Here is a 56,633-nt window from a genome sequence, read left to right on the forward strand (position 1 = left end):
GCGTCATCCGGGGTGCGGCGGGCTGGATGGGATGCGACGGATGGATGCGAAGAACGCACGGCGACTGTGGACCGCGCTGGCGGTGGTGGCGCTGGTGGTGATCGCGGTGACGGCCGCGCTGGTGGGCCGGTCGCTGCCCGGTGCGACGATCGCGGGAACGGCGCTCCCTGCCGCTCCGGGGCTGGTCCCGGCGACCGCGCCGGTGCCGACCACACCGGGCACCACCACCGTGATCGAACCCGATCCGCTCACCCTGCTGCGGCCCGGGGACTGCGTCGCGCTGCCGCCGGACGAGACCGATCCGCCGGAACCCGCGGAGTGCACCTCGCTGGCCGCGAATTACCGGGTGTTGCAGACCGGGCCGGAGCCGTGCACCGGTCCGCTGTACAAGGTCGAGGCCAGCAGCCGCGACCGCGCCGGGAACTACAACTACCACCTGTGCCTTGCCTACGACTGGCGTGCCGGAATGTGTTACGAGACCACGGATATGAACGATCCGGTCAAGGTGGACTGCGCCACGCCGGGACCGCATGTGGTGCAGGTGACGGCGGTCTTCGAGAACAGCCTCGACGGAACGCGGTGCCCGACCGACCAGAACGGCGCGGTGGCGATCACCTGGGATAAAAGGATGCTGACGGTCTGCTTCCGCGGAGGCGACGACCCTGGTCGGTAAGCGGTTCGATCCGCGCGGTCCGGTGTCGCGAATACCGCTGTATGGCGCTGGATTCGATCGTGCCCGTCGTCGTGCCGATCCTGTTCGCGGGCGTGGCGGTGGCGGTATTCCTGGTCGGTGACCGGCTGCGGCCCGAGTCGTGGCGGCACGAGGACGAGGAGTCCGGGCATTCGTTCGTCCTGGACCTGGTGAACATGTTCTTCGCCGCGGTGGTGGCCTTCGTGGTGGTGATCGCCTGGCAGGAGTACGACAACGCGCACGCGCACACCGTCGAGGAGGCCAAGGCGCTCATCGAAGTCCACACGGCAGCCGGCGATCTACCCGAGGCCGAGGGCGCCCGGGTGCGGGAGTTGGTGCGCGACTACACCGACGAGGTGATGTCGGGGGAGTGGGCGGTCATGGCCGCCGAGGGGCGGCTGAGCGCCACCGCGCAGGAGCTGCTCGACGACGTGGAAGTGGCCGTGGAGGCGGTACGCTCGACCGATCCGTTGGTGGTCGCGGCCCGCGCCGACGCGCTCGACGCGCTCGACACCGTGGGCGAGGCCCGATTCGAGCGCGCCCTCACCGCCGAATACCGCATGCCCCGACTCCTTTATCTCGCACTGTGGTTGGCCACCGCCATGCTGTTGTGCGGGACCGTGCTCTCCGGGGTCGTGGTCACCCGGCGCAGCGTGATCATGACCGCGCTCTTCGGGCTGGTGGTGGGCGGCGTGATCATCGCGGTCTACCAGCTGGACCAGCCGTTCTCGGGCGCGAACGTGGTGCCGACGGACGCCTTCGAACTGGCACGCACGCGCTTCGAATCCGGCGACTAGCGGAACGGAACCGCAGATGACAACCGACTCGACCGCCGGCCGAACCCGCGCCGCGGCACGGCGATTCGGCCGGACCCTGCCACTCGCCGCAGTATTGCTCATGCTGCACCCGGCTCCACTGCCCGCCGACCCCGGCCCGAGCGCGACGCCGTTCTCGAGCGAACTGCCCGCACAGGGCGAGCTGATCACCGGCAGCGCATCGGGCAGCGGCACCATACCCGACAGCGCTGCCGGTCTCGGCCCGCCCGGCACTGGCGACGCCACCACCGGCAGCCCACTGCAACTCGGCCCCGGCAGCGCTGCCACCTGGGCGGACGGCGGTGCCACCGACAGTACCGGTGCGCCCGAACTCGGTGGTATCCCAGCGCTTTCGACCGCCCCCGAATCCCTCGGTGGCCCCGGCACTTCGATCGGCCCCGAATCCCCCGGCGGCCCGGGGCAGTTGGGCGGGACCGAACCATCCAGGGGCGTAGAGCCTTTCGGTCACGCTGGGGCGGCAGGTAGTGCTGGAGCTTCGGGTAGCGCAGGGGGACTGGATAGCGCTGGGGCGTCGGGCAGTGCTGGGGCGTCGGGCGGTCTCCTGACGGACGGTGATCCCGAATCACATGACGGCGTGGCGGATGGTGGTGGGGGAAGTGGCGTGCTTCCGCTGTCGATCGGCAGTGGGAGCGCCGCGGCCGCCGGTGGGGCGGGTGTCGGGCATGTGGACACCGACGAGGGCGGCGTGGACACCGATGGGGGCGGCGTGGACACCGATGGGGGCGGCGTGGACACCGATGGGGGCGGCGTGGACACCGATGGGGGCGGCGGCGATATCGCGATCGGCGCGGCCGATGCCGCCTATGTCACCGGTGACGTGGCGAGGACGGCAGGGGAGCTGTTGGGGTTCGAGTCCGGGAGCGTGGCCACCGCGTGTGCGGGCAGCGCTGTGCTCGGGAGTGCCGCACTGGCGGCGGGGTCGGGCGGCTCCGGGTCACTGCTGCCCGGGCTGCTCGTCGGCGGTGGGTCGAGCGGGTCGGGGGCGGGCAGCGTGGTGGTGGGTCGTGCGGCTGCCGGGAGTGCGCTGCTGACCTGTCTACTGCTCTTGCCCGTGCCGGAATCGCCCGGGATCCCGCTCGAGCTCGGGCCCGTTGCCGTACCGCCGGTCGCCGCGCCGCCGGAGCCGCAGGTTCCGGTGCGGACGCCGGAACCGCTCGCCCGGACACCGCTCGAACCGGCGATTCCGGTGGTGGCGGCACCGACCCCGCGCCCGCCCGCACCGCCCGCGGCCGCCCCGGACACCGGGTGGACGGCGCTCCAGATGATGACCGTCCTGATCATCACGCTCATCGCGGCCGCTCGGGTGCGTGCGCTGCGCATTCCGCGCGCCTGACTGCGTCCACCGTGTACTCGGCGGGGGAGCGGGTATCCGCCAGCTGTGATCAGCGCGGCTCCTCGTATCGACGCACGCGGCGGCGATCTGCTGCCGAACCCGCTTCGGGCTGTACCGTGGTGGCGACCTCGTCGACGACCACGAGGCTGCCGTCGGCCGCGCGTCGTATCGCCCGGATCCGCGGATCAGCCACCGCTATCGGATCCACCGCCGGTACACGGCCGACAAACCAACGAGAAGTACTGGAGCCGAACCCCATTCATCGGGAGCCTGATATGACATTCGACGACCCCCGCGACAGCGGGCGGCGACTACGCGACGACGATATTCGCGTCACCTCCGGAAAGACCACGCTGACAGGACATCTCACCATTCCGGAGCGGCCGATGGGTTTGGTCGTCTTCGCGCACGGCAGCGGCAGCGGGCGGTACAGCCCGCGCAATCGGCACGTGGCGGCCGTCCTGGACCGGGCCGGAATCGGCACGCTGCTGGTCGATCTGCTCACGCCGAACGAGGAAGCCGCGCGCGCCAATGTCTTCGACATCGAACTGCTGGCGCGGCGACTGGCCGATGTGACCCGCGCGCTCGCGACGGAGAGCCGCACCGACGGCCTGGCGCTGGGGTACTTCGGGGCTAGCACCGGCGCGGCCGCGGCCCTGTACGCGGCCGCCGACCCCGAACTGGGCGTTCGCACCGTGGTGTCGCGCGGCGGGCGGCCCGATCTGGCCGGCGCCGCACTGTCCCGGGTGCAGGCGCCCACCCTGCTCATCGTCGGCGGTGACGACCCGCTGGTGCTGGAGCTGAACCACGGCGCGCAGGCGGCCATGACCTGCGAGACCGAGATCCGGGTGATCCCCGGGGCCAGCCACCTGTTCGTCGAGGAGGGCACCCTCGATCAGGTCGCCGGGCTCGCTCGCGACTGGTTCACCACCCGTCTCGCCCCGGCGACCGCCGCCAGCTGACGCCGCGCCGATCCACAGCGGGGCGCACACCACCCCCGTCAGGCGCGCAACCGCACCGGCAGGCGCTGGTGACCATTGGACACGAAGCTGACCACGGGCTCGTACCCGGACGGCTCGGCGGCCAGCCGCACGTCCGGGAAGCGCTCGAACAGCGCGGGCAGGGCGATGGCCGCCTCCAGCCGGGCCAGGGGAGCGCCGATGCAGTGGTGCGCGCCGTGGCCGAAGGCGACATGCTGATCCTTGGTGGTGCGGTGCACGTCGAACGCGTCGGCGTCGGCGCCGTGGACCTTCGGATCGCGGCTGGCGGCGGCGTAGGAGGCGAGGATCGCCTCGCCCTTGGGGATGCGGAAGCCGTCGATATCGATGTCCTCCACGGCATAGCGCAGCGGCAGATGCGCGACCGGCGACTGATAGCGCAGCGCCTCCTCGATCACATCCGACCACGGCACCTTGCCCGCGCGGACGTCGGCGAGCTGCTCGGGGTGGTTCAGCAGTGCGAAGATGGCCTGGTCGAGCAGGTTCACCGTGGTCTCGTGCCCGGCATTGATGACCAGCATGAGGGTGTCGCAGAGTTCCTTGTCGGTCAGCCGCGAACCGTCGTCGTCGCGGGTGCCGATGAGGACGCTGGTGATGTCCTCGCCCGGAGTCTCCCTCCGGAAAGCGACGAGTTCGCCGACGAGCCGGAACATTTCGAGATAGTTGGCCTGCGCCTGCTCGGCGGTGAAGGTGCCGTCGAAGAAGCCGTCCACGCACTTGTGCATGGCCGGGCCGAGATGGTCCGGAATGCCGATGAGCTCGCTGATCACCCGGATCGGTACCGGGTAGGCGTAGCGCGCCCGCAGATCCACCACCGCGTCGGCCGGTTCGGCGGCCAGTTCGTCGAGCAGGGCCGCGGTGATCTCCTCGATGCGCTCGCGCATGGCCGTGGTGCGGCGGTGGGTGAAGGCGGGGGAGACCAGTTTGCGCAGTCGGCGGTGGTCGGCGCCGTAGGCGGTGAACATATTGTCCACCGCCACCCACGGCAGCAGCGGCCACGATTCGGTGATCTCGCCGTTGATGAAGGCCGACCAGTGCTGGCGCGGATCCTTGGAGACGCGCGGATCGGCCAGCAGTCCCTTGAGGATCGCCTGGTCGGTCACCGACCAGGCGGGTACGCCGCCGGGCAGTTCGATCAGCGTGATCGGGCCGCGCTCGCGGATCCGCGCGTTCTCACCTTGAATATCCGTGCCCGTCGGGTCCAGGACGATCGGGTCATACTCCATCGGACAACTCCTTAAACCGAATTCAGCGGAGGGGACGGTGGGAAGACGACCGGCAGCGACGCCATGGCGCGGTGGAAAGGTCCCGGCCGCCAGACGATCTCGTCGGGGGTGACCGCCAGCCGCAGTTCCGGCAGCACATCGAGCAGCTGGTCGATGGCATCCTGAACCACCAGGTAGGCAACCGATTTGGCGGGGCACGCGTGCGGTCCGGCGCTCCATGCCAGATGGGAGCGGTTGCCGGTGCGGTCGCCGCCGCGAATCCGGGGATCGTTGTTGCAGCCCGCCAGGCTGATCACCACGGGCTGGTGCGCGGGCAGCCAGGTGTTGTCGATGAGGATCGGCTGGCGCGGGTAGCTGATGCTGAAGTTCGCCATCGGCGGGTCGTTGAACAGCACCTCGTCGAGCGCGTCCCGGGTGGACAGGCTGCCGGTGAGGAACCCGCCCGCGAACCGGTCGTCGGTGAGCATGAGCAGCAGCGTGTTGGTGATCAGGTTCTGCTGCGGTTCGATGCCCGCGCCGTAGAAGCTGATGAGCTGGTAGAGCATTTCCTCGTCGGTGAGGTTGGCCGGATGGCTCGCCATGCGTGAGGTGACGTCGTCGGCGGGCTCCGCCCGGCGCAGTGCGATCAGCTCCATGAGCGCCTCGCTCAGATGCTGCATGCCCCAGGCGGCGTTCACGGTGTCGAACAGCGCCGCCATCCCGGTGGCCACCCGCTGCCCCAATTCCGCCGAGCAGCCCACCATCTGGTTGAGCACCTCGAAGACCAGCGGAAAGGCGTACTGGCTCACCAGATCCGCCGATCCGGTCTCACAGAAGGAGTTGATCAGCGGGGCCGCGACCTGCTCGACGGTGATGTGCAGGGTGTGCAGGTCGATGCCGTCGATACCGGCGACGTAGCTCTGCCGGTAGCGGGCGTGCGTGGGCCCGGCATTGCGCAGGGCGTTCGGGTACCACTGCATCATCGGCTTGACCGGGCACTCGTCGGGCACCGACTGCTGCCAGGTGCGCGGATCGGCGGGGAAGTGCTCCGGGTCGTTGAGGATGCGCAGCGCCGTCTGATAGCCGATCACCAGCGTGGCGGGCACGCCCGGGGCCAGTTCGATGGGGACGAGCGAACCGTACTTGTCGCGCATCTCCCGGTAGGCCCGGTGCGGATCGGCCGCGAACTCCTCCGAGTGCAGCACCATATGCGGGCCGGCGGAGTCGACGGGCGATCCGTACTGGACGGGTAGGGCATCCGTGGTGGCACCGAAGCGCGGTGAGGAAGTGGTCAAAGGGGTAGCTCCAAATAGTGGGACAGCCGATCTATCACCCGAGACCATCTCACATTCCTTGCTGCCCTAACGATTTCGCATGTCCACGCTAGCACCCGGACAGCGAACCGGCTTCTCGTGCGCGGCGACCGGTAGTCGGAAGCCCACGCGCGCACCGCCTTCGGGGTGGTTGTCGGCGTGCGTCACGCCGCCGTGCGCGGTGACGATATCGCGGACAATGGCCAGGCCCAGGCCGGATCCGGGGGCGGAGCGGGTGGCGTCGGCGCGATAGAACCGGCCGAAAACGGCCTCTCGGTCGGAGTCGGCGATCCCAGGGCCGTGGTCCCGAACGGTGAGATCGGCCGCGCACACGGCGATCTCGACCGGGGTGTCGGGCGGACCGAATTTGAGTGCGTTGGCGATGAGATTGTCGACGCAGCGGGCCAGGGCACGCGGACGACCGGAGACCGGCACCGGGTCGGTGACGGTGAGGACGACGGCGCGTCCGCTGCGGCGGCGGACGCGGTGCGCGCACTCCCGCGCCACCTCCGCCAGCGACAGGGTTTCGGGCTCCTCGGCGGCGTACTGATCGGTGGCCAGATCGACCAGCTCCCGGACCAGTTCGTCCAGTGCCTTCGCCTCCTGGACCAGGGTGGCCAGCACCTGGGCCTCGTCCTCGGGGGCCAGCCGTCCCCGGGCGCGCTGGAGGAGTTCGGCGCTGCCGCGCACCGAGGTGAGCGGGGTGCGCAATTCGTGCCCGGCGTCCTCGGCCAGGCGCTGCTGCTGCGCCCGCGCGAACCGCAGCGCGGCGAGCATGGTGTTGAAGCTGCGGGTCAGTTCGCCGACCTCACCGGACTCGGCCGCGGGCAGGGTGACCGTGAGGTCCTGGGTGCTGGCGATGCGGTCGGTGGCGGCGGCCAGGCGGCGGATCGGCCGCAGGATGCGGCCGATGGCCAGCCAGCACAGCAGCGCCGCCGCCAGCAGTGCCACCGCGGTGATGGCGGCCGTGCGCCACAGGAATTCGCGGTCGATGCGCTCCACATCGGCGTAGTTCTGGCTCACCATGACCGCGCCGCCGCCCGGACGGCCCTTGGTGAGCACGCCGTAGCCGATACCGTCGACCTCGATCTCGGTCTCGTTGCGTCCGCTCCCGGCGGCGGCGATGGCGCGGTCGGCCGCGGTGACCGGCAGTGGCGCTCGTCCCGGGACCAGGGGGAGCACCGTGCCGTCCGGCAGCAGCAGCTGTTCGGTCATATCCGGGCGGACCGGCAGCGGTGCGTCCGCCGCCAGCAGGGCCAGGACGGTGTCGGCGCGATCGGTCAAGCCGCGGTCCACCTGGTCGGCCACCAGCGGGCTGACATTGCGGTACGCCGTCACGATGGTGACCACGATGGCGACCGTGACCGCGAACACCGCGACGAGAGTGATTCGGGTGCGCAGCATTACGCGGGCCGGATGGTGTAGCCGACATTGCGGACGGTGTGGATGAGCCGAACCGCCCCGCCCGCTTCGGTTTTGCGCCGCAGGTAGCCGATATACACGTCCAGGGACCGGGATTCGGTGTCGAAGTCGAATCCCCAGATGTCCTCGTAGATGCGGCTGCGCGGCAGCACCAGGCGCTCATTGCGCATGAGCAGTTCCAGGACGTCGAACTCGGTGCGGGTGAGTTCCAGATCCCGGCCGCCGCGGCGCACCTCGCGGGTGGCCGGATCCAGGGTGAGGTCGGCGACGGTGAGGGCGCGCTGTTCCGGATCGGGTGCGCTGCGCCGCAGCAGCGCCCGCAGCCGGGCCAGCAGTTCCTCGGTGTCGAAGGGTTTGGCCAGGTAGTCGTCGGCCCCGGCGTCGAGTCCGGCGACCCGGTCGCCGACCTGGTGCCGGGCGGTGAGCACCAGGATCGGCAGCCGGTCGCCGCGGCGGCGCAGCACCCGGCACAGCGAGAGTCCGTCCAGTTCCGGCATGACCACATCCACCACCGCCAGATCCGGCCGCTGGGTCGCCAGCACGGTGAGCGCCGCGCTGCCGTCGGCGGCCTGGAGCACCCGGTAGCCCTCGAAGCGCAGCAGCTGGTCCAGGGTGCTGCGGACGTTCGGGTCGTCCTCGACAATGAGAACGGCGGGGGCGGTCGGTATGTTCACTGGCTCATTCTGCCGGTCACAGGCGTCGAACATGATGGTCGCGGACTCAGTCGGTGACCGGCGTCACCGGGATCGGCGCGATGGATCGCACACAGTCGGTGGCGCCGGGCGTGCCGATGCGCAGGAACGTCGTCACCAGACCGGAGACGCAGCCACCCGGCACCAGATCCGGCACATGGCCCACATTCGGCACCGAGACGAAGGTGGCGCGGGGGAACTTCGCCGCCACCCGCAGGCCGTTGGCATCCGGGGTGATGGCGTCCAGGTCACCGGAGAGCACCAGCACCGGCACGTCCGGAAGCGGTTGGGCGGCATGGTCGATACGGGTGGTGGCGGGCCAGCCCAGGCAGGTGTCGCCGCCGTCGCGCTGGGCCGCCGAGAACCCGGCGGCGCTGAAGGCCCCGGCCTCCCCGGCCGCCGCCACGGCCCGGCGGTACTGCTGTTCACGCTCGGTCACCGGGGCGTCCGGGGACCAGATCGTCGGGTAGTCGTTGCAGGCCACGGCGAGGTAGAGGTCGATGTTCTCCATGACCGGCGCGGTGGCGGCGCGGACCGCGAAGGCGCGCAGGGGAGCGTCGTCGCCGCGCACCGCCGCACGCAGGGCGGCGGGGACGGTGCCCAGCACGGGGTCGGGATCGCTGCCGACCCCGGAGGTGGCGGCCTCGAAGAGCAGGCTGGCGAACTTGTCCTCGGTCAGCGTGAACGGGCGCTCGCCGGGGACGGGCAGCGGGTCGGTGCGCAGGCGGGCGTTCACCGCACGCAGGTCCGCGACGGCGGCCGCGCCGTCACAGGCGCCGCTGCGGTCGCAGATGCGCTGTAGCGCCAGCGACACCGCTTCGGCGTTCGGGCGGTTGAGCGTATCGAAATCGTGCGGGTACGCACCCGACAGCACCATGGACTGAACGTGGTCCGGGTGGCGCTGGGCGTAGACCGGCAGCAGGTAGGTGCCGTAGGAGATGCCGTACAGCACCACCTTCGGAATGCCGAGTTCGGTACGGACGGCGTCGAAGTCGTCCACGGTGGCGGCGGAGGTGTAGCCCGCCGCGCGGGGGCCGAGCAGTTCACCGCAGCGAGTTGCCGTCCGGCGCTGTTCGTCTCGGGAGAGGGTCAGGAAATCCTGGTCGGGGACACCGCAATCCAGCGGTGTGGACCGGCCGGTGCCGCGCGGGTCGATGAGCAGGAGATCGTGGTCGGCGAGGAGATCGCCGTCGACGGCGGCCAAGGCCAGATCGGCGTGCTCGATGAGCGGGACGCCCGGGCCGCCCGGATTCGGAAGGATGGTGCCCGCGGCGGGGGTGTCCTGGTCGGTGCGGTGGATCAGCGCGTAGGCGACCTGGACGGTGCCCAGGTCGGGGCTGCCGGGCACCAGGTCGCGGTCGATGGTGCCGCAGTCGACGCGGTGGGTGTCGAGGGTCGGGCACCACTCCGGGATGCCGGATGCGGGCGTGCCCGCGGGGGGAAGTGTGCTCGCCGCGGTGTGCGAGCCGCCGGAGGGTTGTGCGCCGCCGCACGCGGTGAGCGTGCTCAGTGCCACCAGTGCGGCGGCGACTGTTGTCAGTGCGGTGCGCGTCGTGCTGCGCATATCGGTCGGGACCTTTCGCCGTGGTGCCTCCCGGTGAGGCACGACAGCGATGGTGGTGGGGTGAGGTCGGACCGACGTGAAAGGAACGGCAAAGGGGTGTAAGAAAGTGACGGCTCTGGAGGGTGTCTGCGCTTGCCCACCCTGCGCCCCCGCGCAGACGCTCAGCGCGTTACAGGGAGACCGGGTAGGTGGGTTCCTGGATCTCCGGTTTGATGCGCTGTTCGACGAAGATGCCGTGCCAGATCATGAAGACCAGCAGGGTCCACAGGCGGCGGCTGTGGTCGGAGGTGCCCGCGCGGTGGGCGTCCAGCATGCCCAGCACGGCGGTCTTGTCGAGCAGGTGGTCGGTGGCGGAGTCGGTGATCTGCTGACGCGCCCAGTCGTAGAGCTCCGGGCCACGCAGCCAGTGCCGCAGCGGGACGGGGAAACCGAGCTTGGCGCGGTGCAGGACGTGCGGGGGCACGATGTCCTCCAGCGCGCGGCGCAGGGCGTACTTGGTGGTGTCCTTGGTGATCTTCTGATCCACCGGGATCTTCTCGGCGACCGCGAAGACCTCCGGATCCAGGAACGGCACCCGCAGCTCCAGCGAATTGGCCATGGTCATCTTGTCGGCCTTGACCAGGATGTCGCCGCGCAGCCAGGTGAACAGGTCCAGATGCTGCATGCGCGCCACCGGATCCCAGTCGCGGCCCTGCATGGCCCAGATGGGATCGGTCACATCGCGATGCGTCCACTCCGGACGGAAATCGCGCAGCACCGAACGCAATTGGGCGTCGTTGAAGCTGCGGGCATTGCCGTAGTAGCGGTCCTCGAGGGTCAGCGAACCACGGTGCAGCAGACTCTTGCCGCGGGTACCGTCGGGAATGCGCTCCGACAGTCGCCCCGCCAGGCGGCGCAGCGGCTTGGGCAGGTACTCGAACGGCTTCAGCGACAGCGGTTCCCGGTAGATGGTGTAACCACCGAACAGTTCGTCGGAACCTTCGCCGGACAGCACCACCTTGACGTGCTTACGGGCCTCCTTGGCTACGAAATACAACGGCACCAGCGCCGGATCGGCCACGGGTTCGTCCAGGTACCAGACGATCTCCGGAATGGAGGCGGCGAACTCCTCGGGGCTCACGGTGCGGATGTAGTGCTTCGCGCCGATGGCGGCGGCGGTCTCGGCGGCCACATCGGCCTCCGAGTAGCCCTCGCGCTCGAACGCCGAGGTGAAGGTGAGCAGATTCGGATTGTGCCGGATGGCCAGCGCCGCGATGGCGGTGGAATCGATACCGCCGGAGAGGAACGCGCCGACCGTGACGTCCGCGCGCATATGCTTGGCCACCGAATCCTCCAGGGCCTCGGCGATCTCGCGATAGCGGTACTCGGCGGTATTCGGGCGCTGCGCCGCCGGACGCGGACGCGTGGTGGGCGGCTGCGCGGTCACCTCGCCGGGCTTCGCGAAGGGCACCACCCGGAAACGCGGATCGAAGTAGCGGGTGATCTTCGGGGCCTGCCCGGGCTCCACCCACGCGTAGCAGCCCGACTCCAGCCGCCGCACATCCCGGTGCAGGGTCTCCGGCTCGGGGACGTACTGCAACACCGTGTAGTGCTCGAGCGCGCGCGGATCGAGCGCATCGCCCAGCCCGAGCTGGGGGAGCAGGTCCAGCAGGCTCTTCTTCTCGCTGGAGAAGGCCGTACCGCCCGGACCGGTGGCCAGGAACAGCGGCTTGATGCCGAACCGGTCGCGGGCGATGAACAGCTTGCGGGTCTCGGTGTCCCAGATCGCGAAGGCGAACATGCCGCGCAGGCGGGCGGCCGCCTCCGGACCCCAGTAGTGGAAGGCCGCGGCGATGGTCTCGGTATCGCCCTCGGTGGCGAACATGGGGTCGGCCCCGAACTCGGCCCCGTGCTCGGCGGTCAGCTGCTCGCGCAGTTCGAGATAGTTGTAGATCTCGCCGTTGAAGGTCATGGCGTAGCGCTGCCGGTTCTCCGGCGGACCCCAGCGCAGCGGCTGGTGCGAATGCTCGATATCGATGATCGAGAGGCGGTTGAAGCCGAACACCATGTGCTCGTCGTGCCAGGTGCCCCGCTCATCGGGGCCGCGGTGACGCTGACAGACCAGCGCCTCGTGCAGCTGCGCCGCGATGGCTTCGGCAGTGGTCCCCTCCGGAGCGCCGGAAGTGTCAACGGTCAGATAGCCGAGCAGTCCACACACTGCGACGAAAACCTCGCTTCGGGAGTCAAGGGAACACCGTGCCCCCGGACGGGGCGGGTACGACGAAACTCAATGCCCGAGTATGCCGTATCTTTGGCCCTCCGCTTCGCTCCGGGCGGGTTCGCGGCGCTGGAGGTCCCGGTTCTTCCCTCCGTCCGCTCCCCCGCTTCGCTCCTCCGCTCCACTCAGTCCAGAACCGGGACGCGCCGCGAACCAGGGGTGTTGTGGTTCGGGGACCAGGGGAGTTGGGGCGCAGGGGGTGTGGTGGGGCGTGTCGTGGGCTACCCGATCACATCCAGGGCGGTGGTTTGGTCTACGCTGCGTAGTACTCGGGAACTCCCGGGGTCGGTGGCGCGTTGTGCGCCCGACCCTGAGAATTTCCCAAACGTGCTGAATATGTGCCGTCCGGCGGAAGGGAGTCCGGGCGGCGCCGTGTCGAATAGACGACCAGGAAGGCGTTGAGCGTGGCGCACAAGGCGAGCGAGGCGATAGGGGCACGACCCGCCCAGGGTCGGCGGGGCCGTATCCTTCGGCGGGCCGGGCTGGCGGTGTCCATGGGGATGACCGCGATGCTCGTCTCCGGCTGCTCGATCGATAACCCGTGGCTTCGGTTCGGCTGGCCCTCGGGTGTCACGCCGCAGGCCACCAAGATGCGGGAGCTGTGGACCTGGTCCGTGCTCGCCGCGCTGGCGATGGGCGTGCTGGTCTGGGGTCTGACCTTCTGGACCGTCATCTTCCACCGCAAGAAGAAGAACTCGCCGGAGTTCCCGCGCCAGACCGGCTACAACGTGCCGCTGGAGCTGACCTACACGGCGATCCCGTTCGTGATCATCGCGGTGCTGTTCTACTTCACCGTGGTCGTGCAGAACTACGTGCACGAGAAGGTCGACAACCCGGATGTCGTGGTCGACGTGACCGCCTTCCAGTGGAACTGGAAGTTCGGCTACCAGAAGGTCGACTTCAAGGACGGTGGCCTCCAGTACGACGGCGTCGACGCCGAGCGCGAGGAGATGAACACCCAGATCCGGGAAGAGTGCCTGGAGCGCAAGAACGACGAGGGCCACCCGCAGCCGTGCCCGAACAACGGCCTGCCGGCCAATGACATCTCCTACCTGAACTACGACAAGATCGAGACCATCGGCACCTCGGAGGAGATCCCGGTGCTGGTCCTGCCGACCGGCAAGGTCATCGAGTTCGAGCTGGCGGCCGCGGATGTCATCCACGCCTTCTGGGTGCCGGAGTTCCTGTTCAAGCGCGACGTGATGCCGAACCCGAAGGAAAACCACTCGGACAACACCTTCCAGATCACCAAGATCGAGAAGGAAGGCGCGTTCGTGGGCCGCTGCGCGGAAATGTGCGGCACCTTCCACTCCATGATGAACTTCGAGGTCCGCGCGGTGACGCCGGAGAAGTTCGAGCAGTACCTGAAGGAGCGCGAGTCCGGTAAGACCAATGCCGAGGCGTTGGCCGCCATCGGTGAGTCGCCGGTCGCCGTGACCACCAAGCCCTTCGACACCGAACGTACGGCCCGCGGTGAGGGCCTTACGGAAGCCGCCAAGTGAGGACTGAACTGACATGAAGGTCGAAGCTCGCATCTTCGAACTGATCACGATCTTCTTCGTGCTCGTGGCCATCGTGTACGGCTACTTCACCGCCCAGTCGCGCACCGGCGTCGAATGGGCGGGCACCACCGCCATCGTGCTGTCGGCGGGCCTGTCGCTGATCGTCGGCACCTACTTCCGCTTCGTGGCGCGACGTCTCGACCTGCGCCCCGAGGACTTCGAGGACGCTGAGATCGCGGACGGCGCGGGCGACCTGGGCTTCTTCTCGCCCGGTTCGTTCTGGCCCATCCTGCTGGCCGCGGCGGGCTCGGTCGCCGCGCTGGGCTTCGCGTTCTTCCAGTTCTGGCTGATCGGCGTCGGCGTGGTGCTGATCCTGATCGCCGCGGGCGGTCTGGTGTTCGAGTACCACCTCGGACCCGAGAAGCACTGACCCGAGCACACCAAGCGCCCCGCCCGGATTCCGGGCGGGGCGTTTCGCATTTCGCGTGCGTGTCATGACGGGACACGCTCGCGGTTTGTCCGGTTGCGCGAATCCGCCGCGGTATTTCGCTTTTCCGCGCTCCCGCCTGCGCTACGGTCGGCTGTCATTTCGAACGAGATCACGAGGAAAGGGCGGGATGAAGCTTCGTATGTCCACGCTGGCGGTGCCAGCCCTTTGTGTGCTGTTCACGACCGCGGGTGCCGCCGTCACGGCGGGTCCGGCCGCGGCGACCGCGATCTCCGGGGGCTGTGAGGGCGGGCATGTGCAGTTCATGTCCGACACCCCCATCGGTCTGGAGCCCACACAGGTGACGGCGCGGCTCGACGGCGATCTGCACACCTGCGTCGGCACCCCGACCGAGGAGGGTGGCTGGTCCACCGATTTCGTCGGCGAGGCCAGCTGCCTGGGCGTCAACGGGAAGCTGGACGCCACCTTCAACTGGGCCAATGGTGAGGTCAGCCGCCTCGTCGGGCCGTTCGCGCTGAACGGTTACGGTGCGCCCGCGACCAATACGCTCCAGATCGTGGAGGGGCCGGGCGCCGGGGGCACGGTGGTGATCACGACCGGCCCGATCGAGAAGGCGGGTGGCTCGGTGACCACGTGTATCGACGGACCCATCCGGAATGTCGGAATGCCGGTCACCGGAGCGCAATTCGCGTGAGGGTGAGAGGCGGGGTGCTCGGCGGCGGGCACCCCGCCTTCCCCTCATCCGCGCAATTACCGAAAGCGCTGTAAGCCGCGCTGCTACCTGCCGAGGCGCTACATGCCGAAGGCGTGCATGAGGCGGCTGGTGGAGCGTGGCGCGACGCCCGCGAGCCCGCGCAGGGTGCGGGAGAAGCGGGGCTCCACCCGGCTGGGCCGGGTGCGGATAGCGTGCTCGATCCAGCGGGCCGCCTCGGCGGGCACCGAGACCGGATGTTCGGCGTAGTAGTCCGGCGATTCGGCGTCGGCCTTGAAGGCCGGATACTGCACCGAGGTGACGTGGATGCCGCGCGGCGACAGTTCCGCGTCCGCACAGTCGCCGAAGGTGGTCCAGGCGGCCTGAGCACTGGCGTAGGAGGCGAAATTCGGTGCGGCCCCGGTCGACAGGCTCCACGGCCCCACATTGACCACATGCCCGGATCCGCTGGCCAGCATGGCCGGGATCAGGCCGAGGGTGAGCCGGAGCGGGCCGAAGTAGTTGGCGGCCATCATGCGCTGATAGTCGCGGAACTTGTCCAGCGATTGCAGTACCGGTCGGCGCAGCGGGCGGCCCGCATTGTTGACCAGCACGTCGATGCGTTCGAACTCGGCGACCGCCCATTCGACGAGTTGGTCCACATCGCCGAGGGCGGACATATCGCAGCGGTGCCAGCGGGCCGTACCGCCCGCTTGGACAATGGTATTGGTGTCGGAGATCAGGAGATCGCCGCGCCGTGCCACCAGCAGCACCTCGGCGCCCTGAAGGGCTAGTAGCCGGGCGGTGGCACGGCCGATATCGGAACAGGCATCGGTGATGACGATTCGTTTGCCCGCGATGGATTCGGAGGCGGGCCGACGGCGATCATGGCGGAATTCGATCATGGAACAGGCAACCTTCGTGTGGGAACGAGCCGAACCATGCATCAGCACCCCGCCGACAGTGCCGATACCGGCCGCACATCGCCGCTGACTGATTGCCAGGAGTGTGCGGCGGAACACAGTCTAGTCGGTCGGGTCATACCGCCGGGCGCGTTCGGCGACACAGATCTCGTCGATTCCGGACACGATGTCGCGCAGCATCTCCGAGGGCAGCGCGGCCGGACGCAGCCGACAGGTGAAGGTGATGAAACCGTGGTCCTCGCCGTCGAGTTCGCGCAGGTAGGGGGACCGCACACCGTAGGTCATGGCCGAGATGACGGTGAAGCAGCCGGTGCGTTCGCGCAGGTCGGAGAACAGGTCGTGCAGGCCGTGGAAGACCCGCGCGTAGGTGGACATGGGGGCGAACAGCGAGATGCGGTACGCCGGACCGCGTTCGGAGGAACTGATGACGGTATCGGCCAGGAACTCCGCGTCCCGCAGCGTCAGCACCTTCGGAGCGAACATGAGCGCACCGGCCGCGGCATAGCGCACCGGCATACCCGCGCGGCCGCCCGCCGAGGAGGCGATGGCGCCCAGCGACTTTCGGGCACGCGCGCCGACCTCGCGCCGGGCGCGCAGCGAACCGGTGGGCGTGGTCGGGTGCAGGCTCGACCACTGCCCGAACCGCATGGTGCCCAGTTTGACCTGTCCGGTGCCGACCGGTCGCGACACCCGCAGCGGCGCGGTGTCGACCCACCGGCCCACCTGGAGTACCGCGTCACCGGGCCGGGTGATCTCCTGCACCGACTGGTCGACGAAGGTGTCGAAATCCAGGAAGCGGTGCGCGTCGGTGGTGAGCCAGGTGCGGTCCTTGTCCACCGTGCGCACGGCGAGGGTGAGCGCGGTGATGATGCCGGTGCGTCCGCCACCGCCGAGGATGCGCCGGAACCGCTCGGTATTGTGGCCGCGCCCGCAGGTGCCGAATCGTCCGTCCTGATCGACGTATTCGAGTTCCACCACATTGTCGCTGAACATGCCGAACCGGTGCGAGGCGGAACTGAGCCCGCCGACCGCCGCGAATCCGCCCGCGGTGATCTCACGGTGGTCGCCCACGATCGGCAGGCCCAGCCCGTGCGCACCCAGCGTGCGGTCGATCTCGGCCAGCCGCGCCCCCGCCTGCACCCGCACGGTGCGGGCGTCGGCGTCGACCACCTGCACCCGGTTCATCTTCCGCATGGACAGCACCGCACCCTGCTCCGGTACCGCCAGCTCGTCCTCGGCCCGCTCGCCACCGCGGATGATCAGCGGTTTCGTCGACTTGCGCGAATCCCGAACCGTGCGAACCACATCCGCGGTGTCACGGGGCAGGAACTCATCTCCGATGGTGGGTGCGGACGTGCTCATGGCGCTACAGCTAACCACAAAACCGGAGGTTGCGCGCCCCTGTCCAGATGGCCGATCAGCCAGCGGGAGACAAGCGCTGAGTGAACAGGATCTTCCCGCTCGCGTCGCACAGATTCACCGTCAACTCCCGGCTGCGCCCGTCGATGAGCACCTCGCCGAAATGCTGGAACTCGCCGTCCAGCGGAGAGGTGTTCTGCGTGGCCGGAGCGTGCACGAACACCGCCTCCGGCCCGAAGGTGCGATCCAGGTCGTTGGGTCCGAACGCACCGGCATTGAGCGGGCCGGAGACGAACTCCCAGAACTCGTCGAAATCGGTGAAGGCGGCCCGGCTCGGGGAGTAGTGGTGGGCGGCGGTGTAGTGCACGTCGGCCGTCAACCAGACCACCCCGGTCACCCGGTTCGCCTTGATCGAGGACAGCACCCGCGCGATCTCGGCCTCCCGCCCCGAGGGCGCGCCCGGATCATTGTTGGCCACCCCTTCGAAAGCGGTCCGGTCCTTCTGCTCACCGTCCTTGACCACCAGCCCCAGCGGCAAATCGTTGGCGACGATCTTCCAGGTGGCCGTCGAATCACGCAGACCGTCCATGAGCCACCGGGTCTGGGCCGGACCGAGAATCCGGCCGTCGGCGCCGGTGTTCTCGGTATTGGCATCCTTGTAGGTGCGCATATCGAGCACGAACACGTCCAGCAGCGGCCCGTAGGAAACCTTGCGGAACAGCCGACCGTCCACGGCCTCCCGGGGATCCACCGGCATCCATTCGTGGAACGCCTGCCACGAGCGGGTGGCGAGGGTGTCCATATTCCGTTCCGAATAGCCCTTGGCGGCGGCGACCGTCCCACCCGGTGACCAGTTGTTCACGGTCTCGTGGTCGTCCCACTGCACCAGTTGCGCGACCGAGCCGTTGAACCGCCGGTAGTTCTCGTCGGACAGGTTGTAGGCGTAGTTGCCCCGGAATTGTTCGAGAGTCTGCGCCACAGTCGATTTCGCCTCGGTGACGGTGTTGCGCCAGACTCGGCCGTCCGGCAGGGTGACCGACTCCTGGAGCGGACCGTCGGCGTAGATGGAGTCGCCGGAGTGCAGGAACAGGTGCGGGTCGCGAGCGGCCATGGTGGAGAAGACCTGCATGCCACCGAGATCCGGATTGCTGCCGTACCCCTGTCCCGCCACATCGCCGGACCAGAGGATCTTGATATCCGACGGCGCGCTGGGAACGGTGCGGAAGACGCCCGTGATCGGCTCGGACGTCGCACCGTCCGCGGCCTCCAGGGTGACCCGGTAGTGCACCTGCTGACCCGGCTGCAACCCGGCGATCCGGAGCCGCCCGGTGCCGTCCGTCTCCGGTGTCAGCAGCGGGCCCTCGAAACGCCGTGGGTTGTTGAAGGATTCGGTACCGGCGGTTTCGACGATGAGCTTGGCCGGGGCATCGGAGCGTGCCCAGATGAGGGCACCGTCCGGGCGCGGATCGCCGACCGCGACCCCGTGCGTGAGCGTGGGGCGCTGGCGGACGACGGCCGGGCCGTCAGTGGAGCAGGAGACCAGCGCGGGCGCGGCCACCAAGCCGAAGGCGGAGGTGCGAAGAAGCGTGCGTCGAGTGAAGCCGGTGTGTAGGGCCATGGGGGTGACCTTTGCTGAGGTTTCTCAACGGACTTTGAACGGCAGATGACGAGGAAAGGACAAATGCGACTTGCTGGAATGGGTGCGTGAATTGGTTTTCTCCTTCTGCCGCAACTCTTTTCCCGATAGAATTGCGGCATGAATACGAGCCGGGCAGGTGAGGTATTCGCGGTCGTGGAGGAATTGACGACCGCGACCACCGCCCTGCTCGACGAAGACCTCACCCGCTACTCCGACACCGACTTCGTCGAACTCATGCGACGCGTGGAAACCGTCCGCGCTCGGTTGGGAGCGGTGTCGCATCGGCTGGTGATCGAGACCAGCGACCGGTCGTGCTCTCCATGCGCCTCGAGGACCTCGAACGCGGCGCCGGGCATGCGGTCACCGGCGCGGGCACGACCATGTCGATCCCGACCGCACTGCGGATGGCAGCGGTTGGCGTGTGTCGCCCGCGATCGTGGGTGTACGTTCCCCGGCTGTGATGCGCCCGCGACGATGTGCGCGGTCCACCACCTGATCCCGTGGGCGACCCGGCACGCAGACACCGGGTCAATCACCGCCACCACGGCGACGAACTCCTCGCCCCCGCTATCCACCGACTGCGCGTGAAACAAGACGCCGGACTACCACCGCCACCCCTGCGGCGATAGGCCGCTTGCCGGTCGGGGCGGTACCGCCGCCCTGCGCCCGGGGTGTGCGGCAGCAGCGGCTCCGTCAGCTCCCACAGCCAGCGCAGACACTGACGATGACGACAAAGCGCCCCGTATCGGCCATCGCATGGATAGCGTGCAACCCATGCCGATGGTACAACTCGCCGCCCGGGCCACCGCCGCCGTACTTATGACGCTGACTGCCGGAGCCTGCAGCAGCGACGGCCACGCCACCATCGACGAGCTGGCCAGCGCAATGGCCGAGGCGTACAACACCAAGGACACCGACGCGCTGATCGACCTGACATGCGAGGCGGACAAACCGAGGGCCGAGAAGATGGATCTGAACGTGGAGATGGAGGCGAGGACGTTCGGATTGCCCTACACCGTGTCAGTCGTCAAGGCCGAGGAAAACGGCGATCAGGGCACCGTGACACTTGCGTTGAACGCCAACAATAAATCACTGCCCGAGGAGTACGACGTGTCGAAAGTCGACGGCGAATGGCTCATCTGCGACCGCTGAAAACCGCAGGGCGGCACACCTTCCCGCTCGCCTACCCCTCGATACGACAAGACCCGCTTCGGTTTGAAATCTCTGGAACGCGCCCACAGCCGGTCTGAGGGCTGGAATAGCCACCCAACGGCACCACACCTCAATTCTCTTCATCCCTCACAACCACACCGTCGCGGAACTCATCTTCCATAGCGGACAGCCCGATCCGCGCCGATGTCTGAAGTTCGGAATCCCAGTCGGCGGCCAGCAGTTCGGTCTGCGACTGCCGCGTGCGGTGGGGTGGGAGAGAAGCGAAGCGGCGTTCGGTCGCCAGGACCGTTTCGAGCAGGGGAGCGGCGACGGCCGCGGGGGAGCCGATCTTGCTGATGAGGCGGGCGGCGGCGCGGCAGTCGGCGTCGGCGTAGCCCGAGTTCAAGGGGGTCAGGGCGGCTAGGAGTACCGGTACGGCCGGGTCCGGGTCGCCGGTGATGTGCCACCAGGCGGAGGCGGCGTGGACGCGTTCCCAGCCGCCCGGGGACTCCAGGCGTTTGCGGACGTCGTCGGCGAAAGGCACGGCGAGGGAACCGAGTTCGGCGAGGCGGTCGAAGTCGACGGCGATACCGGTTTCCACGGCTTCGCCGAAGACCCGCACGGCCACCTCCGGTTCGCCGGTGACCCGCCAGTGCGCCCAGGCGGCGGTCTGGGTGCCGTGCCAGCGCAAGGAGGTGTCGGGCGGGAGGTCCGTGTCGTGCCGGGGCGGCTGCTCCGCGCCCAGGGCGAAGCGTTCGAGGAGATCCGCCGCCGGGTGCGCGGCCGGGCCGATCGCGCCGATCACCTCGCAGGCCCAGCGGGCATGGCCGGTGCGCAAGTACGGCAACAGTTCCGGCACGGCCGGTGCGGCCGCCGGACCCCACGCCGTCAAGGCGCGCAGGAGCGGGCGCAGGGCGCTGTGGTAGCCCTCGGTGGCGAGACAGGTGCGGATGCCCGGCAGCAGCGCGTCGGCGAAGTCGACCAGGGGAGTGAGGACGTGGTCGATATCGAAGGGGTCGCGGAGCATGCCGATGCGGCCGCTGGTCAGCCAGTCGCGCACGGTGTCGACGGCGGCCCGGTGGCGCAGGCGCGACAGTGCGAGAGTGACCGAGCCGAAAGAGCTCTCATGTCCGAGCGTGGCGACCATGACCGGTACCAGCGGTGCGAAATCCTGGCTTGGTTCCGTGCCCGCGACCGCCGCCAGCACCCCCGCCGCATCATCGCTGTGATAGTCCGGATCGGCGACGCAGCGGGCCAATTCGGCGAGCAACTCGGGTTGCGAAGTCCGCCACTGCATCAGGATCTCCGAGGTGAGCGCGACACCCACCGACCGCAGTTCGGGATCGCCGGCGGCGAAGGAGGTCTTGGCCAGTTCGACGGTATCCGCGAGCGGCATCACCATGGCGGTGCGCGCGATATTGGGATCCGTTCTGGCCGTGGCCAAGAGCCGGAGCAGCCACGAGCTCAACATCACTCCGGTCTCTTGCGTCATGGATCGTACGTTACCGTTTCGTGATAAATACCGCGAGGTGGCTGCCGCGCGGTAAGGGGCGGGCGAATAATGGCGGGGAAGGTGTCGGGCCGGTCGGATACCGTTGCGCGATATGAACAGGGCGCGGTTGATCGCGGAGATGTCGGCCGGGGCGACGCCGGAATTCCTCTACTTCTGGGGCCATACGCGGACGCCCGGGCACGAGGTGGGCCGCTGGGTGCTCAGTCAGTGGTGGCCGGTCGAGTTCCCGGTGGACGGTGTGAGCTACCGCAGCGCCGAACATTTCATGATGGCCGAGAAGGCCCGGCTGTTCGGTGACGAGGAGATGCGGGCGCGGGTGCTGGTCAGCGCGACGCCCGCGGACGCCAAGCGGCTCGGGCGCGCGGTGCGCGGATTCGACGACGCCACCTGGCTGGCTCGTCGCTACGACATCGTGGTGCGCGGCAGTATCGCGAAATTCGGTGCGCACGAAACCCTTCGGGACTTCTTGGTGGGCACCGGCGACAAGGTGCTGGTGGAAGCCGCGCCCCGCGACACCGTCTGGGGGATCGGGCTCGGCGCCGACCGTCCGGAGGCGGCCGATCCGGCGGCGTGGCGAGGGGAGAACCTGCTCGGCTTCGCGCTCATGGAGGCGCGGGCCGCACTGCGCTGACACCTACTCGTTGACCAGGCGCAGGCTGGGCGTGTGCGCCCGCTTCCGGTCCACCAGCCACACCATCAGGGCCTGGTCCAGAGTGGGGCTCATGGTTTCGATCTCCACCTCGGTGTCGCCGCGTTCGGGATGGTCCAATCGCATGACGCCCGTGCGGTGTTCGATGACGCGGTGCGAATGCCAGCGGTGAGCGAATTCCGGATACGACCGCAGGGCGGCCACCAAGGTGTGCAACTCGGAATCGTCGGTCCAATGCGCACAGGCCGAGCGCAGCGCCGAGATGTACATGTCCGCGACCTCCGGCCAATTGCGAATATGCTGTGCCGCAGCGGAATTCCCGAAAATGTAGCGCGCCAGATTGCCATGGTTGGACTCGTCCAGCAGTCCCAGAGGGGTCGCGAAATCCCGCCAGGCCGGATTGCATGCGAGAATGTTCAATCGCCGCCCCACCAGCAGGGCCGGTGTCGGATGCAGAGTGTCCAGGACCGCCTGCAAGGTCTCGCTCACCCGCTCGTGCGCCTTCCCGGCGGTGGGGCAGGCGGCCGGTTCCATACCGAAGCTGATGCGCAGGAAATGCTGTCGTTCGGCGGCGGTGAGCCGGAGCGCGTCCGCGAGCGCCGCGAGCACGCTCGCGGAGGGATTGGTGTCGCGCCCCTGCTCCAGCCGGGCGAGATAGTCGACGCTCACCCCGGCGAGCGCGGCCACCTCCTCCCGTCGCAGACCGGGGGTGCGGCGGCGTCGGCCGGGCGGCAGGCCGACCTGCTCGGGCTGCAACTGGGCCCGGCGGGCCACCAGGAATTCGGCGAATTCGGACTGTGCCACGCCAACCATGATGCCCGGTCCGATGGTTGTTATCCCCGCCCTGTCAGTCCCAGGATCAGCGCGGTGTGGTTACCGGACCGGAGTCCACTTAGCGTTTCCGGTATGACGACTTCGACACAGCCGACCCTCGCCACCGGTGCCTGGACGCTCGACACCGCGCACTCCTCGGTCAATTTCACCGTCCGCCACCTGGGCATCTCCAAGGTTCGCGGCCGATTCAACCGCTTCGAGACGGAGTTCGTGGTGGACGAGACCGGTGCCGCCGCCGTGTCCGCGACCATTCACCTCGACTCCTTCGACACCGGCAATGCCGACCGCGACGCCCACGCCCGCGCGGCCGATCTGCTCGATGTGCAGTCCCGGCCCACCCTCACCTTCAAGGCGCTCGAACCACTGCGCGTCACCGAGGACTTCCAGGTCACCGGCGAGGTCACCCTCGGTGGTGTGACCGCACCCGTCACCCTCGACGTCGAATGGGGCGGGCTGCAACCTTTCCCGCAGACCGGCGACAACCACATCGGGTTCACCGCCACCGGCACGCTGAAGCGCACCGATTTCGGCGTGGCCACCGCCATCCCGTCGGCCATGATCAGCGACAAGGTGGCGATCGAGCTGGATATCCAGCTCATCGAGCCGAAGGCGTAAGCGTTCAGCGCGTGCGCTCGTGGAAGAGGAGCAGGGTGTAGGCGGCGACGGTGTCGGCGTCGATGATCACCCCGGAGCTGATCATGGATTCGAGTTCGGCCCGGGTGAACCAGGCCGACCGCATATCCTGCTCCTCCACCTCCCGCTCGTGCGGGCCCTCGGTCAGATCGGTGGCCAGGAAATAGTGTCCGCGATTGCTGCACACGGCCGGGGCGGGGGCCAACTCGCCCAGATACGTCATGGTGGCGGCCCGTAGCCCCGTCTCCTCCCGCAGTTCCCGATGCGCGATCTCGATCGGTTCGGCGGCGGTGGCACGGTCGGGCAGCGATCCGGCCGGAAACTCCCAACTCCGCCGCCCGAGCGGATACCGATACTGCTCGACCAGGTGGAACCGCTCCCCGTCGCGCGGCACCACGATCGCGAAGTCCGAACGATCCACCACGCCGTAGATGCTGGTGCTGCCGTCGGCGCGCCGAATGGCGTCCTCCCGAACCGTCATCCAGGCATTCGAATAGACCTCACGCGAATCGATCGTCTCCATACCCGACGATCCTGCCGGACGAGCGGTCGCACCCGCCGCTGCCCCGGTATTCGGGGGCTCCCGACCCGCCCGCCCGCCCATTACCGTCGCCCGCGTGGGGTCACGGCCCCACGGTGTCCGGCCGCACTGCCCGGCGGCCGGGATATGGCCTGGGCGTGCGCTTTTCGGTCCCGAACGAGCGGTAGAGCGCCGAATCCGGAAAGCGCCCGCCCAGGCCGCCCCGAACGCGCCGATTCGGCGAGTGCCTGCCCGATGCACTGGGCTGGCTTGCCTCGTGCGGTGCGTGGCTGCTTCGCGTGGTGTGTGCTGCCACGAGTGGTGTGCACTGCTTCGCGTGGTGCGCAAGTCTTCGCGCCTCACACGCTCCTTCGCACACCTTGCCCCGTACACACGCCCCGGTAGTGCGGCGCGCCCGGTCGTGCATCATGCCGGGGCGCACGTCGCGCCCGGTTGCACGTCCGTGGGAGTGTGCGCTCGTCGTGGGGCGGCTCTGCCTTATCGCTGTCCTCCGGCTACCGCGGCAGCGGCGGCCATGGTGTCGGTGGCCAGGGCATCCAATGCGGCTGCGGTGAGATTGGTGTCGGGGCAGGCGACTACGGCGGCGGTGACGCGGGCGGGGGTGACAGTGTCGGGGGTCGTGCGGTCGGCGGGAATGCTGCCGCCGGGGGCGAAGATCGGCGCGGCGACCGAGACCACCGCGTTGTGGTCGGTGAGTTCGTCGGGCAGGTAGTCGATGGTGATGAGGTCGGTGATCATCGCGTTGAGGCGGTGGCGCAGGGGATCGGTGACGGGGGAGTGGCGGAGGGTGGAGAGGGCCTCGAGCATCGGGGTGGAGTCGTCGGCGAGGCGCTCGACCGCGTAGCCGCGGGTGCGGATGGCGTCCAGTACGGCGCTCAGGCGGGGGCGGTGGGACGGGTCGGCGGTGGCGATCCAGGCGTCGCGTTCGGGCGCGGCGGCCCAGGCGACGAATTCGCGGCAGACCGGCGGGGCCAGGGGGAGGCGGCGGCCCACCCGGATCCAGGGCACCGAGGGGCTGCCGATGACCTCCGTGACGAGGATGGCGTCGGCTTCGCGTTCGGCGAGGAAGACCGGAATATCGTGCTGGGCGGCCAGCTTTCGCATGGGTTCGGCGGCCAAGCGGCGCAGCGGGAAGGCGGCTTCGGCGCGCCGCGCGACCGTCACCAACTCCAATCCCAGGCTGTAGTTGCCGCTGTCGTCGCGCAGCGTCCAGCCGTCGGCGGTGAGCTGGGTCAGCACCGCGTGCGCCGTCGCCCGGGACATGCCGGTGGCGCGGACGATGGCCGCCAGCGAGAGGTGTTCGGCCGGGCGGCGCGACAGCAGGTCGATCACCCGCACCACCCGCTGGGTAGGCGGAGAGGCGGACGGCTCGGGCTGGGCGGCTGCGGTCATCGTTCGTCCTGCTCGTCGGTGCGCGAAGGGCGTGCGCAGGTGCGGAGGGCATGTGGAGGTGTGGAAGCGGCCCCGGGGCAGGGGAATTCACCATGGGCTATTGACCGCCGTCAGGCTTGCCGCCTATCGTCGGTGTCACATTATCGAACAATAGCGTCGAATATTCGACACCGCAACCCCGGGGGGCTCCTCGGGGGAAACGGCTCGGGTGGCGTTCGGCGCGGTAGGTGAGTGAGTGATGCCCACGGGATACGAGCTGTCGCATCTGACAGCGCTCGAGGCCGAATCGGTGCACATCATCCGAGAGGTCGCGGCCACCTTCGAGCGGCCGGTACTGCTGTTCTCGGGCGGCAAGGATTCGGCGGTCATGCTGGAACTGGCGCGACGGGCGTTCTGGCCCGCACCGCTGCCCTTCCCGCTGCTGCACATCGACACCGGGCACAACTTCGACGAGGTGATCGACTTCCGGGACCGCACCGCCGAACGGCTGGGCGCGCGCCTGCTGGTGGCGCGGGTGCAGGACGATATCGACGCCGGACGGGTGGTGGAGCGACCGGGCGAGACCCGCAACCGCCTGCAGACCACCACCCTGCTGCGCGCCATCGGCGAACACCGCTTCGACGCGGTCTTCGGCGGCGCGCGCCGCGACGAGGAGAAGGCTCGCGCCAAGGAACGGGTGTTCAGCTTCCGCGACGAGTACGGGGCCTGGGATCCGCGCGCCCAGCGCCCCGAGGTGTGGAACCTGTACAACGGACGGCACCGCAGAGGTGAGCACATCCGGGTGTTCCCGCTGTCGAACTGGACCGAGCTGGATATCTGGGAGTACATCGACTCCGCCGCCGTGGAGTTGCCGTCGCTGTACTACGCGCACCGTCGCGAGGTGGTGGAGCGCGACGGAATGCTGTTGGCCACCAACCGTTTCCTACAGCTCGGCCCGGGGGAGCGGCCCTACGAGACCACCGTGCGCTTCCGCACCGTCGGCGACGCCACCTGCACCGGCTGCGTCGAATCCAGCGCCGACACTCCCGCCGAGGTGATCGCCGAAACCGCCGTCACCCGCCTCACCGAACGCGGCGCGACCCGCGCCGACGACCGCATCTCCGACTCCGGCATGGAGGATCGCAAGCGAGAGGGCTACTTCTGATGCGCCGCAATCTCTTACGCCTGGCCACCGCGGGCAGTGTGGACGACGGCAAGTCCACCCTCATCGGCCGCCTGCTCTACGACTCCAAAGCCCTGTTCAGTGACCAGCTCTCGGCCATCGAGAAGTTCAGCACCGCGCGCGGCGACCAAGCCCCCGACCTGTCACTGGTCACCGACGGCCTGCGCGCCGAACGCGAACAGGGCATCACCATCGACGTCGCCTACCGCTATTTCGCCACGCCCCGACGGAAATTCGTCATCGCCGACACTCCGGGCCATGTGCAGTACACCCGGAATATGGTGACCGGAGCCTCCACCGCGGACCTGGCGCTCATTCTGGTGGACGCCCGCAAGGGTGTCTCCGAGCAGACCCGCCGCCACGCCTTCCTGTCCTCGCTGCTGGGTGTCGGCCACCTGGTGCTGTGCGTCAACAAGATGGACCTGGTGGATTTCTCCCGCCACCGCTTCGACGAGATCCGCGAGGAATTCGCCGATTTCGCCACCAAACTCGAGGTCCGCGACCTGAGCTTCCTGCCGCTGTCGGCGCTGCACGGCGACAATGTGGTGGAGCCCTCCCCGCACACCCCGTGGTTCCCGGGCCCGCCGCTGCTGCGCCACCTCGAGGATGTGCACATCGCCTCGGACCGCAACCTCATCGACGCCCGGCTGCCGGTGCAGTACGTCATCCGCCCCAGCGGGGAGACACGCCGCAGCTACGCGGGCACCATCGCGGGCGGCGTGTTCAAACCCGGCGACGAGATCACCGTGCTGCCCTCGGGACGCGCCACCCGCGTCGGCCAGATCTGGGGGCCGGGCGGCAGCAAGGTGGAGGAAGCCTGCGCGGGCATGGCCGTCTCCCTCACCCTGGACGACGAGCTCGACATCGGCCGCGGCGATATGCTCGCCCGCCCCGGTAATCAGCCGCATCAGGACCGGGAACTCGACGCCATGGTGTGCTGGTTCTCCGACGACACCGCACTGCGCCCCGGCGACCGCTACGCCATCCGCACCGCCGCCCAGACCGCGCAGGTGCGGGTGCGGGCGCTCGACTACCGGCTGGACGTGAACACCCTGCACCGGGTGGAGGACGCGCCGCGCCTGGCGCTCAACGACATCGGCCGCGTCACCCTGCACAGCACCCAGCCCATCCTGTTCGACCCCTACCGCGCCAACCGCGCCACGGGCAGCTTCATCCTCATCGACGAGCGCACCGATCAGACCGTCGCCGCGGGCATGATCACCGGCCGCACGCCGGTACAACCGCAGGCCCGCGGACCGGTCACCTGGCACCGCTCGGCGGTGGAGCGCACCCAGCGGCTGTCCCAGGGCGGGACGCTGTGGCTGACCGGGCTGTCCGGCTCCGGAAAGTCCACCATCGCCGTGGAATTGGAGCGGCAGCTCATCGCCGCGGGACGCCCCGCCTATCTGCTCGACGGGGACAACCTGCGGCACGGCATCAACGGCGATCTGGGATTCGGCGACGACGAGCGGCGGGAGAACATCCGCCGGGTCGCCGAGATCGCGGCGCTGTTCGCCGATTCCGGCACCATCGCCATCGTCTCGCTGATCAGTCCCTTCGCCGCCGAGCGGGAGAACGCGCGAAAGATCCACGCCGACAAGGGGTTGGAATTCCACGAGATCTTCGTCGACACCCCGCTGGCCACCTGTGAGGACCGGGACCCCAAGGGGCTCTATGCCAAAGCGCGCGCCGGTGAGATCACCCGATTCACGGGGATCGACTCCCCGTACGAACGCCCCGAGCACGCCGACCTGGTGGTCACCCCCGCCGACGGCACCCCGACCGCCATTGCCGAACTCATCCGCCGAGAGCTAGGAATCGCTGAACACCGATGACCGCATCCGACACCGCAGACGCCCCCGATACCCCCGCCACCGGGCCGGACCAGGCGGCGCTGCCGTTGACCGATCCCTTGCTGGCGGCCGTGGCCGAGGCCGAGAAGCTCATCGCCGCCGCGCCGTTCATCCGCACCGACGCCGACCTCGCCGAGGGCTACGACTATCTCGCGGCGAGTATCTCGGCCTGCCTGCGCCTGTCCGGCGTGCACGGCACCTCGCATCCGTACTTCGTCAGCTCCACCGGACCGCACGCCAAGATGGGCCTGGACAACCCGGACACCCTCTACTACCACGCGAATATCGAACCGACGGCCGAATACCTGGTGACCGGGGTGCGCGGCAGTACCGTCGACCTGAGTTTCCAAGTGCTCAAAGGCGATTACACGGCCACCGACGTGCCGGGCGGTGACGACGCCTTCGACGACCGTCGGCTCGAGATCGACGCCGACGGCCGCTACCAGCTGCGGTTCGGCCCGCCCAGGGCGAATCCGGAGCCGAACTACTTCGTACTCGGCGAGGGCGCGTCCATGCTGGCCGTGCGGGAGGTGTACGGCGACTGGGCGAACGAGACCAAGGGCCGCATCCGCATCGAACGCGTGGACACCGTCGGCACGGCTCCGACCGAACCCGATACCGCGCAACTGCGCAAACGCTACCGGGCCGCCGGGAAGATGCTGCTCTCGCGCATCCACACCTGGTTCAACTTCCCGAAATGGTTCTACCTGGACCTGCCGGTCAACACCCTCACCGCACCCCGGCTCACCCCCGGCGGACTGAGCACCCAGTACTCCTCGGTGGGCCACTACGACCTCACCGACGACCAGGCGCTCGTCATCACCATCCCGCGCTCGCGCGCCCCGTACCTGGGCTTCCAGCTGGGCAGCATGTGGTACATCTCGCTGGACTACGTGAACCACCAGACCAGCCTCAATCACACGCAGGCACAGGTGGATCCGGATGACATGGTCCGCATGGTGGTGTCGGCGCGCGATCCGGGCATCGCCAACTGGATCGAGACCACCGGCCGCGGTCAGGGCATTCTCCAGTTCCGCTGGCAGCGCACCGATCGGCCCATCACCCCCGAGGAAGGTCCGGTCGCCGAGGTGGTGCCCTTCGACAAGGTCGCCGCCCACCTGCCGCACCACGACCACAACCGCATCGACGCGGCGGGCTGGCGCGAGCGCATCGCCGCCCGCCAGCGCGCCTTCGCCGACCGGCAACTCGGCTGATCCCGCTCTGCCGATCCCTACAACGCACAGGAACCCTCATGAACAACCCCATGCTGGCCGACAAGGTCGTCGTCGTCAGCGGCGTCGGCCCCGGGCTCGGCCGCTCCATCTGCACCGAATCCGCCGCCGCCGGAGCCACCGTCGTGCTGGCCGCGCGCACCGAATCCCGGCTGAAGGAGGTGGCGGCCGAACTGGAGGCGGCGGGTGCCGAAACCCTCTGCGTGCCCACCGATATCACCGACGACGAGGCGGTGCGCACGCTGGTGGCGCGCACCCTGGACACCTTCGGCCGCGTCGACGTCCTGGTGAACAACGCCTTCGCGGTACCGTCCATGAAGCCGTTGGAGCGCACCGACTTCCAGCAGATCAGCGACAGCCTGGACCTCACCGTGCTGGGCAATCTGCGGATGACTCAGGCGTTCACTCCCGCGCTGGCGGAGTCCAAGGGTGCCGTGGTCATGATCAACTCCGCGGTGCTGCGGCACTCCGAACCCCGCTACGGCAGTTACAAACTCGCCAAATCCGCACTGCACGCCATGTCGCACACCCTCGCCACCGAACTCGGCCCGAAGGGTATTCGCGTCAATACCGTCGCCCCCGGCTACATCTGGAACGACCAGCTGAAGTGGTACTTCGGCGAGATCGCCGAGAAGTACGGCATCACCCCGGAACAGGTGTACGAGCAGACCGCGGCCAAATCGGATCTGAAGCGGCTGCCGGAACCCGACGAGATCGCCCGCGCCGTGGTGTTCCTGGCCTCCCCGTGGGCCAGCGCCATCACCGGGCAGACCCTCGACGTCAACTGCGGCGAATACCACGTCTGAGAGTGGAGGAACAGACAATCATGAGCAGACGTACCGGCGTCGGAACGGTCGAGGACCTGCACGCCTCCGCCACCAAGGTCTGCGGTCTCACCGATTTCGGGGCCGACGACTACACCGAGGCGCTCGCCGTGCTGCTGGAGTCCTACCAGCGCGACGCCGACCTGACCGAACTCGGCAGCAAGATGAGCCGCTACTTCCTGCGCGGCGCACTGGTGGCGCGGGCGCTGAGCGAGGCGTCCTGGCAGGCCCATCCCGGCTACGCCGACACCCCGGTCACCCGGCCCATCTTCGTGACCGGCCTGCCGCGCACCGGCACCACGGCCCTGCACCGGCTGCTCGCCGCCGATCCGGCTCATCAGGCCCTGGAGATGTGGCTGACCGAATTCCCGCAACCCCGGCCGCCGCGCGTCACCTGGGCCGACAATCCGGTCTACCAGCGCATCGACGCCGGATTCGCCCAGCACCGCATCGAGAATCCGGAATTCATGGGCGTGCACTACATGAGCGCCGCCGATGTGGAGGAATGCTGGCAGTTGCTGCGGCAGACGGTGAAATCCATCGCCTACGAGAGTCTGGCCTACCTGCCCACCTACTCGCGGTGGCTGCGGGAGCAGGACTGGACCAATGCCTATGTGCGGCACCGGAAGAACCTGCAACTCATCGGACTCGGCGACCAGCGCCGCTGGGTGCTCAAGAACCCGAGCCACCTGTTCGCCCTGGACGCGCTCATGCGGGTGTACCCGGATGCGCTCATCATCCAGACCCACCGCGATCCGGTCACCATCGTCGGCTCCTCGTGCAGTCTGTCCGAGCAGGCCACCAAGGGGTGGTCCAACTCCTTCGGCGGGGCGAAACTGGGTGCGGCGCAACTGGAGCTGTGGTCGCGCGGCTGGCGGGAGTTCACCGCGGCGCGGTCGCGCTATCGCGCCGATCAGTTCCTCGACATCCAGTTCGAGGATCTGCGGGCCGATCCGATGGGCACCATCGAGACCATCTACAAGGCATTCGGCATGGAGCTCACCGATGCGGCGCGCACGGCCATGCTCGCTCTCGACGCGGAGAGCAGATCCGGTGACCGCAAGCCGTCACACCGGTACTCGCTGGCCGACTACGGGTTGACCGAGGATCAGGTGCGCGCGGAATTCGCCTAACCGGGTTCGTTCAGGACGGGCCGGGGCTGTCGGCGCGCAGCGCCAGCCCGTCCACGAAGGCACGCAGCGCCAATTCGAAACTCTCGGCGTCGATTTCGTCGGCCCGGGCGCGCAGCAGGTGCGCCTGCTCCAGATGCGGATAGCGGTCGCGGTAGACCCGCACATCGTCGACGAAGCCGCGAGAGAACGAGCCGACGGTCGAGCCCATCACCAGATAGCGGGTGGCCGCGCCGATCATGGTGGCCTCGCGCGGCGGCCAGCCCGCACCCACCAGGCCGCCGTGCACCGCATCGGCCGCGCGCAGGTTCTCCTCCCGCTGCCCCGGCCCGGAGGCCAGGTACGGCACGAAATTCGGATGCGCCACCAGGGCGGCGCGATAGGAGCGCGCCCACTCCATGAGTCCGTGCCGCCAGTCGCCGGTCTCGAAGGCCGAGGTATCGACCCGGCTCATGAGGCCGCGGGCGATATCGTCGAGCAGATCGTCCTTGGTGGGGTAGTGGCCGTACAGTGACGCGGCCTGAACGCCCAGTTCGGCCGCCAGCTTGCGCATGGACAGCTCGCCGAGACCGTCGCGGTCGACGAGGGTCAGCGCCGCCTCGCGAATGCGGTCGCGGCTGAGCAGCGGCACCTTCGGCCTGGCCATCGCCCTCACCTCTCTCGTCGGAGCCGAATCCAGCATGTGGCTCTTGATCAACCGAACAGCGTTAGGATACCGTCTGCGGCGTTAAACCTAACACTGTTCGGTTAGGAGTGGAGATGGACTTCGAACTCGGCGACGCGCACCGCGAACTGCGGGAGGTCGCCCGGGCCTGGGTCGACAAGGAGGTCGTGCCGTTCGCCACCGAGTGGGACCGCGCCGAAGCGGTCGATCCGGCGATCGTCGGCAAACTCGGCGCGATGGGCTTCCTCGGCATCGAGATACCCGAGGAATACGGCGGCTCCGGCGGCGACGCCCTGGCCTACTGTCTGCTGCTCGAGGAGTTGGGTCGCGGGGACAGCGCCGTGCGCGGCATCGTCTCGGTATCGTTGGGCCTGGTCGCCAAAACGATCAGAACCTACGGCAGTGCCGAGCAGCGCGCGCACTGGCTGCCGCGGCTGTGCGCCGGACAGTCACTGGGCTGCTTCGGCCTCACCGAACCGGGCACCGGCTCCGACGCCGCCGCGCTGACCACCCGCGCCGCCCGCGACGGCGACGAGTGGGTGCTGTCGGGCACCAAGATCTTCATCACCAACGGCACCCACGCCGATATCGCGCTCGTCTTCGCACGCACCGGCGGGCCGGGGCCGAAGGGTGTGACCGCCTTCCTGGTGCCCACGGACACACCGGGATTCGGCCGCACCGAGATCAAGGGCAAACTCGGCCTGCGCGGTCAGGCGACCGCGGAACTGGTGCTCGACGACGTTCGGGTGCCGGATACCGCGCGGCTCGGCGCGGAAGGCCAGGGTTTCCGGATTGCCATGGGGGCCTTGGACAAAGGCCGCATGGGCGTCGCGGCGGGCTGTGTCGGCGTGGCGCGGGCCTGCCTGGAGGCGTCGGTGCGCTACGCCGGGGAGCGCGAGCAGTTCGGCAGACCCATCGCGTCCTTCCAGCTGGTCCAGGAACTGCTCGCCGATATCGCCGTCGAGGTCGACGCCGCGCGCCTGCTGACCTGGCGCGTCGCCGACCTGATCGAGCGCGGCCAGCCCTTCGGCACCGCCGCGTCCATGGCCAAGCTGTTCGCCAGCGAGGCGGCGGTCAAGGCCGCGAACAATGCCATCCAGGTCTTCGGCGGCTACGGCTACATCGACGAGTACCCGGTGTCGAAGTACCTGCGCGACGCCCGCGTGCTCACCCTCTACGAGGGCACCAGCCAGATCCAGAAACTGCTCATCGGCCGCGCCCTCACCGGCGTGAACGCCTTCGCGTGAACCGCGCCCGGCCTAACCCGAAAGTTACCGCCCGACAGGAGAATTCCGTGCCCGACAATCCCGCACCGGCCAATCTCACACCCGCCGAGCCCACGGCTGCCGACCGCGCACCCGCCGACTCCGCGCCGCTGAATCTCGCGGCTGGGGCACCCGCGCCCGGGAATCCAGCGCAGCCGGTGGCCTTCGTGACCGGTGCCGCCCGGGGGATCGGCGCGGCCATCGCGCAGCGGCTCGCCGCCGACGGCGCCACCGTGGCGGTGGTCGATCTGGATGAGAACAGCTGCGCCGCAGCCGTGGACACCATTGTCGCCGCGGGCGGCAAGGCCATCGCCGTGGCCTGCGACGTGACCGCCGAGGATCAGGTGGACGCCGCCGTCGACCGGGTGGCGGCCGAACTCGGCTCGCTGGACATCCTGGTCAACAATGCCGGGGTGCTGCGCGACAACCTGCTGTTCAAGATGTCCGTGGCGGAGTGGGACACCGTCATGTCGGTTCACCTGCGGGGTGCGTTCCTGTGCAGCCGGGCGGCCCAGCGGCATATGGTGGCGCAGCGCTCCGGCAAGATCGTCAACACCTCCAGCGTCTCCGCGCTCGGCAATCGCGGGCAGGCCAACTACAGCGCCGCCAAGATGGGCATCCAGGGCTTCACCCGCACCCTCGCCATGGAACTCGGGCCCTACGGCATCAATGTCAACGCCGTCGCACCGGGCTTCATCGTCACCGAGATGACCGCCGCCACCGCCGCCCGCCTCGGCGTCAGTTCCGAAGAGCTGCAGGCCAAGACGGCCGAGATCACCCCGCTGCGGCGGGTCGGCCAGCCCGCCGATATCGCCGATGTGGTGGCCTTCCTGGCCTCCGAGAATGCTGCCTTCGTCACCGGGCAGACCATTTACGTCGACGGCGGACGCCGTCTCTAGGAGATCGAGAACATCATGCGCAGAACGGTTTTCACCGCCGACCACGACGCCTTCCGGGAGACGGTACGCGCCTTCATCGAGGCCGAGGTCGTTCCCGTCTACGAGAAGTGGTATGCCGAGGGCATCGTGCCCCGCGAGTTCTACCACAGGCTGGCCGAACTCGGCGTCTTCGGCATCGAGGTGCCCGAGGAGTACGGCGGGGCTGGTATCGAGTCCTTCAAGTTCCAGGCCATCCTCATGGAGGAGACCGCGCGCGCCGGAGTGTCCTTCGGTGGTTCGAGCGTCCATGTCGGACTCTGCCTGCCCTACCTGAAATCCCTCGCCACCGCCGAGCAGAAGCAGCGCTGGCTACCGGGATTCGTCACCGGAGAGCTCATGTTCGCCATCGCCATGACCGAACCCGGCACCGGCTCCGATCTGGCCGGTATGCGCACCACCGCCAAACTGTCCGAGGACGGCACGCACTATGTGCTCAACGGCGCCAAGACCTTCATCACCGGCGGCGTGCACGCCGACCGGGTGATCGTCTGCGCCCGCACCGCGCCGCCCACCGAGCAGGACCGCCGCCACGGTATCTCGCTGTTCGTCGTGGACACCACATCACCCGGCTACACCGTCGGCCGCAAGCTCGACAAGCTGGGGCTGAAGGTCTCCGACACCGCCGAACTCACCTTCACCGACGTGCGGGTGCCGGTGGCGGATCTGCTCGGCGCGGAACATCAGGGGTTCTCCTACCTCGGGCGCAATCTGCCGCAGGAGCGACTGTCCATTGCCGTCGGCGCGTACGCGCAGGCCACGGCCGCGGTGCGGTTCGCGAAGGAATACACCCGGCAGCGCAGTGTTTTCGGGCAACCGGTGGCCAGCTTCCAGAACACCAAGTTCGAACTCGCCGCCTGTCGCGCCGAGGTCGACGCCGCCGAGGCAGTGGTGGACCGCGCCCTCGACGCCCTCGACGCCGGGGAACTGACCCCCGCCGACGCCGCCTCGGCCAAGCTGTTCTGCACCGAGGTCGCCGCCCGCGTCATCGACCGGTGCCTGCAACTGCACGGCGGCTATGGATTCATCAACGAGTATCCGATCGCCCGGCTGTACGCCGACAATCGCGTCAACCGGATCTACGGTGGCACCAGTGAGGTGATGAAGATGATCATCGCCAAGGATATGGGACTGTAAGGAGCGCGACGCATGACCGAGTTCGCGGACTTCGACGCCCTGCGCGCCGCCGTCGGCACCGAGGTCGGGGTGAGCGAGTGGCTCACCGTCGATCAGCGGCGCATCGACCTGTTCGCCGAGGCCACCGGGGACCACCAGTGGATCCACGTGGACGCCGACCGCGCCGCCGCCGGACCCTACGGCGGTACCATCGCGCACGGCTTTCTGACCCTGTCGCTCATCGTGCCGCTCACCCAGCAGATCATGACCGTGCGCTGCGCCAGCGCCGGAATCAACTACGGGCTGAACAAGGTTCGCTTCATCACGCCGGTTCCGGCCGGTGGGGCGATTCGTGCGCGGTTGACGCTGAACTCCGTCACCGACGTTCCCGGCGGGGTGCAGGCCGAACGCACCGTCACCGTCGAACTCGACGGTGCCGACCGTCCGGCCTGTGTGGCCGAGAGCATCACTCGCTATCTGATGTGACTCCGGGTCCGGTGGCGTCGCTGCCCCGCACCGCCGCGGTGTCGCGCGGCGGGTTGTCGGGTTGGGGGTGGGGCGCCGTCACTGCCCGGGGCCGAACGGGTGCGCCGACAGGGGCGTCTCATCGGGGGTCATGGTCGCCACCACCGAAATTCCGGCGGCCTGGAAATTGCTGAGCGCGCGCCCGATGTGATCTGCGGAGGTGATCAGGATGGCGGTCGTCGCACCGATGGCCGCCATCACCTTCGCCGAGAAGGCCGCGTTCTGCACCGTCGAATTCGCCTGGGTCTCGACATGGATGCGCTGCGGGGGAATGCCGCGCGCGATCAGCCACTCCGCCATGGCCGCCGCCTCGGGCACGCCATTGCGCGGATTGCCGCCGGTGACGATGACCGGCGCGGCGGGGGAGAGCACCGCCGAGACGTATCCGGCGTGCAGCCGATTGATCAGTTCCGGACGCATGGACCCGTCCGGCAGCAGCCCGTAGCCGAGCACCACGATGGCGGTGTTCGGGGTGAACAGCGCGGGCAGTTCCAGGCCCGGCAGACGCAGGGTCGTCACCGAGTCGATGGCCGCGAGCACCTCGTCGGTGATTCCGGTGGACGGATGTGCCGGGGCGGCAGCGGGTTCGGCGAACGCCGGGGCCGCGGTCAGGGCCAGGGCGGTCACGGCCGCACCCGTGACCACGAGTCGCGCGACCGCGCGGGCCGCGTGCCGCAGGGTGGGAACGGGGGGAAGGAACTGATCGAACATCGGGGTGACCTCCTGACCACAAGATGTGACAAGTAGTCGGTTCACATTTTCGTCAATGATCACCCGTGCCGTACCGGCCGGTAGGCGAATCCGCGAAATCGGCACGCATTGGCGCGAACCGACAACCGGCACGTACTCGCGGACAACGCAGCAGGGCCCCGAGTCGAATTCGACTCGGGGCCCTGCCCTGTGACGATCAGTGAGAACTGCGCTCAGTGAGAACTCAGTGCTCGCTGTGCTTTCCGCTGGAACCGGCATCCTGCGCCGCCTCCAGCGCCGCCAGCATGTCGTGCTCCTCCTGGTGCGCCAGCTGCGCGTTGGACTCGATCTCGGCGGGCGGATCGGCCCGCAGGAAGGAACCCGAACCCGGCTTGCCGGCCGAACCCAGCTTGGACATCTTCTTCGGCACCGGAGCGCCCTGGTACTCCAGGGGGATCGGGTGGCCGTGCGAATCCACCGGGCCCAGCGGCTGGTGGATCTCGATGTACTCGCCGTGCGGCAGGCGCTTGATCACGCCGGTCTCGACACCGTGCTCCAGCACCGCGCGGTCGCTGCGCTGCAGGCCGATGCAGAACCGGTAGGCGATGAAGTACGCCAGCGGCGGGCCGACCAGCAGCAGGATGCGACCACCCCAGGTGGTGGCGTTCAGCGAGATGTCGAACTTGAACGCGATGATGTCGTTCACGCAGGAGATGGTCAGCACCAGGTAGAAGGTGATGGCCATGGCGCCGATGGCGGTACGCACCGGCACGTCGCGCGGACGCTGCAGCAGGTTGTGCCGGGCGTCGTCACCGGTGAGGCGCTTCTCGATCCACGGGTAGGCGATCAGCACCGTGAACACCAGACCCATGATCAGCGCCACCCAGAACACCGCGGGCACCGTGTAGTTGCCGATGTAGATCTCCCACGGCGGCATCAGACGCGCCATACCGTCGGTCCACATCATGTAGAAGTCCGGCTGCGAACCCGCCGAGACCTGAGACGGGTTGTACGGACCCAGGTTCCAGATCGGGTTGATCTGCAGCAGACCACCCATGAGCGCGATGATGCCGAGGGTGAAGCAGAAGAACGCGCCCTGATCCGCGGCGAACACCGGAACGATGCGGGCACCCACCACATTGGTTTCCTTGCGGCCCGGGCCGGGGAACTGGGTGTGCTTCTGGTACCAGACGATCGCCACGTGCGCCGCGATCAGCGCCAGCATGATGCCCGGCAGCAGCAGCACGTGCGCGATGTACAGACGCGGAATGATGATGTCGCCGGGGAAGTCGCCGCCGAACATCAGCCAGTGCAACCAGGTGCCCACCACCGGAACACCGATGGTGATACCCGAGAAGGCCGCGCGCAGACCGGTACCCGACAGCAGGTCGTCGGGCAGCGAGTAGCCGAAGAAGCCCTCGAACATGGCCAGGATCAGCAGCAGCGAACCGATCACCCAGTTCGCCTCACGCGGCTTGCGGAACGCGCCGGTGAAGAAGATGCGGAACAGGTGGATGATGATCGACGCCGCGAACAGCAGCGCCGCCCAGTGGTGCACCTGCCGGACGAACAGGCCGCCGCGCACCTCGAAGGAGATGTTCAGCGCCGTCTCGTACGCCCGCGACATGCCGACGCCGCGCAGCGGCTGGTACGCGCCGTCATAGGTGACGTGCGCCATCGACGGGTCGAAGTACAGCGTCAGGTAGATACCCGACAGCAGCAGGATGATGAAGCAGTAGAGCGCGATCTCACCGAGCAGGAACGACCAGTGGGTCGGGAAGACCTTGTTGATCGAGCGCTTCACGAAGGCCGCGGCCTGATACCGCTCATCCATTTCGTTGGCCTGTGCGGCCGCTTTGCTTGGGCTCATGAACGACGCTCCCAGAAGGCCGGTCCGAGCGGCTCGATGAAGTCGCCGTTGGCGACCAGGTAGCCCTCGGAGTTGACGGTGATCGGCAGCTGCGGCAGCGCGCGGGCGGCGGGACCGAAGACCGGCTTACCCCATTCGGTCGCGGAGAACTGCGACTGGTGGCAGGGGCACAGGATCCGGTTGGTCTGCTGCTCGAACAGCGAGGTCGGGCAGCCCAGGTGGGTGCAGATCTTCGAGTAGGCGAAGTAGTCACCGTAGTTGAAGCTCTCCTGGCCCTTACGCTTGACCGCCTTCTCCGCGTCCGCGGTGCGCAGGCGGATCAGCATGACGGCATTGCGGATACCGCGCAGCGACTGCAGGGTCTCGTGCGAGTCGCCCCGCCACTCTTCCTTCCAGGGGAAGACGGTCTCCATCGCGCCCGCGTCCAGATCCTCCGGACGCACCAGCACGATGTCCTCGATGCGGCCGGTGTCGCGGCGCAGGTAGACGGTCTGACCCGGGTAGTCCGGGGTCCAGCCCGACACCCACAGCGGCGACTTGTCGCCCTTGGCCCACGGGTTCTTCACCATGCCGCCGACGAAGACGAACAGCGCGCCGATGCCGAGCAGGCCCGCGCCCAGACCCGCGGTGCGGGTGATCATCTTGCGGCGGGCCAGCGTGGAGGTGTCCAGCGCGTCCTGCAGCTCGGCGGCCAGGGTGCGGCGGTTGGTCTCCGAGGACTTGCCGTCGTGGCGGTCCTGGATGGAGATCTCGGCCGGGATGAACTTCTTGCGGATCAGCACCACCGCGATACCGATGGCCAGCACCGCGATACCCAGCGACAGGCCGACCAGCGGGGTGTACAGGCTGTAGGCGGCATTGCCCTCGTCATTGCGGGACTTGTAGCTCCACGGCCAGAACAGGAAGACGCCGATCAGCGCGACGGCCGACAGCGCCGAGATGCCGAACCACATCGCCACCTGACGCTCGGCCCGCTTCTCGGCCCGGGTGCCGGGCACCGGCCAGCGCGGCGCGCGATAGGCGACGTCGACACCGTCCATCTTCGTGCCGAGTTCGACCAGTTCGTCCCGCGAGAGCGCGTCGAGCTGCTCCTCGGTCAGATCCGTCTGCGGCGTGGGGTGGTCCCCCATGCTGTTTCGCTCCTCTTCGCTCATGACCGGGATCCGATCCACATGGCGGAACCGACCAGCAGGGTGATGCCGACGATCCAGGCGGCCAGACCCTCGGTGGCGGGACCGAAGCCGCCGAGGCCGTAGCCGCCCTCGGACTGGGTCTCGGTGCGGTCCTTGACGTAGGCGACGATGTCGCGCTTCTCCTCCGGCGTCAGCTGCCGGTCGGAGAACTTGGGCATGTTCTGCGGGCCGGTGAGCATCGCGGTGTAGATCTGCTGCTCATTGGCCGGTTCCAGCGGCGGCGCGAACTTGCCGGACGACAGCGCGCCACCCTTGCCGGTGAAGTTGTGGCAGGACGCGCAGTTCATGCGGAACAGTTCGCCACCGCGACCCAGATCGGCGCCCCCGATCAGCGACTCCTGCGCGATCTCGCCATCGGCGTCGCGGACCACGGTCGGGCCGCCGCCGTTGGCGGCGATGTACGCGCCCAGCGCATCGGTCTGGCGGGCGTCGAACTTGGGGGGCTTGCGCATGATCTGCGCCTCGTTGCGGACCGCGGGCATGCGGCCGGTGGAGACCTGGAAGTAGACCGCGGCCTCACCGACGCCGATCAGGCTGGGACCGCGATCCTCCACACCCTGCAGGTTGACGCCGTGGCAGGTGACACACGAGGTGTCGTAGATCTGCTTACCCTCGCGCAGCAGCGCGGACTGATCCTCGTTCGCGGTCGCGACCTGGGCGTCCGGGGTCAGCGCCGAGGCCGTGAAGCCGGCTCCGACGAGGCCCATCAGCAGAACCAGACCGCCCGCGAAGCGCCGCTTGCTGCGCCGCCGCTTGCGGATCTTGGTGGCCTGATTCTCTTGCGCGCTGCCGATCCCGGGGCCGCTGGGATCTGGCGCTGACGGGGGAGATGAACTCATCTGTGTCCCTTTGGAGTAGACGGAACCGACTGTGCAGAAGCTCTTGTCCGGACTAGCGGACGAAGTAGATCGTGGCGAACAGCCCGATCCAGACGATGTCGACGAAGTGCCAGTAGTAGGAGACGACGATCGCCGCCGTGGCCTGCGCCGGGGTGAACTTGCTGAGCGTCGTGCGCACCAGCAGGAACACGAAGGCGATCAGACCGCCGATGACGTGCAGGCCGTGGAAGCCGGTGGTGATGTAGAACACCGAGCCGTAGACGCTGCTGGAGATCGAGGTGCCCTCGTGCACGAGGTGGTAGTACTCGTAGCCCTGGCCCGCCACGAAGAACGTGCCCATGAGCAGGGTGATGAAGTACCAGCGCCGCAGGCCGAACACATCGCCCTTCTCCGCCGCGAAAACACCCATCTGGCAGGTGAAGGACGACGCGACCAGCACCGCGGTGACAGGCACGGCGAGTGCCATGTTCAGCTCGGTCGGCTCCGTCGGCCAGCCGAGTTCGGGGTTGGCCTGCGCGCGAGCAACGAAGTACATGGCGAACAGGCCGGCGAAGAACATCAGCTCGCTCGACAGCCAGATGATGGTACCGACACTGACCATGTTGGGCCGGTTCAGCGAATGCACACGCTGGGTAATGGCCGATCCTGGGGTCCCTACTGCGGTCGTCACGCCGGTAAGTATGACCCCTTGTAGTACGACAGGTGTAGCCGGGTACGAAACTTCGGGGCGCGTGTCGGAAACCGCAGCGCGAGAGGATCTCCCGAGTAGCGCCCGGCGTGTCTCTCGAGCAGGGCTTTTCTGCTGCCGGGGCGATTCGCGGCGGTGACGGCACCCAAGCTAGAGCACGTGGCTGAGAAAAAGGCAAGAGCGAAACCTGTGATCCGGACCCGCGGAAGGAATGAAATGACCTCGAAGACCTGGTGGCGACGGCTGTTCGGGCGGGCGACCGCGCCCGAACTCGACCCCTCCGACACCGATCTGGTGGAGGTGGTGGCGAGTTTCGACGACGCCGAAGCCTGTTCGACCGCATTGGAGCGGGCCACCGGCTGGACGCCGCAGCGGCCCGCGGTGCTGCGGCACCTGCTGCGACTGCCCGCGGCGCAGGTGGAGAGCGCGGCCGCCATCGCCGCACAGGACGGATACACGGTGCACGAGCGCGGCGACGGCGATCCGTGCGAGGTCGTGTTGCAACGCGTGCAGTTGCTCGACGCGCTGCACTGCTCGCAGGAACGCGCGCGCATGGCCGGATTGGCGCAGCGGCACGACGGGACCGCCCTCGGCTGGACGGCCTGGCAGTGAAAGCCGGTACCGCCCGGGGGAAAATCCCGTGCCCGGCGCACTAGGCTGCTGAGGGAGCACTGGTGTGCCGAAACCACCAGCAACGGGAGAGAGAAGCATGAGCGCGCGCAGCTGGAGGGAAATCCTCACCATCCTGACCGAAGGACGTGACCTGTCCACGGAGGAGGCGGCGTGGGCGATGAACGAGATCTTCACCGACAACGCCACCTCCGCCCAGATCGCGGCCTTCGGCGTGGCCATGAAGATGAAGGGTCCCTCGCTGTCCGAACTGAGCGGGCTGGCCTCGGGCATGCTCGCCCACGCCCGGCGGGTGGAACTCGACTTCGGGGCCGTCGACATCGTCGGCACCGGCGGTGACCGCTCCGGCAGCGTCAATATCTCCACCATGTCCTCGATCGTGGTGGCCGCCAGCGGGGTGCCGGTGGTCAAACACGGGAACCGGGCGGCGTCCTCCAAGAGCGGCGGGGCCGATGTGCTGGAGGCGCTCGGGGTGAAGATCGCGCTCGGGCCGGAAGCGGTGGAACGCTGTGTGCGCGAGGTCGGGGTGGGCTTCTGCTTCGCGCCCATGTTCCATCCGTCACTGCGATTCGCCGGGCCGGCGCGCAGTGAGATCGGCATCCCCACCGTATTCAATGTGCTGGGGCCGCTGACCAATCCGGCGCAGCCGCGGGCGGGGCTCATCGGGTGCGCCTTCGAGGACCTGCTGCCGACCTATGCGGGCGTGTTCACCGAGCGCGGCGCCTCGGCGCTGGTGGTGCGCGGCAACGACGGACTCGACGAGATCACCACGGTGGACACCACCGACGTGTGGGTGGTCGCGGGCGGACAGCGCCGCCACGTCACCATCGACCCGGTCGAACTCGGGATTCCGCGAGTGGAGCCCGCCGCGCTCCAGGGTGGGGACGCCGCCATGAACGCGGTCATCGCCCGCAATATGCTGGCGGGCGAGCCCGGGCCGGTGCGCGACGCGGTGCTGCTGAACTCGGCCGCGGCCATCGTGGCCTTCGAACTCGACAGTGTCGAGACCGAACTGCACGACAAGCTGGCCGGAGCATTGAAGCGGGTCGCGACCGCGGTCGACTCCGGGGCGGCGGCCGGGTTGCTCGACCGGTGGGCGGCACTCAGCAATGAACTCGGTACCGACTGAGGGATTTCGACCGCGGCGGGGCACGGCTTCCCGCGATTCTCCCCGTCGAGTCCGCTCGGCGGGGAGATCTCTTATCGCGTAGCCGGTGTGTTGCTCATCGATCGATAGCCGGTCGCCACGTTAGGGTGCACGGGATTGCCAGCCGTGCCGATGCACCCGACGCGGATGCACCGCGGCTCGAGTGAGGAGTTCAGCATGCGCGACGCTCTGGTCAAATCCGGGCTGTTCGCGGCCGTCTTCATCGTGGCCGCCCCGATGGCGCTCGCTGCGCTCACCACGGTGGGGGCCCGGCTACGCGGCTGAGTCCGCGCGGCACTACTCGCCGATGGAGAATCCCGCCTCCACATCGGCGCGCGCATAGGACTTGAAGGCGATATTGGTGACGGTGCGCAGCACACCCGCCGTCTTGTTGATCCTGCCGGTCACCACCTCGGCGATCTGCTCATGATCGCGCACCCGCACGATCGCGATCAGGTCCACATCGCCCGCGCACGAATACACCTCGGTCACGCCGTCGATATCGGCCAGCGCCTGCGCGGTCTCGGGAATGCGGGCGGCCTCGGCGTGGATGAGCACGATCGCGGTAATCATGACGCCACTGTATTGGATCGCGCCCGCCCACCGCTGCGGCCGGGCGCGGGCGGGGCGGGCGTCCCGACGCGGGGCGCTGAACCGCGCGTCGTCGTGGGCGGTTCGGTGCGTCGGTAGCCGACGGAGTGGTCAGGCGTGGCCGCTCGCGGGGGCCGTGGTCCGTCGTTCGTAGGATGGTCTAGCGGGTTGGTTGTTCGCGGGGCGGTCGATGAGGCCATTGCTTGCGGCGTGGCCAGGGGCCGGTTTCGCGGGGTGGTCGGGGTCCGTTGCCCGCGAGGCGGCCGGGGGGGTCGGTAACATCGCAGGGTATGCGGGGGGTTGCCGGATTCCTGGTCGGAGCGTGCGCGCTGCTGGCCGGTGCCTGTGGGTCGGAGGCCGGGCCGGAGGAGACGGGTGACCGGCCGCCGGTGCGGGTGGCGGCGCCGGGTCCGTTCACCGGCGAGTGCGGTCACGTGACGGATGCCGAGATACGTTCCACCACCGGTCTTTCCGAGCCCTCCGATGTATTCCGCAACTCCGTCACGTGCCGCTGGTTCCATACCGCGCAGCACACCGATGTGACCTTCACGTCCTATCGCGGCAGCCCCATCGACCGCGAACGCGCCTGGGAAGCCCTGTGGGGCCGCGACATCCGCTCCCTCACCCTGGCGGACCACCCCGGCTTCCTCTCCCACAGCCCCGACGGCCCGACCCGAGAAGTCTGCGTGCTCGCCGTCCAACTCGGCGACGACTTCTTCGAATGGTCCTACCGCGGCGTCGTCACCCACCCCCGCGCCAGCTGCGACATGGTCCAGCACTTCGCCGACCTGACCGTGCGACGGATGGGGTGAGAGGGCGGCGGGGCGAGCCGAGATTCGCAGTGGACAGCGGCACAGTCATCGGTGCGTTTCGAGTGCGGCTCCGACGCGATCACGCGCGTCGTCGACAGGTGGCCGAGGCATTCACCCCCGCGCACGGGGCGCCCGTGACCGAGGCCCGCACTCGCGGGGGTGTGCAGGCGGTTTCCCTCGGTACCGCCGCCACAACCAGGTGGAGGTGCACCGCCGGTTGGAGCTCGTCGACGAAGCCGAAGCTCACAGCAGCGCCCGACGGCTGGGCTGGATGCGCTCCCGGAGCCTCGCGCTCAACGCGCGTCGCGAGGGGGAACTGGTGGCGGCAACGGCCGAGAGGACGCCGCCACCAGTTCCCCCTCGCGATGGCTGCGGGGGCGGGTGGTCGGTGTGGGGCGGAGTGGGCGTCGGCGGGGCGAGTCCATGATCGCCTGGAGCGTCGCTGCAGTGGGGCGGAGGCGCTTGTTGGCGGACTGTGGCGGGGTGGAGTGCTGCCGTCACGGCCTGCGCGCGTGCGCTTCGCCTCGGCGGGTCCGGCATGGCGGCTGGTGCGGGCGGAGGAGCCGGAGGCGCATGTCACCCGTGGTCGTCGATGGGCTGTTCACCGCGGGCCGCCGCGTCGGCACGGTCGAGCCAGGTCGTCCATGCGCCTGCGCCGAGGCGGGGTTCGCCGTAGCCGTCCGAGGTGCGGACGATGCGGGTGCCGGGTTGTTCCAGCCAGCGGGCGAGGAGGGCGGCCTCCTCCGGAAGTGCGCCGCGCAGTGGGGGATACGGGCCGTCGTCGAGTATGTCCCCCGCGGGCATGCGGTCGGGTGTGCTGGGTGGTGTGTATCCAGAGGTGTGGCCGGGCGCGGGGAGTGTGCAGCCCGGGATGGGGTCGGGTGTGCCGGGTGTGTGGCCTGCGGTCTGGTCGGGTGTGGTGAGTGCGTGTCCCGAGGTGCGGTCGGGCGTGGTGAGTGTGTAGCCCGCGGTTGGGTCGGGTGTGCCGGGTGTGTGGCCTGCGGTCTGGTCGGGTGTGCCGGGTGTGTGGCCCGGGGTCCGGTCGGGCGCGCTGAGTGCTTGCGGGGTTTCGTCAGGTCGCGTGGGTACGGGTCTCGCGGTGTGGTCGGGTGTGCCGAGTGCGGGTTTCGGGGTTTTGCCGGGCGTGCCGGGCGGTGGTGTCGGATCGGGTGCGGTCGTGTCGGGGGGAGTGCTGTCGTGGAGGCGGGTGGGGATGACGGTTTCGGCGGCGGCAACCAGGTGGTCGACGACCGGCATGGGGGGTACGCCGCGGGCTGCGGTTCCGGCGGCGGCCAGGCGGGCGTGGCGGATGACGGCGAACTCCCAGCCGCCCGCGCCGTCGGGGCGGGCGGCGATCAGTTCGGGGATGCGGGCCAGGGCGGCCAGGCGCTGGGTGCGGCGCAGTGCGCGCAGGACGGTGGCCAGGCGGTCGCGGAGTCGGGCGGCGGATTCGAAAGTCTCTGCGTCGGAATAGGTTTCGATGCGTGCGCGAATGGCGTGCAGCGGTTCGTCGCAGCGGCCGGTGAACAGTGCGCGGACCGCTTCGGGAGCGTGGTTGTACTCCTTTATATATAGGGGTGCGTTTCGGGTGCTCGCCGGGCAACCGCCGACCACGGCGGGCGGGCACTCGTGGCGGCCGTCGCGCGGGATGCGCACGGTGCAGGTGCGCAGGCCGGTGTACTCGGCGATTGTCACCCCCACTTCGGCCGCGTCCGTCCGAGATCTGAAGGGCCCCAGGCTGTATCGCGTCGGCTTCCGCGAGACCGCGAACCGGGGGAACGGCTCCTCGGTGAGCGTGAGCCACCACGCCCGCTGCGGGAACTTCGACCGGCGGTTGTACGGCGGCGCGTGGGCCATGAGTAGCCGCAGCTCCCGCACCCCGGCCTCGAGCCCGTGCGCGCACACCACGTGGTCGACCCGGGTGGCCAGCCGCACCATCTCCCGCATTCGCGGTCGGGTCTCCGAATCGGTGAAGTAGCCGCGCACCCGGCGGCGCAGATTGACCGCCGTCCCTATATAGAGGACCTCGTCGGAGGGACCGCGGAACAGATACACCCCGGGCGCGGTCGGAAGATCCACCGCCAGTACGCGTTTGGCGCGCTGCTGCCGCGTGACCTCCGGCAGATAGTCGACGAGTTCGGTGAGGCTGTGCACGCCCAGATTCCCGACCCGACCGATGAGCGCGTGCAGTACGTCCACGGTGGCGCGGGCATCGTCGAGCGCGCGGTGCGTGGGCGTCGTCTCCGCGCCCAGCAGCTGCGCCAGCACCGACAACTTCACCGAGGGCGCCTCGTCACGGCCCAGGATGCGCCGTGCCAGTTGCACCGTGCACACCACCTGGAACGCGGGCCAGGCCAGCTCACAGCGCAATGCCGCCGCCTTCAGGAAACCGAGGTCGAAGCGTGCGTTGTGGGCCACCAGCACCGCGCCCGCGGCGAACTCCAGGAAGCCGGGCAGGACCGCGTCGATCCGGGGCGCGTCGTAGACCATGGCCGTGGTGATGCCGGTGACCTGCACGATCTGCGGTGGAATCGACCGCCCGGGGTTCACCAGGGTGGCGAACTCGCCCAGTACCTCGCCACCGCGCACCTTCACCGCGCCGATCTCGGTGATGGCGTCGCCCTCGGGGCTGGTTCCGGTGGTCTCCAGGTCCACGACCACGAAAGTCGTGGCGTAGAGCGGAGTGTCGAGGTCGTCGAAGGCGAGCTGCTCGGGCACGGCCAGCAAGCGTAGGCCGGGGGTCCGACATGTTTTCACGACGGAAATGTCCGTTTATCTGACCGAGATTCTCGAGATGAATGACCCGAATTGCGAAAGTATGCCTCTTAGTGACCAGGGTCACAGTTATTCGCATTGTCGATCAATGTGGACGGGGTGACCGGACGGTCCAGTGGGTCGCCTGGCGCGCACGGCCGGGTTGCCGGGCATGTCGGCGCGGCGGGTCGCGGGGTCGGGCGTGTCCTGATCAATGACTATGTGCCTGAGCAGGGGATATTCGGTAATAGCCGAGATAGAGCGCGCTATGGATGAGCGCGCGCTACTGCTCGGTAGCCGTCGCGACGCTCCCGACGAAACGGCCGTCGTTATTGTTTCGTGATTGCTGTGACTTTTGTCGCACCGAAATAGGGGTGGTCAACAATTTGGCGTAGTCCGGGTACGACTTCGGGTTTACAAACCACCGTTATCGGCTCGTAATCTTCCTGAGACCTCGCGGAGTCCGACCCACCAAACCGGTGCGGCGTCGCGGGGCAGATTGGAAGTACCTCATCATGGCGACCAACACCGTCAAGCGACAGGCCCGGGGCGTGCAGCGCAGTGCGCAGCGAGCCGTCGCGGCCGGCGCAGTCGGCGCTGCCACGCTGAGCGCGCTGCTGCTGCCCGCCGCCCCCGCATCGGCGCAGCCGGTGACCATCCCCGGCGTCGGCACCTTCGACGTCCCCGATCAGGTTCAGCTGCCCGCGGGCATTCCGGGTGTACCGGAGTCCGTTCCGGTCGTGATCCCGCCGATTCCGGGTGTCGAGGTGCCGCCCGCGCCCGCCCCGTTCGTCGCCCCGCAGAAGACCGCGGGGGAACTCGCCGTCGACGCCGCGATGAGCAAGGTCGGCTCCCCGTACGTGTACGGCGCCGCGGGCCCGAACGCCTTCGACTGCTCGGGTCTGGTGAAGTGGTCCTACGCCCAGGCTGGTGTGGACCTGCCGCGCACCAGCTACGAACAGCTCAACGCCGGCACCCCGGTCTCCTACGACGCGCTGCAGCCCGGCGACATCGTGTCGTTCTACGGCGGCGGCCACTCCGGCATCTACGTCGGCAACGGTGAGGTCGTGCACGCCTCGACCTCCGGCCAGCCGGTGAAGGTGGCCCCCATCTCCTCGATGCCGTTCACCGGAGCCCGTCGCGTCTGACCTGCGAAATCCACGGCGGCCGTGACCCTTTCGTGTCCTACTGGACACGCACGGCCGCCGTTTCGTAACCTTATCGAGACCTTTCTTTCCAACTCGGGGTAAGAGACGGGGACACGCCGACGGTGGCAGCGCAGCAGCGGATACAGCGAACCAAACGACTCGTGGGCGGGGCTCTGACGGTCGGCGTCCTGGTCGTCGCCGGTTACGGAGGCGGCCCGGCCACCGCCGACCCGGTCACCACCCCCGCCACCGCCGGTGAGGCCGTCACCACCCTGGTGGATCTGTCCCGGCAGTCCGAGCAGCTCAATCAGGCCGCGCTCAACGCCCAGGCCGACCTCGATGCCAAGGTCGCCGCCGCCGAGGCCGCCGACGCCACGGCCGCCGAAGCCGCCCGGGTCCTCGGCGACGCCCGCGCCGAGATCGAGAAGTACCGGCCGGTCATCGACCGCGCGGCGGCCGCCGCCTACACCGGCGGCCGCAACAACCAGCTCACCGCGCTGCTGGCCAGTAGTTCACCGCAGCAGCTCCTCGACCAGATGTCCACGCTGGCGCTGGTCGGCAGCCGCACCGATGCACAGCTGAGCGAGTACAAGAAGGTCAGCGACGCGGCGGCAGCCGCCGAAGCCGCCGCCCGCGCCGCCGCCGACGCCGCCAATGCCGCGCGCGCCCAGGCCGACGCCGTGCGCGCCGACCTCGAGCACAAGCGTTCCGAACTCCAGGGATCCATCGCACAGGTCATCGCCGCCTGGGGGCAGCTGTCGGCCAGCGACAAGTCCGCCCTCGCCGGATCCATGTTCCCGCCCGGCTTCGACCGCGACACCCTGCTGCGCGGACTGGTACCCGGCAGCGGCACCAGTGCGCTGGCCGCCGGACTCACCCGGGTCGGCGCGCCCTATGTCTGGGGTGCGGTCGGTCCCGACCAGTTCGACTGCTCCGGCCTGGTGCAGTGGGCGTTCAAGCAGGTCGGCAAGAACGTGCCGCGCACCAGCCAGCAGCAGTCGCAGTTCGGCACGCCGGTGGCGCAGGCCGATCTGCAGCCCGGAGACGTGGTGTTCTTCTACCCTGAGGTGTCACATGTGGGCATCTACGCGGGCAACGGTCTGATGCTGCACGCCTCCACCTTCGGCGTGCCGGTAGCGGTCGCCCCGATGGGCTCCACACCCTTCCATTCGGCGCGACGCTACTGATACGAGGCGGGCATGGGCGTTCAGGTGTGGAGGCAGCGGCGGGTAACCTCGCGGCGCTCCGCTCATGTCCGGAGGAGAGAGTCGGCGCGAGAGGTCGGGCGGGGCGCCGGGGCGCACGCGGCACGGGGGACGTGCGCGGAGGCGGCAATCGGGCGATGCCATGCCACGCCCCGCTCATGCCCGAAAGGACGCGGCATGAGCGCCCGGGCGCGGAGGCGGCAGTGGGGTGTCACGACGCAGCGCCCCGCTCCTGCGGGAAAGAGCGCAGCATGAGCGCGCTGCGGGGGTTGCGGGGGTGGCTGGGTACGCGGCGGCGGTTCCAGTTCGTCGTCACGCTCGTCATGGTGATGACACTGACCGGGACCTGCGGTGCGTTGCTGCTGCTGCCTACGACGGTGGTGCCGAAACTGCGGGCGGGTACGCCGCCCGCCGCGACGCCGCAGTCGAGTGTGGTCGCCGATCCGCAGCTGGAGCGGGTGCGGCGGACGATGGCGTCCTACGGGGAGGTGGTCAGCGAGACCGTCGCGCTCCGGGACGGGCAGGCCGGGATCGTGCTCGGACATCCGGCGCAGCGGGATGCCATCGACATCCTGGCCGCCGAACTCGACGACGCCACCGCGGCCGTGACCGCGCTCTGGGGAACCGGCTGGTCACGCACTCCCGTGGTGGTGATCGCCACCAGCCCATCGGAATTCGCCGGACTCACGAACACCGTGGGTGAGGTGCCCGCCGAGGTGGCCGCGGTGACCGTCGCCGATCCGTTCCGGCCCGGGAGCCGACCCACCGGGCAGCGGGTGGTGTTCGGTCCGGAGTCCGGGGAACGCCTCGGACCCGACGGGCTGCGCTCGGTGCTGCGGCACGAACTCACCCATATCGCCACGCGCGCGGTGACCGTGGACGGGTCACCACAGTGGATGCTCGAGGGTTTCGCCGAATACGCGGCACATCGCGGCGGAGACCGGACCGCCGCCGAGATCGCGCCCACCCTGGCCGCGCGGGCCCGCGCCGGCGAACTGCCGCGCGACCTGCCCGCGGACGCGGTCTTCGCACCGGGCAGCGGACAGGCCGCGTCGGCCTACGAACAGGCGTGGTCCGCCTGCGCTTTCATCGCCGACGAATTCGGCGATCCCACACTGGTGAACCTGTATCGCTCCCTCGCGACGGGTCCCAAGAACGTCGCGGCCGTGGACGACATCCTGCGCGACACTCTGGGGACCCCTCGCGAGGGTTTCCTCGCCCGCTGGCGATCGTGGATCGTCACCCGGACGGCGGCGGGGGCGTAGCCCGCGCACGGACGTCCCGATCGTAAGGCGGCGGGTGTAGCCGCGCGGCGGTGGCGCGCACGGATGCCCCCACCGTGTGGCGGCAGATCGCGCACACCGGTGGCTCACTGCCGCCCGGCGGGCTCCAACGACCGTGTCTTCGGTTTCGCGTGCTCCCCGCTGCCGGAGTGCGAGTGCCGCGCGCTCACCCCCGCTGCCGCGCCACCAGGAGATGGAACGGCACCGGGCCGCCCGGGAGTGGTTTGTCCTCGACGTCGAATCCCGCTCGTCCCAGCGCGGCCTGGATATCCGCCACGGGGCGCAGTCGGAATCCGTACGGCGTGAAGGGCATCTTCGCCATGGCGTCCGGGTCGCCGACGCCGATGACCAGGCGGCCCTTCGGGCGCAGCACCCGGGCCAGTTCGGCGCAGGCGCGGTCCAGGTCCGCGACGAAGTAGAGGGTGTTGACGGTGATGGCGGCGTCGAGGCTGTCGGCGTCGAATGGCAGATCGTCCAGGGAGCCCGCGAGCGGCCGCAGCCGACCGGCTCCGATCTCGGCGGTATGGCGGGATTTGGCGCGTGTCAGCATGTCGGTGGAGATCTCGACGCCGTACACCACCCCGTCGGCCCCGGCGCGCTCGAGCAGCAGCGGCAGTCCGACGCCGCCGCCGAAGCCGATATCGGCCGCGACCTCGCCCGCCGCCACCTCGGCGGCCTCGACCGCCGCGGCTATCGCGGCCCGGTTACCGCGGTTCAGCATGAAAGCCACGACTTTTCCGAGGGGACCGCTGGGATGACCGAGCTGCCCGGCCACGATCGACATCAGTCGTCCGGCAAGTGAATTCATGCTCAGGCAGCCTATGCGGCGCGGCCGGTCCCGTCATCGGCGGTGCGCGCGCATATGCGCATACGACCGCGGCCGGTGCGTGTGCTGCGGGCCGGGCGGCCGGGCCCGCGCACGGGACGATTCACGGCATGTCGGCGCGGGAACGCGGCGTGGCGCCCCACAGCGGGTGCACGAAGTCGGCCGCGGACCGGGCGGCGGAGGCCGGTGCAGTAGTTTGAGGGCATGGGGCGAACTCTCCTGGTTACCAATGATTTCCCGCCGCGGCCGGGCGGCATCCAGTCGTACCTGCACGCGCTCGCCCTACAGTTGCCCGCGGACGAACTGGTGGTGTACGCGCCGCGCTGGCGGGGCGACAGCCACTGGAAGTTCGACGCGCAGCAGCCGTTCCAGGTGGTGCGGCATCCGACCACACTCATGCTGCCCACCCCGCTGGTGCTGCGGCGCACCCGCAAACTGCTGCGCGACGAGCAGTGCGACAGCGTGTGGTTCGGGGCGGCCGCGCCGCTGGCGCTGCTCTCGCCCCTGCTGCGCCGGTCGGGAGCCGAACGCATCGTCGCCTCGACGCACGGGCACGAGGTGGGCTGGTCCATGCTGCCCGGTTCGCGGCAGGCGCTGCGGGTGATCGGCGATCACACCGATGTGGTGACCTACGTCAGCAAATACACGCGGCGGCGGTTCGCGGCGGCCTTCGGGGCGCAGTCGGCGCTGGAGTATCTGCCCCCCGCCGTGGATTCGGAGACCTTCGCACCCGATCCGGCGGCACGGGCCGAACTGCGCGCCCGCTACGGCCTGGGCGACCGGCCGACCATTCTGTGCCTGTCCCGGTTGGTCCCGCGCAAGGGTCAGGACGTACTCATCCTGGCCATGCGCTGGATCAAGGAGCGGATCGACGGCGCGGTGCTGGTCATCGCGGGCAGCGGGCCGTACGAGCAGAAGCTCCGGGCGCTCGCGCAGGCCATGGGCGTGGCCGACGACGTGGTCTTCACCGGTCGCGTGCCCGCGGCCGAACTGGCCGCCCACCACACCATCGGCGATGTCTTCGCCATGCCCTGCCGCACCCGCGGATTCGGTCTGGACGTGGAAGGGCTGGGCATCGTCTTCCTGGAGGCGTCCGCGTCCGGGGTACCGGTGGTGGCGGGCGATTCGGGCGGCGCGCCGGAAACCGTGCGGGAGGGCGAGACCGGCAAGGTCGTCAAGGGCGGCGACCCGATCGCCGTCGCCGATGCCATCGTCGAGATCCTCTCCGACCGCGATGCCGCCGCCGCCATGGGCGCCGCCGGACGCGCCTGGGTACAACGCCAGTGGCGCTGGGACGCCATGGGCGCCCGCCTGCGCCACCTGCTGGATCCCGCACCGCACCCCGTCCGCCCCGGCCCCACGCTCGACTGATTCCCGGTCCGCTAGGCTCAGCCGGGTGAGCAGTATCCAGGTTGCCGACCAGACGTTCGTCGCCGCGCCCGGGGCGGCGGTGGGCGAACTGCTGGCCGATCGCGCCCGCTGGCGCCACTGGTGGCCCGACCTCACACTCGACGTGCGAGAAGATCGGGGCGAGAAGGGGATTCGCTGGACCGTCAAGGGACCGCTGACCGGCACCATGGAGGTGTGGTTGGAGGAGATGCTCGACGGCGTCATCCTGCACTACTTCCTGCACGCCGAACCGCCGGGCGCGGACGGCTTGTCGGCGCGTGATCTGATGGCCCGCAATCGGGCGCGCCGGGTCGCCGGGAAACGGATGGCCTTCGAGATCAAGGCGCGACTGGAGGCCGGACGACCGGCCGGCGTCGCTCCCGCACCCCGCTGAGCACCGTCGCCACCACCGTCGTCGCTGGAAAGGAAGCGTTGCCCGATATGGCCGACCGGACGCAGAGGTCGATCGTCATCGACGCCCCGTCGGATCGGGTGATGGCCGTCATCGCCGACCTGGAGTCCTATCCGGAATGGGTGGCCGCGGCGCACGCGGTCGACATCCTGGAGAAGGGCTCCGACGGCCGTGCCCGCACCGCCCACTTCGTGCTGGACGCGGGCGTCGTGAAGGACACCTACACCCTCGCCTACCGCTGGCGGCCGGACGGCAAGGCGGTGAGCTGGACGCTGGTGAGCGGTGACCTGCAGAAAGCGCAGGACGGCAGCTACGAGCTGATAGATCTGCCCGACGGCGGTACCCAGGTGGTGTACGAGCTGACGGTGGACCTGAACATCCCGATGATCGGCATGTTCAAACGCAAGGCCGAGAAGGTCATCACCGATACGGCATTGAAGGAACTCAAGAAACGGGTCGAAGGCTGACCGCGAGCAGGACCAGGCCGCAACCATCAACCACCCGGGTGGAACTGTTCGTCGGCAAGGGCGGGGTGGGCAAGACGACGCTGGCCTGCGCGACCGCCATGGCGTACGCGCGGGCCGGGCAGCGCGTGCTGCTCGCCTCCCTGGATCAGGCGCATTCGCTCGGTGACGCGTTGGGGGTGCGCATCGCGCACGATCCCGGCACGGTGCCGGGTGTGCAGACGGTGCGGCCGGGCCTCGATGTGATCGAGGTGGATTCCCTTGCGCTGCTGGAGGATCGGTTCCGCGAGGTGCTGCGGATGCTGTCCGGCGCGGGACACGATCACGGTATCGACATCGGTGCGCTGGACCCCGCCGAGCTGACCGGACTGCCCGGCGTGCAGGAACTGCTGGCGCTGCTGGAGATCGCGCAGTTCGTGGCGGACGAGGACTGGGATGTGGTCGTGGTGGATTGCCCGCCGTCGGCCGATATGTTGCGCATCGTCACCGCACCCGACACGCTGCTCGGCTACCTGGAACGGGTCTGGCCCGCGCACACCCGGACGTTGAGCGCCATCGGCGCGGATCTGCGACGCGCGGTGCTGGCCACCACGGTGGAGCGGATCGCGGCCGCGGTGTCGGGTGTGCGTGATCTGCTCGCCGATCGCACCCGCACCGGGGCGCGCCTGGTGACCGCCGCCGAACGGGTGGCGGTGGCGGAATCGACGCGGGTGCGCTCGGCCGCGGTGCTGCTCGGCCTGCGGCTGGACGCGATCCTGGTGAACAAGGTGCTGCCGCCCATGCCGCCCGTCGAAACCCGCGAGCTGCCCGATGCGGGTTCGCTCGCCGGTCCGGCACACCCCGCGGTGCAGTGGTATTTCAACCGCCGTGCCGAGCAGTTGGAGGTGGTCGCGGAGTTGCGGCGGCGCGTGGACCCGACACCGGTCGTGGTGGTGGGGCACACCGGTGCCGAACCGGTGGGTCTCTCGGCGCTGTCGGCGATGTCCTTCGATGTCGATGCGAGTGGCGGCTGGGTCGGATCCGAACCGGTCCCTATGCTGGGATCGGAAGTTGACGGTGTGCCCGCTGTCACCGGCGAGCCCATGGTGCGGCTGGAATCGGGGGCCGGCGTGCGGTCGGTGTACGCGATGCGCATGCACCTACCGGTGGTCGATCCGTCGACCCTGCGCCTGGGACGAGTGGAGGACGATTTGATCGTGGGAGCGGACGGGGTCCGGCGTCGCCTGCGCCTTGCCCCGGTGTTGCGGCGGTGCACGGTCGAGAACGCCGAACTCGAGGGCGAACACCTCATCGTCCGATTCCGACCCGACCCTCAGGTATGGCCGATATGAGCGACCAGCACACCCGTGACCACCACGGCGCGAGCGAGGAGAACCTCGCCGAATTCGCCGCCGAACTCCGCCTGCTGGCCGAGGCCGTCCTGGAGCGTGTCGAACCCGTACTCCGTAAGACCGCCGCCGACGGCCGCGCCGAATGGTCCAGTTGCGCCTGGTGCCCCGTATGCGCCGCGGCGGCCCTGCTGCGCGGCGAACACCACGATGTGGTGGCCGCCATCGCCGACCATGGCACCGCCCTGGTGACGGTGCTGCGCGAAGCCCTCGCGGGAGTGCCGGTGGAGCCGATCATTCCGCCCGAGGTGGATCCGGATTCGCCCGAATATGCTGGGGCGCATCGGCATTCGTGGAACGAGCACGGTGCCGGGCCGGAGGGTGGCGCGGGGTACACGGGTCATCCGGGCGCGGCCGCCGGGGCCTGGACCGAGGGCATGGCCGGCGCTCCCGGCGCGGATCCTGGTGCGCCGGAACCGGATTCCGCGAGCCGCTCCGATGCGGCGGCCGGTCGTGATGCGGCGGCTGGCCGTGATACCGCGACCGGCGCTGATGGCGCGACCGGCGCTGATGGCGCGACGGGCTCTGACGGCGCGACCGACTCCGGGGCGGTGTCCGGCGCCGGGTCGGCGACCGGTCCAGCGCGCGGCGGCTTCTGGAGCACGGTCGCCGCGAATCTCCGCTCGCCGGACCGAGGTTCGACGGGTGGCGACGCTGCGTCGGGTGGTGAGAGCGGCGGCGGGAACCCGGTCGGTCCCACCGCCAGCGCCGGTTCGGGCGGGTATGGCAACGCGCCCGGATTCGGGGGCGCCGCGGGCGCCGATCCGTCGGCCACCTATCGGCAGCATTCCTACGACGAGACCGCGCAGCGGATCCCAACCTCCAGTCGCACAGACTGGTTCACGGCGGCCGCGGGTCCGAGCGGCGGCGGTCCGACCACATCGCCGGGCGATGTGGGCTCGTCGGCCGAACCCGCACGCCCATTCGCCGAGCCGACGCGTCCGGTCGCCGGTGAAGCCGGGCGCGGAGGCGGCGGGCGCGGGCAGGTGTCGGGGGGCCGCGGGCAGGAGT

The 56,633-nt window shown here is 69.1% G+C and carries 53 protein-coding genes and 1 pseudogene (1 of these 54 running past the window's edge); 30 read left to right on the forward strand and 24 right to left on the reverse strand.

All coding sequences use genetic code 11. The features are described 5' to 3' along the window. The first annotated feature begins 40 nt into the window (after positions 1-40). The 3 genes from ON31_RS10575 to ON31_RS36595 are packed head-to-tail and all read left to right on the forward strand — an operon-like array spanning position 41 to position 2,860. Positions 41-673, forward strand: a complete 633-nt coding sequence (locus tag ON31_RS10575) for an LppU/SCO3897 family protein (protein ID WP_039812179.1) — start codon at positions 41-43, stop codon at positions 671-673. 41 nt (positions 674-714) lie between these two features. Continuing rightward, complete coding sequence (locus ON31_RS10580; protein WP_039812182.1) at positions 715-1,488, forward strand: bestrophin-like domain; 774 nt, start codon at positions 715-717, stop codon at positions 1,486-1,488. Positions 1,489-1,504: 16 nt separating this feature from the next. Next, positions 1,505-2,860 carry a hypothetical protein gene (locus ON31_RS36595; RefSeq protein WP_157533641.1) on the forward strand — a complete coding sequence of 452 codons (1,356 nt, stop codon included), beginning with the start codon at positions 1,505-1,507 and terminating at the stop codon, positions 2,858-2,860. Positions 2,861-2,909: 49 nt separating this feature from the next. Here the strand turns inward: ON31_RS36595 and ON31_RS36600 are convergent, their stop codons facing one another. Beyond that, on the reverse strand, positions 2,910-3,053 hold the full coding sequence (locus ON31_RS36600; RefSeq protein WP_157533643.1) for a hypothetical protein: 144 nt from the start codon (positions 3,051-3,053) through the stop codon (positions 2,910-2,912). A gap of 118 nt (positions 3,054-3,171) precedes the next feature. Between ON31_RS36600 and ON31_RS10590 the strand changes: the two are divergent. Next, positions 3,172-3,822 (forward strand): annotated as a pseudogene (locus ON31_RS10590) (dienelactone hydrolase family protein); the annotation flags it as partial. A 38-nt stretch (positions 3,823-3,860) separates the two neighbouring features. Here the strand turns inward: ON31_RS10590 and ON31_RS10595 are convergent. From ON31_RS10595 to asnB, 6 genes are all read right to left on the reverse strand, one after another. Continuing rightward, complete coding sequence (locus ON31_RS10595; RefSeq protein ID WP_039812187.1) at positions 3,861-5,084, reverse strand: cytochrome P450 family protein; 1,224 nt, start codon at positions 5,082-5,084, stop codon at positions 3,861-3,863. Positions 5,085-5,095: 11 nt separating this feature from the next. Further along, on the reverse strand, positions 5,096-6,358 hold the full coding sequence (locus ON31_RS10600) for a cytochrome P450 (RefSeq protein WP_039812189.1): 1,263 nt from the start codon (positions 6,356-6,358) through the stop codon (positions 5,096-5,098). A gap of 66 nt (positions 6,359-6,424) precedes the next feature. Further along, on the reverse strand, positions 6,425-7,780 hold the full coding sequence (locus tag ON31_RS10605) for a HAMP domain-containing sensor histidine kinase (RefSeq protein WP_051037070.1): 1,356 nt from the start codon (positions 7,778-7,780) through the stop codon (positions 6,425-6,427). Continuing rightward, positions 7,780-8,466 (reverse strand): response regulator transcription factor, encoded by a 687-nt coding sequence (locus ON31_RS10610; RefSeq protein ID WP_039812360.1) that lies wholly within the window; start codon positions 8,464-8,466, stop codon positions 7,780-7,782. Before ON31_RS10610 ends, ON31_RS10605 begins: the two co-directional genes overlap by 1 nt. 52 nt (positions 8,467-8,518) lie before the next feature. After that, positions 8,519-10,054, reverse strand: a complete 1,536-nt coding sequence (locus tag ON31_RS10615; protein ID WP_039812192.1) for an alpha/beta fold hydrolase — start codon at positions 10,052-10,054, stop codon at positions 8,519-8,521. A 169-nt stretch (positions 10,055-10,223) separates the two neighbouring features. After that, positions 10,224-12,251, reverse strand: a complete 2,028-nt coding sequence (gene asnB, locus ON31_RS10620; protein ID WP_039812195.1) for an asparagine synthase (glutamine-hydrolyzing) — start codon at positions 12,249-12,251, stop codon at positions 10,224-10,226. A 560-nt stretch (positions 12,252-12,811) separates the two neighbouring features. Here asnB and ctaC point away from each other — a divergent pair. From ctaC to ON31_RS10635, 3 genes are all read left to right on the forward strand, one after another. Then, positions 12,812-13,813 (forward strand): aa3-type cytochrome oxidase subunit II, encoded by a 1,002-nt coding sequence (gene ctaC, locus ON31_RS10625; protein WP_228807852.1) that lies wholly within the window; start codon positions 12,812-12,814, stop codon positions 13,811-13,813. 13 nt (positions 13,814-13,826) lie between these two features. Beyond that, on the forward strand, positions 13,827-14,243 hold the full coding sequence (locus ON31_RS10630) for a cytochrome c oxidase subunit 4 (protein ID WP_029929418.1): 417 nt from the start codon (positions 13,827-13,829) through the stop codon (positions 14,241-14,243). A gap of 187 nt (positions 14,244-14,430) precedes the next feature. After that, a complete protein-coding gene (locus tag ON31_RS10635; protein ID WP_039812198.1) occupies positions 14,431-14,955 on the forward strand; it encodes a hypothetical protein in 525 nt (174 codons plus the stop codon). A 98-nt stretch (positions 14,956-15,053) separates the two neighbouring features. Here the strand turns inward: ON31_RS10635 and ON31_RS10640 are convergent, their stop codons facing one another. From ON31_RS10640 to ON31_RS36605, 4 genes are all read right to left on the reverse strand, one after another. Beyond that, a complete protein-coding gene (locus ON31_RS10640; protein ID WP_051037072.1) occupies positions 15,054-15,857 on the reverse strand; it encodes an SDR family NAD(P)-dependent oxidoreductase in 804 nt (267 codons plus the stop codon). Between the two features lie 120 nt (positions 15,858-15,977). Further along, complete coding sequence (locus ON31_RS10645) at positions 15,978-17,237, reverse strand: FAD-binding oxidoreductase (protein ID WP_029929412.1); 1,260 nt, start codon at positions 17,235-17,237, stop codon at positions 15,978-15,980. Positions 17,238-17,292: 55 nt separating this feature from the next. Continuing rightward, on the reverse strand, positions 17,293-18,852 hold the full coding sequence (locus tag ON31_RS10650) for an alkaline phosphatase D family protein (protein WP_039812200.1): 1,560 nt from the start codon (positions 18,850-18,852) through the stop codon (positions 17,293-17,295). A gap of 24 nt (positions 18,853-18,876) precedes the next feature. Further along, positions 18,877-19,155: a hypothetical protein gene (locus tag ON31_RS36605; protein ID WP_157533645.1), complete on the reverse strand. Its 279-nt coding sequence runs from the start codon at positions 19,153-19,155 to the stop codon at positions 18,877-18,879. Between the two features lie 492 nt (positions 19,156-19,647). On the opposite strand from ON31_RS36605, the gene ON31_RS10655 reads away from it, so the two are divergent. Further along, complete coding sequence (locus ON31_RS10655; RefSeq protein ID WP_039812203.1) at positions 19,648-20,025, forward strand: Rv0361 family membrane protein; 378 nt, start codon at positions 19,648-19,650, stop codon at positions 20,023-20,025. A gap of 130 nt (positions 20,026-20,155) precedes the next feature. Here the strand turns inward: ON31_RS10655 and ON31_RS10660 are convergent, their stop codons facing one another. After that, positions 20,156-21,517 carry a hypothetical protein gene (locus ON31_RS10660; protein ID WP_147287199.1) on the reverse strand — a complete coding sequence of 454 codons (1,362 nt, stop codon included), beginning with the start codon at positions 21,515-21,517 and terminating at the stop codon, positions 20,156-20,158. 112 nt (positions 21,518-21,629) lie between these two features. On the opposite strand from ON31_RS10660, the gene ybiA reads away from it, so the two are divergent. Then, positions 21,630-22,169 (forward strand): riboflavin biosynthesis intermediates N-glycosidase, encoded by a 540-nt coding sequence (gene ybiA / locus ON31_RS10665; RefSeq protein WP_039812210.1) that lies wholly within the window; start codon positions 21,630-21,632, stop codon positions 22,167-22,169. Positions 22,170-22,172: 3 nt separating this feature from the next. Here ybiA and ON31_RS10670 read toward each other — a convergent pair whose 3' ends face one another. Continuing rightward, a complete protein-coding gene (locus tag ON31_RS10670; RefSeq protein ID WP_051037073.1) occupies positions 22,173-23,000 on the reverse strand; it encodes an MmyB family transcriptional regulator in 828 nt (275 codons plus the stop codon). A gap of 93 nt (positions 23,001-23,093) precedes the next feature. Between ON31_RS10670 and ON31_RS10675 the strand changes: the two genes are divergently transcribed. Beyond that, positions 23,094-23,636 (forward strand): YceI family protein, encoded by a 543-nt coding sequence (locus ON31_RS10675; RefSeq protein WP_039812215.1) that lies wholly within the window; start codon positions 23,094-23,096, stop codon positions 23,634-23,636. A gap of 4 nt (positions 23,637-23,640) precedes the next feature. Here ON31_RS10675 and ON31_RS10680 read toward each other — a convergent pair whose 3' ends face one another. Next, positions 23,641-24,177 carry an NUDIX domain-containing protein gene (locus ON31_RS10680; protein ID WP_029929401.1) on the reverse strand — a complete coding sequence of 179 codons (537 nt, stop codon included), beginning with the start codon at positions 24,175-24,177 and terminating at the stop codon, positions 23,641-23,643. 495 nt (positions 24,178-24,672) lie between these two features. Beyond that, a complete protein-coding gene (locus ON31_RS10685; RefSeq protein WP_039812218.1) occupies positions 24,673-25,587 on the reverse strand; it encodes an IclR family transcriptional regulator in 915 nt (304 codons plus the stop codon). Positions 25,588-25,825: 238 nt separating this feature from the next. On the opposite strand from ON31_RS10685, the gene cysD reads away from it, so the two are divergent. From cysD to ON31_RS10710, 5 genes are read left to right on the forward strand one after another with little or no spacing between them, the layout of a single operon-like run. Further along, positions 25,826-26,731, forward strand: coding sequence for a sulfate adenylyltransferase subunit CysD (gene cysD / locus ON31_RS10690; RefSeq protein WP_039812221.1), 906 nt, complete (start codon positions 25,826-25,828; stop codon positions 26,729-26,731). Then, positions 26,731-28,584, forward strand: coding sequence for an adenylyl-sulfate kinase (gene cysC / locus ON31_RS10695; protein WP_039812224.1), 1,854 nt, complete (start codon positions 26,731-26,733; stop codon positions 28,582-28,584). The genes cysD and cysC overlap by 1 nt, the downstream gene beginning before the upstream one ends. Next, a complete protein-coding gene (locus ON31_RS10700) occupies positions 28,581-29,816 on the forward strand; it encodes a hypothetical protein (RefSeq protein ID WP_039812227.1) in 1,236 nt (411 codons plus the stop codon). The genes cysC and ON31_RS10700 overlap by 4 nt, the downstream gene beginning before the upstream one ends. 38 nt (positions 29,817-29,854) lie before the next feature. Beyond that, a complete protein-coding gene (locus tag ON31_RS10705) occupies positions 29,855-30,640 on the forward strand; it encodes an SDR family oxidoreductase (protein WP_039812229.1) in 786 nt (261 codons plus the stop codon). Positions 30,641-30,660: 20 nt separating this feature from the next. Next, positions 30,661-31,791, forward strand: coding sequence for a sulfotransferase family protein (locus ON31_RS10710; RefSeq protein WP_039812365.1), 1,131 nt, complete (start codon positions 30,661-30,663; stop codon positions 31,789-31,791). Positions 31,792-31,801: 10 nt separating this feature from the next. Here ON31_RS10710 and ON31_RS10715 read toward each other — a convergent pair whose 3' ends face one another. Next, complete coding sequence (locus ON31_RS10715; protein WP_039812232.1) at positions 31,802-32,434, reverse strand: TetR/AcrR family transcriptional regulator; 633 nt, start codon at positions 32,432-32,434, stop codon at positions 31,802-31,804. Positions 32,435-32,547: 113 nt separating this feature from the next. Here ON31_RS10715 and ON31_RS10720 point away from each other — a divergent pair, with 113 nt between their 5' ends. From ON31_RS10720 to ON31_RS10735, 4 genes are all read left to right on the forward strand, one after another. Further along, positions 32,548-33,699: an acyl-CoA dehydrogenase family protein gene (locus ON31_RS10720; protein WP_039812236.1), complete on the forward strand. Its 1,152-nt coding sequence runs from the start codon at positions 32,548-32,550 to the stop codon at positions 33,697-33,699. A 176-nt stretch (positions 33,700-33,875) separates the two neighbouring features. Then, positions 33,876-34,616: a 3-oxoacyl-ACP reductase FabG gene (gene fabG / locus ON31_RS10725; RefSeq protein ID WP_039812367.1), complete on the forward strand. Its 741-nt coding sequence runs from the start codon at positions 33,876-33,878 to the stop codon at positions 34,614-34,616. Positions 34,617-34,631: 15 nt separating this feature from the next. After that, entirely contained in the window at positions 34,632-35,789 is a 1,158-nt protein-coding gene (locus tag ON31_RS10730) for an acyl-CoA dehydrogenase family protein (protein WP_039812239.1), read from the forward strand. 12 nt (positions 35,790-35,801) lie between these two features. Next, positions 35,802-36,254 (forward strand): MaoC family dehydratase, encoded by a 453-nt coding sequence (locus ON31_RS10735; protein ID WP_039812242.1) that lies wholly within the window; start codon positions 35,802-35,804, stop codon positions 36,252-36,254. A 78-nt stretch (positions 36,255-36,332) separates the two neighbouring features. Here the strand turns inward: ON31_RS10735 and ON31_RS10740 are convergent, their stop codons facing one another. The 5 genes from ON31_RS10740 to ctaE form a co-directional block, all read right to left on the reverse strand. Then, complete coding sequence (locus ON31_RS10740; protein ID WP_081592355.1) at positions 36,333-37,004, reverse strand: YdcF family protein; 672 nt, start codon at positions 37,002-37,004, stop codon at positions 36,333-36,335. Between the two features lie 223 nt (positions 37,005-37,227). Then, complete coding sequence (qcrB, locus tag ON31_RS10745; protein WP_039812245.1) at positions 37,228-38,853, reverse strand: cytochrome bc1 complex cytochrome b subunit; 1,626 nt, start codon at positions 38,851-38,853, stop codon at positions 37,228-37,230. Then, entirely contained in the window at positions 38,850-40,007 is a 1,158-nt protein-coding gene (gene qcrA, locus ON31_RS10750) for a cytochrome bc1 complex Rieske iron-sulfur subunit (protein WP_085996383.1), read from the reverse strand. The genes qcrB and qcrA overlap by 4 nt, the downstream gene beginning before the upstream one ends. Beyond that, the gene (gene qcrC, locus ON31_RS10755; protein WP_029929374.1) at positions 40,004-40,885 is read right to left on the reverse strand and encodes a cytochrome bc1 complex diheme cytochrome c subunit; all 882 of its coding nucleotides are present in this window, start codon (positions 40,883-40,885) and stop codon (positions 40,004-40,006) included. The genes qcrA and qcrC overlap by 4 nt, the downstream gene beginning before the upstream one ends. A 52-nt stretch (positions 40,886-40,937) precedes the next feature. Beyond that, a complete protein-coding gene (ctaE, locus tag ON31_RS10760) occupies positions 40,938-41,555 on the reverse strand; it encodes an aa3-type cytochrome oxidase subunit III (RefSeq protein ID WP_029929373.1) in 618 nt (205 codons plus the stop codon). Positions 41,556-41,789: 234 nt separating this feature from the next. Between ctaE and ON31_RS10765 the strand changes: the two genes are divergently transcribed. Together ON31_RS10765 and trpD are read left to right on the forward strand one after the other, a co-directional pair. Next, entirely contained in the window at positions 41,790-42,185 is a 396-nt protein-coding gene (locus tag ON31_RS10765; protein ID WP_039812253.1) for a hypothetical protein, read from the forward strand. Positions 42,186-42,282: 97 nt separating this feature from the next. Beyond that, on the forward strand, positions 42,283-43,332 hold the full coding sequence (gene trpD, locus ON31_RS10770) for an anthranilate phosphoribosyltransferase (protein ID WP_039812255.1): 1,050 nt from the start codon (positions 42,283-42,285) through the stop codon (positions 43,330-43,332). 315 nt (positions 43,333-43,647) lie between these two features. On the opposite strand, the gene ON31_RS10775 is transcribed toward trpD, so the two are convergent. Beyond that, positions 43,648-43,923, reverse strand: a complete 276-nt coding sequence (locus ON31_RS10775; protein ID WP_029929370.1) for an Lrp/AsnC family transcriptional regulator — start codon at positions 43,921-43,923, stop codon at positions 43,648-43,650. A 308-nt stretch (positions 43,924-44,231) separates the two neighbouring features. Here ON31_RS10775 and ON31_RS10780 point away from each other — a divergent pair, with 308 nt between their 5' ends. Continuing rightward, positions 44,232-44,753 carry a DUF3558 domain-containing protein gene (locus ON31_RS10780; RefSeq protein WP_039812257.1) on the forward strand — a complete coding sequence of 174 codons (522 nt, stop codon included), beginning with the start codon at positions 44,232-44,234 and terminating at the stop codon, positions 44,751-44,753. Positions 44,754-45,329: 576 nt separating this feature from the next. Here ON31_RS10780 and ON31_RS10785 read toward each other — a convergent pair. Continuing rightward, positions 45,330-47,477, reverse strand: a complete 2,148-nt coding sequence (locus ON31_RS10785) for a DEDD exonuclease domain-containing protein (protein WP_081592362.1) — start codon at positions 47,475-47,477, stop codon at positions 45,330-45,332. A gap of 545 nt (positions 47,478-48,022) precedes the next feature. On the opposite strand from ON31_RS10785, the gene ON31_RS10790 reads away from it, so the two are divergent. The 3 genes from ON31_RS10790 (at position 48,023) to ON31_RS10800 (ending at position 51,125) form a co-directional block, all read left to right on the forward strand. Further along, complete coding sequence (locus tag ON31_RS10790) at positions 48,023-48,655, forward strand: C40 family peptidase (RefSeq protein ID WP_051037075.1); 633 nt, start codon at positions 48,023-48,025, stop codon at positions 48,653-48,655. Positions 48,656-48,816: 161 nt separating this feature from the next. Continuing rightward, on the forward strand, positions 48,817-49,842 hold the full coding sequence (locus ON31_RS10795) for an NlpC/P60 family protein (RefSeq protein ID WP_039812260.1): 1,026 nt from the start codon (positions 48,817-48,819) through the stop codon (positions 49,840-49,842). A gap of 269 nt (positions 49,843-50,111) precedes the next feature. Then, positions 50,112-51,125: a M48 family metalloprotease gene (locus ON31_RS10800; RefSeq protein ID WP_039812263.1), complete on the forward strand. Its 1,014-nt coding sequence runs from the start codon at positions 50,112-50,114 to the stop codon at positions 51,123-51,125. Between the two features lie 184 nt (positions 51,126-51,309). On the opposite strand, the gene ON31_RS10805 is transcribed toward ON31_RS10800, so the two are convergent. Continuing rightward, a complete protein-coding gene (locus tag ON31_RS10805) occupies positions 51,310-51,951 on the reverse strand; it encodes a methyltransferase domain-containing protein (protein ID WP_039812264.1) in 642 nt (213 codons plus the stop codon). 222 nt (positions 51,952-52,173) lie between these two features. Between ON31_RS10805 and ON31_RS10810 the strand changes: the two genes are divergently transcribed. The 5 genes in view from ON31_RS10810 to ON31_RS37825 are tightly spaced (at most 47 nt apart) and all read left to right on the forward strand, a layout consistent with a single transcriptional unit that may run on beyond the window. After that, entirely contained in the window at positions 52,174-53,340 is a 1,167-nt protein-coding gene (locus ON31_RS10810) for a glycosyltransferase family 4 protein (protein ID WP_051037076.1), read from the forward strand. A 25-nt stretch (positions 53,341-53,365) separates the two neighbouring features. Further along, the gene (locus ON31_RS10815; RefSeq protein WP_039812266.1) at positions 53,366-53,752 is read left to right on the forward strand and encodes a hypothetical protein; all 387 of its coding nucleotides are present in this window, start codon (positions 53,366-53,368) and stop codon (positions 53,750-53,752) included. A 47-nt stretch (positions 53,753-53,799) separates the two neighbouring features. Further along, positions 53,800-54,237 (forward strand): SRPBCC family protein, encoded by a 438-nt coding sequence (locus ON31_RS10820; protein ID WP_039812268.1) that lies wholly within the window; start codon positions 53,800-53,802, stop codon positions 54,235-54,237. A gap of 38 nt (positions 54,238-54,275) precedes the next feature. Then, the gene (locus ON31_RS10825) at positions 54,276-55,565 is read left to right on the forward strand and encodes an ArsA family ATPase (protein ID WP_039812269.1); all 1,290 of its coding nucleotides are present in this window, start codon (positions 54,276-54,278) and stop codon (positions 55,563-55,565) included. Next, positions 55,562-56,633: the 5' portion of a hypothetical protein gene (locus ON31_RS37825; protein ID WP_255222050.1), read on the forward strand. Its footprint extends 134 nt past the window's final position; the window shows 1,072 of its 1,206 coding nt (coding positions 1-1,072); the start codon lies at positions 55,562-55,564; its stop codon lies beyond the right edge, outside the window. The genes ON31_RS10825 and ON31_RS37825 overlap by 4 nt, the downstream gene beginning before the upstream one ends.

This window comes from Nocardia otitidiscaviarum NBRC 14405 (assembly GCF_000308635.1).
Lineage (GTDB): Bacteria > Actinomycetota > Actinomycetes > Mycobacteriales > Mycobacteriaceae > Nocardia > Nocardia otitidiscaviarum.

Excerpts from the sequence above, each read along its gene's own strand:
- cysC (WP_039812224.1), top strand. The coding sequence starts at position 26,731 with ATGCGCCGCAATCTCTTACGCCTGGCCACCGCGGGCAGTGTGGACGAC.
- qcrC (WP_029929374.1), bottom strand. The coding sequence starts at position 40,885 with ATGAGTTCATCTCCCCCGTCAGCGCCAGATCCCAGCGGCCCCGGGATC.
- qcrA (WP_085996383.1), bottom strand. The coding sequence starts at position 40,007 with ATGAGCGAAGAGGAGCGAAACAGCATGGGGGACCACCCCACGCCGCAG.
- ON31_RS10800 (WP_039812263.1), top strand. The coding sequence starts at position 50,112 with ATGAGCGCGCTGCGGGGGTTGCGGGGGTGGCTGGGTACGCGGCGGCGG.
- ON31_RS10715 (WP_039812232.1), bottom strand. The coding sequence starts at position 32,434 with ATGGCCAGGCCGAAGGTGCCGCTGCTCAGCCGCGACCGCATTCGCGAG.
- ON31_RS10615 (WP_039812192.1), bottom strand. The coding sequence starts at position 10,054 with ATGCGCAGCACGACGCGCACCGCACTGACAACAGTCGCCGCCGCACTG.
- ON31_RS10655 (WP_039812203.1), top strand. The coding sequence starts at position 19,648 with ATGCCGATGGTACAACTCGCCGCCCGGGCCACCGCCGCCGTACTTATG.
- ON31_RS10580 (WP_039812182.1), top strand. The coding sequence starts at position 715 with ATGGCGCTGGATTCGATCGTGCCCGTCGTCGTGCCGATCCTGTTCGCG.
- ON31_RS10775 (WP_029929370.1), bottom strand. The coding sequence starts at position 43,923 with ATGATTACCGCGATCGTGCTCATCCACGCCGAGGCCGCCCGCATTCCC.
- ON31_RS10700 (WP_039812227.1), top strand. The coding sequence starts at position 28,581 with ATGACCGCATCCGACACCGCAGACGCCCCCGATACCCCCGCCACCGGG.
- ON31_RS10630 (WP_029929418.1), top strand. The coding sequence starts at position 13,827 with ATGAAGGTCGAAGCTCGCATCTTCGAACTGATCACGATCTTCTTCGTG.
- ON31_RS10780 (WP_039812257.1), top strand. The coding sequence starts at position 44,232 with ATGCGGGGGGTTGCCGGATTCCTGGTCGGAGCGTGCGCGCTGCTGGCC.
- ON31_RS10820 (WP_039812268.1), top strand. The coding sequence starts at position 53,800 with ATGGCCGACCGGACGCAGAGGTCGATCGTCATCGACGCCCCGTCGGAT.
- ON31_RS10680 (WP_029929401.1), bottom strand. The coding sequence starts at position 24,177 with ATGGAGACGATCGATTCGCGTGAGGTCTATTCGAATGCCTGGATGACG.
- ON31_RS10640 (WP_051037072.1), bottom strand. The coding sequence starts at position 15,857 with ATGATCGAATTCCGCCATGATCGCCGTCGGCCCGCCTCCGAATCCATC.
- ON31_RS10790 (WP_051037075.1), top strand. The coding sequence starts at position 48,023 with ATGGCGACCAACACCGTCAAGCGACAGGCCCGGGGCGTGCAGCGCAGT.
- ON31_RS10670 (WP_051037073.1), bottom strand. The coding sequence starts at position 23,000 with ATGGTTGGCGTGGCACAGTCCGAATTCGCCGAATTCCTGGTGGCCCGC.
- ON31_RS10765 (WP_039812253.1), top strand. The coding sequence starts at position 41,790 with ATGACCTCGAAGACCTGGTGGCGACGGCTGTTCGGGCGGGCGACCGCG.
- ON31_RS10660 (WP_147287199.1), bottom strand. The coding sequence starts at position 21,517 with ATGACGCAAGAGACCGGAGTGATGTTGAGCTCGTGGCTGCTCCGGCTC.
- ON31_RS10650 (WP_039812200.1), bottom strand. The coding sequence starts at position 18,852 with ATGGCCCTACACACCGGCTTCACTCGACGCACGCTTCTTCGCACCTCC.
- ON31_RS36595 (WP_157533641.1), top strand. The coding sequence starts at position 1,505 with ATGACAACCGACTCGACCGCCGGCCGAACCCGCGCCGCGGCACGGCGA.
- ON31_RS10605 (WP_051037070.1), bottom strand. The coding sequence starts at position 7,780 with ATGCTGCGCACCCGAATCACTCTCGTCGCGGTGTTCGCGGTCACGGTC.
- ON31_RS10810 (WP_051037076.1), top strand. The coding sequence starts at position 52,174 with ATGGGGCGAACTCTCCTGGTTACCAATGATTTCCCGCCGCGGCCGGGC.
- ON31_RS10635 (WP_039812198.1), top strand. The coding sequence starts at position 14,431 with ATGAAGCTTCGTATGTCCACGCTGGCGGTGCCAGCCCTTTGTGTGCTG.
- ON31_RS10805 (WP_039812264.1), bottom strand. The coding sequence starts at position 51,951 with ATGAATTCACTTGCCGGACGACTGATGTCGATCGTGGCCGGGCAGCTC.
- ON31_RS10685 (WP_039812218.1), bottom strand. The coding sequence starts at position 25,587 with ATGACCGCAGCCGCCCAGCCCGAGCCGTCCGCCTCTCCGCCTACCCAG.
- cysD (WP_039812221.1), top strand. The coding sequence starts at position 25,826 with ATGCCCACGGGATACGAGCTGTCGCATCTGACAGCGCTCGAGGCCGAA.
- ON31_RS10705 (WP_039812229.1), top strand. The coding sequence starts at position 29,855 with ATGAACAACCCCATGCTGGCCGACAAGGTCGTCGTCGTCAGCGGCGTC.
- ON31_RS10735 (WP_039812242.1), top strand. The coding sequence starts at position 35,802 with ATGACCGAGTTCGCGGACTTCGACGCCCTGCGCGCCGCCGTCGGCACC.
- ON31_RS10730 (WP_039812239.1), top strand. The coding sequence starts at position 34,632 with ATGCGCAGAACGGTTTTCACCGCCGACCACGACGCCTTCCGGGAGACG.
- ctaC (WP_228807852.1), top strand. The coding sequence starts at position 12,812 with ATGACCGCGATGCTCGTCTCCGGCTGCTCGATCGATAACCCGTGGCTT.
- ON31_RS10720 (WP_039812236.1), top strand. The coding sequence starts at position 32,548 with ATGGACTTCGAACTCGGCGACGCGCACCGCGAACTGCGGGAGGTCGCC.
- ON31_RS10710 (WP_039812365.1), top strand. The coding sequence starts at position 30,661 with ATGAGCAGACGTACCGGCGTCGGAACGGTCGAGGACCTGCACGCCTCC.
- ybiA (WP_039812210.1), top strand. The coding sequence starts at position 21,630 with ATGAACAGGGCGCGGTTGATCGCGGAGATGTCGGCCGGGGCGACGCCG.
- ON31_RS36605 (WP_157533645.1), bottom strand. The coding sequence starts at position 19,155 with ATGCGACACCGCTCCCAACCGAGCGCGGACGGTTTCCACGCGTCGCAT.
- ON31_RS10645 (WP_029929412.1), bottom strand. The coding sequence starts at position 17,237 with ATGAGCACGTCCGCACCCACCATCGGAGATGAGTTCCTGCCCCGTGAC.
- ON31_RS10740 (WP_081592355.1), bottom strand. The coding sequence starts at position 37,004 with ATGTTCGATCAGTTCCTTCCCCCCGTTCCCACCCTGCGGCACGCGGCC.
- ON31_RS10675 (WP_039812215.1), top strand. The coding sequence starts at position 23,094 with ATGACGACTTCGACACAGCCGACCCTCGCCACCGGTGCCTGGACGCTC.
- trpD (WP_039812255.1), top strand. The coding sequence starts at position 42,283 with ATGAGCGCGCGCAGCTGGAGGGAAATCCTCACCATCCTGACCGAAGGA.
- qcrB (WP_039812245.1), bottom strand. The coding sequence starts at position 38,853 with ATGAGCCCAAGCAAAGCGGCCGCACAGGCCAACGAAATGGATGAGCGG.
- ON31_RS10575 (WP_039812179.1), top strand. The coding sequence starts at position 41 with ATGGATGCGAAGAACGCACGGCGACTGTGGACCGCGCTGGCGGTGGTG.
- ON31_RS10595 (WP_039812187.1), bottom strand. The coding sequence starts at position 5,084 with ATGGAGTATGACCCGATCGTCCTGGACCCGACGGGCACGGATATTCAA.